The sequence below is a fragment of the Acinetobacter amyesii genome (genome assembly GCF_023499985.1).
Lineage (GTDB): Bacteria > Pseudomonadota > Gammaproteobacteria > Pseudomonadales > Moraxellaceae > Acinetobacter > Acinetobacter amyesii.
Genome location: NZ_JAMCOU010000039.1, coordinates 227,995 through 285,665, shown reverse-complemented (window position 1 = coordinate 285,665; position 57,671 = coordinate 227,995). Strand labels below are relative to the sequence as shown.

General features: G+C 42.3%; 56 protein-coding genes and 1 riboswitch (2 of these 57 only partly in view). Of the genes, 30 read left to right on the top strand and 26 right to left on the bottom strand.

What is annotated here, in order from left to right; all coding sequences use genetic code 11:
- The 3 genes from M5F03_RS16570 to mdtD all read right to left on the bottom strand — a co-directional run.
- Nucleotides 1–117: the beginning of an MBL fold metallo-hydrolase gene (locus tag M5F03_RS16570; RefSeq protein ID WP_249708916.1), read on the bottom strand. The gene continues 786 nt to the left of window position 1, outside the view; only the first 117 of its 903 coding nucleotides appear in the window; its start codon is at nt 115–117; its stop codon lies off the left edge, out of view.
- A 169-nt stretch (nt 118–286) separates the two neighbouring features.
- Nucleotides 287–1,072, bottom strand: coding sequence for a glycoside hydrolase family 25 protein (locus M5F03_RS16565; RefSeq protein WP_372491164.1), 786 nt, complete (start codon nt 1,070–1,072; stop codon nt 287–289).
- Nucleotides 1,073–1,149: 77 nt separating this feature from the next.
- Nucleotides 1,150–2,541: a multidrug transporter subunit MdtD gene (mdtD, locus tag M5F03_RS16560; protein ID WP_180102291.1), complete on the bottom strand. Its 1,392-nt coding sequence runs from the start codon at nt 2,539–2,541 to the stop codon at nt 1,150–1,152.
- Between the two features lie 200 nt (nt 2,542–2,741).
- Here mdtD and M5F03_RS16555 point away from each other — a divergent pair, with 200 nt between their 5' ends.
- Both M5F03_RS16555 and M5F03_RS16550 read left to right on the top strand, forming a co-directional pair.
- The gene (locus M5F03_RS16555; protein WP_180008096.1) at nt 2,742–2,879 is read left to right on the top strand and encodes a hypothetical protein; all 138 of its coding nucleotides are present in this window, start codon (nt 2,742–2,744) and stop codon (nt 2,877–2,879) included.
- Nucleotides 2,880–3,035: 156 nt separating this feature from the next.
- Nucleotides 3,036–4,001 (top strand): hypothetical protein, encoded by a 966-nt coding sequence (locus M5F03_RS16550; protein ID WP_180106750.1) that lies wholly within the window; start codon nt 3,036–3,038, stop codon nt 3,999–4,001.
- A gap of 87 nt (nt 4,002–4,088) precedes the next feature.
- On the opposite strand, the gene M5F03_RS16545 is transcribed toward M5F03_RS16550, so the two are convergent.
- Nucleotides 4,089–4,709: an LOG family protein gene (locus M5F03_RS16545; RefSeq protein WP_078192607.1), complete on the bottom strand. Its 621-nt coding sequence runs from the start codon at nt 4,707–4,709 to the stop codon at nt 4,089–4,091.
- A 320-nt stretch (nt 4,710–5,029) separates the two neighbouring features.
- Here M5F03_RS16545 and M5F03_RS16540 point away from each other — a divergent pair, with 320 nt between their 5' ends.
- The 6 genes from M5F03_RS16540 to M5F03_RS16515 all read left to right on the top strand — a co-directional run bounded on the left by M5F03_RS16540 (nt 5,030) and on the right by M5F03_RS16515 (nt 13,579).
- Nucleotides 5,030–6,601, top strand: a complete 1,572-nt coding sequence (locus tag M5F03_RS16540; RefSeq protein ID WP_078192606.1) for a TerC family protein — start codon at nt 5,030–5,032, stop codon at nt 6,599–6,601.
- Between the two features lie 130 nt (nt 6,602–6,731).
- Nucleotides 6,732–7,199 carry a YchJ family protein gene (locus M5F03_RS16535; RefSeq protein ID WP_180062765.1) on the top strand — a complete coding sequence of 156 codons (468 nt, stop codon included), beginning with the start codon at nt 6,732–6,734 and terminating at the stop codon, nt 7,197–7,199.
- 59 nt (nt 7,200–7,258) lie between these two features.
- Nucleotides 7,259–7,903 (top strand): trimeric intracellular cation channel family protein, encoded by a 645-nt coding sequence (locus tag M5F03_RS16530; protein WP_078189475.1) that lies wholly within the window; start codon nt 7,259–7,261, stop codon nt 7,901–7,903.
- 144 nt (nt 7,904–8,047) lie between these two features.
- A complete protein-coding gene (gene niaP, locus M5F03_RS16525; RefSeq protein ID WP_180084507.1) occupies nt 8,048–9,367 on the top strand; it encodes a niacin transporter NiaP in 1,320 nt (439 codons plus the stop codon).
- 163 nt (nt 9,368–9,530) lie between these two features.
- A complete protein-coding gene (parC, locus tag M5F03_RS16520) occupies nt 9,531–11,750 on the top strand; it encodes a DNA topoisomerase IV subunit A (RefSeq protein WP_180133270.1) in 2,220 nt (739 codons plus the stop codon).
- A gap of 149 nt (nt 11,751–11,899) precedes the next feature.
- Nucleotides 11,900–13,579: a long-chain-fatty-acid--CoA ligase gene (locus tag M5F03_RS16515; protein ID WP_180024224.1), complete on the top strand. Its 1,680-nt coding sequence runs from the start codon at nt 11,900–11,902 to the stop codon at nt 13,577–13,579.
- 58 nt (nt 13,580–13,637) lie between these two features.
- On the opposite strand, the gene M5F03_RS16510 is transcribed toward M5F03_RS16515, so the two are convergent.
- Nucleotides 13,638–14,027 (bottom strand): hypothetical protein, encoded by a 390-nt coding sequence (locus M5F03_RS16510; RefSeq protein ID WP_078189471.1) that lies wholly within the window; start codon nt 14,025–14,027, stop codon nt 13,638–13,640.
- A 108-nt stretch (nt 14,028–14,135) separates the two neighbouring features.
- On the opposite strand from M5F03_RS16510, the gene M5F03_RS16505 reads away from it, so the two are divergent.
- Nucleotides 14,136–14,534, top strand: a complete 399-nt coding sequence (locus tag M5F03_RS16505) for an MAPEG family protein (protein ID WP_078189470.1) — start codon at nt 14,136–14,138, stop codon at nt 14,532–14,534.
- A 115-nt stretch (nt 14,535–14,649) separates the two neighbouring features.
- The gene (gene ppa / locus M5F03_RS16500; RefSeq protein ID WP_078189469.1) at nt 14,650–15,186 is read left to right on the top strand and encodes an inorganic diphosphatase; all 537 of its coding nucleotides are present in this window, start codon (nt 14,650–14,652) and stop codon (nt 15,184–15,186) included.
- 103 nt (nt 15,187–15,289) lie between these two features.
- Here the strand turns inward: ppa and M5F03_RS16495 are convergent, their stop codons facing one another.
- Nucleotides 15,290–16,582: an OprD family outer membrane porin gene (locus M5F03_RS16495; RefSeq protein ID WP_180084509.1), complete on the bottom strand. Its 1,293-nt coding sequence runs from the start codon at nt 16,580–16,582 to the stop codon at nt 15,290–15,292.
- A 716-nt stretch (nt 16,583–17,298) separates the two neighbouring features.
- Between M5F03_RS16495 and M5F03_RS16490 the strand changes: the two genes are divergently transcribed.
- Together M5F03_RS16490 and M5F03_RS16485 are read left to right on the top strand one after the other, a co-directional pair.
- The gene (locus M5F03_RS16490) at nt 17,299–18,075 is read left to right on the top strand and encodes a TorF family putative porin (RefSeq protein ID WP_078192603.1); all 777 of its coding nucleotides are present in this window, start codon (nt 17,299–17,301) and stop codon (nt 18,073–18,075) included.
- Between the two features lie 394 nt (nt 18,076–18,469).
- Nucleotides 18,470–19,201: a TorF family putative porin gene (locus tag M5F03_RS16485; RefSeq protein ID WP_249708915.1), complete on the top strand. Its 732-nt coding sequence runs from the start codon at nt 18,470–18,472 to the stop codon at nt 19,199–19,201.
- A 43-nt stretch (nt 19,202–19,244) separates the two neighbouring features.
- Here M5F03_RS16485 and M5F03_RS16480 read toward each other — a convergent pair whose 3' ends face one another.
- Together M5F03_RS16480 and M5F03_RS16475 are read right to left on the bottom strand one after the other, a co-directional pair.
- Complete coding sequence (locus tag M5F03_RS16480; protein WP_249708914.1) at nt 19,245–20,735, bottom strand: YifB family Mg chelatase-like AAA ATPase; 1,491 nt, start codon at nt 20,733–20,735, stop codon at nt 19,245–19,247.
- 66 nt (nt 20,736–20,801) lie between these two features.
- Nucleotides 20,802–21,029, bottom strand: a complete 228-nt coding sequence (locus M5F03_RS16475) for an accessory factor UbiK family protein (protein ID WP_078189551.1) — start codon at nt 21,027–21,029, stop codon at nt 20,802–20,804.
- Nucleotides 21,030–21,307: 278 nt separating this feature from the next.
- On the opposite strand from M5F03_RS16475, the gene glnK reads away from it, so the two are divergent.
- From glnK to M5F03_RS16440, 7 genes are all read left to right on the top strand, one after another.
- Nucleotides 21,308–21,646 (top strand): P-II family nitrogen regulator, encoded by a 339-nt coding sequence (gene glnK / locus M5F03_RS16470; protein WP_067763174.1) that lies wholly within the window; start codon nt 21,308–21,310, stop codon nt 21,644–21,646.
- Nucleotides 21,647–21,707: 61 nt separating this feature from the next.
- Entirely contained in the window at nt 21,708–23,099 is a 1,392-nt protein-coding gene (locus M5F03_RS16465) for an ammonium transporter (RefSeq protein ID WP_078189464.1), read from the top strand.
- Nucleotides 23,100–23,237: 138 nt separating this feature from the next.
- Nucleotides 23,238–23,696 (top strand): transcriptional regulator NrdR, encoded by a 459-nt coding sequence (nrdR, locus tag M5F03_RS16460; RefSeq protein WP_067763170.1) that lies wholly within the window; start codon nt 23,238–23,240, stop codon nt 23,694–23,696.
- Nucleotides 23,697–23,732: 36 nt separating this feature from the next.
- On the top strand, nt 23,733–24,836 hold the full coding sequence (gene ribD, locus M5F03_RS16455) for a bifunctional diaminohydroxyphosphoribosylaminopyrimidine deaminase/5-amino-6-(5-phosphoribosylamino)uracil reductase RibD (protein ID WP_249708913.1): 1,104 nt from the start codon (nt 23,733–23,735) through the stop codon (nt 24,834–24,836).
- Nucleotides 24,833–26,125: a DNA adenine methylase gene (locus M5F03_RS16450; protein WP_078189462.1), complete on the top strand. Its 1,293-nt coding sequence runs from the start codon at nt 24,833–24,835 to the stop codon at nt 26,123–26,125. The genes ribD and M5F03_RS16450 overlap by 4 nt, the downstream gene beginning before the upstream one ends.
- A 33-nt stretch (nt 26,126–26,158) precedes the next feature.
- Nucleotides 26,159–26,818 carry a riboflavin synthase gene (locus M5F03_RS16445; protein WP_078192598.1) on the top strand — a complete coding sequence of 220 codons (660 nt, stop codon included), beginning with the start codon at nt 26,159–26,161 and terminating at the stop codon, nt 26,816–26,818.
- 112 nt (nt 26,819–26,930) lie between these two features.
- Nucleotides 26,931–27,476: a VTT domain-containing protein gene (locus M5F03_RS16440; RefSeq protein WP_078192597.1), complete on the top strand. Its 546-nt coding sequence runs from the start codon at nt 26,931–26,933 to the stop codon at nt 27,474–27,476.
- A gap of 62 nt (nt 27,477–27,538) precedes the next feature.
- Here M5F03_RS16440 and M5F03_RS16435 read toward each other — a convergent pair whose 3' ends face one another.
- The 4 genes from M5F03_RS16435 to M5F03_RS16420 form a co-directional block, all read right to left on the bottom strand.
- Nucleotides 27,539–27,757: a hypothetical protein gene (locus M5F03_RS16435; protein ID WP_111884847.1), complete on the bottom strand. Its 219-nt coding sequence runs from the start codon at nt 27,755–27,757 to the stop codon at nt 27,539–27,541.
- Between the two features lie 142 nt (nt 27,758–27,899).
- The gene (gene blhA / locus M5F03_RS16430) at nt 27,900–28,538 is read right to left on the bottom strand and encodes a cell division protein BlhA (RefSeq protein WP_180008068.1); all 639 of its coding nucleotides are present in this window, start codon (nt 28,536–28,538) and stop codon (nt 27,900–27,902) included.
- 39 nt (nt 28,539–28,577) lie between these two features.
- Nucleotides 28,578–28,985, bottom strand: coding sequence for a DNA polymerase III subunit chi (locus M5F03_RS16425; RefSeq protein ID WP_078192594.1), 408 nt, complete (start codon nt 28,983–28,985; stop codon nt 28,578–28,580).
- A complete protein-coding gene (locus M5F03_RS16420) occupies nt 28,978–30,426 on the bottom strand; it encodes a leucyl aminopeptidase (protein ID WP_180126987.1) in 1,449 nt (482 codons plus the stop codon). Before M5F03_RS16420 ends, M5F03_RS16425 begins: the two co-directional genes overlap by 8 nt.
- Nucleotides 30,427–30,585: 159 nt before the next feature.
- Here M5F03_RS16420 and lptF point away from each other — a divergent pair, with 159 nt between their 5' ends.
- The 4 genes from lptF (at nt 30,586) to M5F03_RS16400 (ending at nt 35,621) form a co-directional block, all read left to right on the top strand.
- The gene (gene lptF, locus M5F03_RS16415; RefSeq protein WP_180039927.1) at nt 30,586–31,686 is read left to right on the top strand and encodes an LPS export ABC transporter permease LptF; all 1,101 of its coding nucleotides are present in this window, start codon (nt 30,586–30,588) and stop codon (nt 31,684–31,686) included.
- 1 nt (nt 31,687) lies between these two features.
- Nucleotides 31,688–32,758 (top strand): LPS export ABC transporter permease LptG, encoded by a 1,071-nt coding sequence (gene lptG / locus M5F03_RS16410; RefSeq protein WP_180077180.1) that lies wholly within the window; start codon nt 31,688–31,690, stop codon nt 32,756–32,758.
- A 122-nt stretch (nt 32,759–32,880) separates the two neighbouring features.
- Complete coding sequence (gene gpmI, locus M5F03_RS16405; RefSeq protein WP_180064891.1) at nt 32,881–34,428, top strand: 2,3-bisphosphoglycerate-independent phosphoglycerate mutase; 1,548 nt, start codon at nt 32,881–32,883, stop codon at nt 34,426–34,428.
- A 17-nt stretch (nt 34,429–34,445) separates the two neighbouring features.
- Entirely contained in the window at nt 34,446–35,621 is a 1,176-nt protein-coding gene (locus tag M5F03_RS16400; RefSeq protein ID WP_249708912.1) for a S41 family peptidase, read from the top strand.
- Between the two features lie 22 nt (nt 35,622–35,643).
- Here M5F03_RS16400 and M5F03_RS16395 read toward each other — a convergent pair whose 3' ends face one another.
- From M5F03_RS16395 to gacA, 3 genes are read right to left on the bottom strand one after another with little or no spacing between them, the layout of a single operon-like run.
- Nucleotides 35,644–37,071: a sigma-54-dependent transcriptional regulator gene (locus M5F03_RS16395; RefSeq protein ID WP_308199837.1), complete on the bottom strand. Its 1,428-nt coding sequence runs from the start codon at nt 37,069–37,071 to the stop codon at nt 35,644–35,646.
- A gap of 19 nt (nt 37,072–37,090) precedes the next feature.
- Nucleotides 37,091–38,656 (bottom strand): sensor histidine kinase, encoded by a 1,566-nt coding sequence (locus M5F03_RS16390; protein ID WP_180160388.1) that lies wholly within the window; start codon nt 38,654–38,656, stop codon nt 37,091–37,093.
- 22 nt (nt 38,657–38,678) lie between these two features.
- Nucleotides 38,679–39,314: a response regulator transcription factor GacA gene (gene gacA / locus M5F03_RS16385; protein WP_111884856.1), complete on the bottom strand. Its 636-nt coding sequence runs from the start codon at nt 39,312–39,314 to the stop codon at nt 38,679–38,681.
- Between the two features lie 211 nt (nt 39,315–39,525).
- On the opposite strand from gacA, the gene M5F03_RS16380 reads away from it, so the two are divergent.
- Complete coding sequence (locus M5F03_RS16380; protein ID WP_143221671.1) at nt 39,526–40,575, top strand: serine hydrolase family protein; 1,050 nt, start codon at nt 39,526–39,528, stop codon at nt 40,573–40,575.
- Between the two features lie 122 nt (nt 40,576–40,697).
- On the opposite strand, the gene thrC is transcribed toward M5F03_RS16380, so the two are convergent.
- From thrC to xerD, 4 genes are all read right to left on the bottom strand, one after another.
- Entirely contained in the window at nt 40,698–41,837 is a 1,140-nt protein-coding gene (gene thrC / locus M5F03_RS16375; RefSeq protein WP_078192584.1) for a threonine synthase, read from the bottom strand.
- 62 nt (nt 41,838–41,899) lie between these two features.
- The gene (locus M5F03_RS16370; protein WP_078192857.1) at nt 41,900–43,204 is read right to left on the bottom strand and encodes a homoserine dehydrogenase; all 1,305 of its coding nucleotides are present in this window, start codon (nt 43,202–43,204) and stop codon (nt 41,900–41,902) included.
- Nucleotides 43,205–43,334: 130 nt separating this feature from the next.
- Nucleotides 43,335–44,147: a DsbC family protein gene (locus tag M5F03_RS16365; protein ID WP_078189446.1), complete on the bottom strand. Its 813-nt coding sequence runs from the start codon at nt 44,145–44,147 to the stop codon at nt 43,335–43,337.
- A 96-nt stretch (nt 44,148–44,243) separates the two neighbouring features.
- Nucleotides 44,244–45,161 carry a site-specific tyrosine recombinase XerD gene (gene xerD, locus M5F03_RS16360; RefSeq protein WP_249708911.1) on the bottom strand — a complete coding sequence of 306 codons (918 nt, stop codon included), beginning with the start codon at nt 45,159–45,161 and terminating at the stop codon, nt 44,244–44,246.
- 172 nt (nt 45,162–45,333) lie between these two features.
- Between xerD and M5F03_RS16355 the strand changes: the two genes are divergently transcribed.
- The 5 genes from M5F03_RS16355 (at nt 45,334) to ftsW (ending at nt 50,471) form a co-directional block, all read left to right on the top strand.
- On the top strand, nt 45,334–45,597 hold the full coding sequence (locus M5F03_RS16355; RefSeq protein WP_078189444.1) for a FeoA family protein: 264 nt from the start codon (nt 45,334–45,336) through the stop codon (nt 45,595–45,597).
- A complete protein-coding gene (feoB, locus tag M5F03_RS16350) occupies nt 45,594–47,456 on the top strand; it encodes a ferrous iron transport protein B (protein ID WP_180093144.1) in 1,863 nt (620 codons plus the stop codon). The genes M5F03_RS16355 and feoB overlap by 4 nt, the downstream gene beginning before the upstream one ends.
- A gap of 39 nt (nt 47,457–47,495) precedes the next feature.
- Nucleotides 47,496–47,747: a DUF6587 family protein gene (locus M5F03_RS16345; RefSeq protein WP_180035955.1), complete on the top strand. Its 252-nt coding sequence runs from the start codon at nt 47,496–47,498 to the stop codon at nt 47,745–47,747.
- Between the two features lie 159 nt (nt 47,748–47,906).
- Nucleotides 47,907–49,253, top strand: a complete 1,347-nt coding sequence (gene murD, locus M5F03_RS16340; RefSeq protein WP_180049850.1) for a UDP-N-acetylmuramoyl-L-alanine--D-glutamate ligase — start codon at nt 47,907–47,909, stop codon at nt 49,251–49,253.
- A 21-nt stretch (nt 49,254–49,274) separates the two neighbouring features.
- On the top strand, nt 49,275–50,471 hold the full coding sequence (gene ftsW / locus M5F03_RS16335) for a putative lipid II flippase FtsW (RefSeq protein ID WP_078192579.1): 1,197 nt from the start codon (nt 49,275–49,277) through the stop codon (nt 50,469–50,471).
- Here ftsW and M5F03_RS16330 read toward each other — a convergent pair.
- The 7 genes from M5F03_RS16330 to M5F03_RS16300 form a co-directional block, all read right to left on the bottom strand.
- The gene (locus tag M5F03_RS16330) at nt 50,460–50,720 is read right to left on the bottom strand and encodes a zinc-ribbon domain-containing protein (RefSeq protein WP_249708910.1); all 261 of its coding nucleotides are present in this window, start codon (nt 50,718–50,720) and stop codon (nt 50,460–50,462) included. The genes ftsW and M5F03_RS16330 overlap by 12 nt on opposite strands.
- Nucleotides 50,721–50,805: 85 nt before the next feature.
- On the bottom strand, nt 50,806–51,723 hold the full coding sequence (gene gluQRS / locus M5F03_RS16325; RefSeq protein ID WP_372491163.1) for a tRNA glutamyl-Q(34) synthetase GluQRS: 918 nt from the start codon (nt 51,721–51,723) through the stop codon (nt 50,806–50,808).
- 4 nt (nt 51,724–51,727) lie between these two features.
- Nucleotides 51,728–52,255 carry an RNA polymerase-binding protein DksA gene (dksA, locus tag M5F03_RS16320; protein ID WP_078189438.1) on the bottom strand — a complete coding sequence of 176 codons (528 nt, stop codon included), beginning with the start codon at nt 52,253–52,255 and terminating at the stop codon, nt 51,728–51,730.
- 209 nt (nt 52,256–52,464) lie between these two features.
- Entirely contained in the window at nt 52,465–53,268 is an 804-nt protein-coding gene (gene cpdA / locus M5F03_RS16315; RefSeq protein WP_249708909.1) for a 3',5'-cyclic-AMP phosphodiesterase, read from the bottom strand.
- A 10-nt stretch (nt 53,269–53,278) separates the two neighbouring features.
- Nucleotides 53,279–53,899, bottom strand: coding sequence for an NUDIX domain-containing protein (locus M5F03_RS16310; protein ID WP_111884865.1), 621 nt, complete (start codon nt 53,897–53,899; stop codon nt 53,279–53,281).
- Between the two features lie 76 nt (nt 53,900–53,975).
- Nucleotides 53,976–55,871, bottom strand: coding sequence for a phosphomethylpyrimidine synthase ThiC (gene thiC / locus M5F03_RS16305; protein ID WP_078189435.1), 1,896 nt, complete (start codon nt 55,869–55,871; stop codon nt 53,976–53,978).
- Nucleotides 55,872–55,987: 116 nt separating this feature from the next.
- Nucleotides 55,988–56,114, bottom strand: a riboswitch (TPP riboswitch).
- Nucleotides 56,115–56,216: 102 nt separating this feature from the next.
- Nucleotides 56,217–57,185, bottom strand: coding sequence for a hypothetical protein (locus M5F03_RS16300; RefSeq protein ID WP_249708907.1), 969 nt, complete (start codon nt 57,183–57,185; stop codon nt 56,217–56,219).
- Nucleotides 57,186–57,517: 332 nt separating this feature from the next.
- On the opposite strand from M5F03_RS16300, the gene abuO reads away from it, so the two are divergent.
- Nucleotides 57,518–57,671: the 5' portion of a multidrug efflux outer membrane protein AbuO gene (gene abuO, locus M5F03_RS16295; RefSeq protein ID WP_180116046.1), read on the top strand. It continues 1,202 nt past the right edge of the window; 154 of the gene's 1,356 nt are visible here — the first part of the coding sequence; the start codon lies at nt 57,518–57,520; its stop codon lies off the right edge, out of view.

Below are 57,671 nucleotides of genomic sequence, written 5' to 3'. Positions count from 1 at the left end.
GAGGATTTGCTCTTGGCCATCGTCAAACAGTAAGGTCGAAACGCCAAAGAATTTGACGTGATAGGGTGTCGCTGAGTGAGTATCGTAGTGCTTTGTGTGGGATGTTGATAATGCCACGTTTTAAACGCTGCCAAGGTCCCCGAAGGTTGGACCATATAAGCCAACATCCCGATGGCGAGGACTATAAAGACTGAAAATATAATAAGAAAAATTTTTAAAATACGCATCCTGCGACTCAGTTTTCATGGATTATTTGCTTCGATGTTGTCCTGAGTCGGTGAATAAATCAACGGGGTTTGATCGGGGAAACGCCATTTTTGTCTAAAAAATCAGTCCATGCATTGGCATCACCTGAAAATACATTTAAATCGACGGTGGTCGAGATGCCTTGAATTTTTCCTTGATTAGTATGTTGCCAAATCAGCCATTTCGGATTGTTTTTTAGATCGGGTGGGCCTTTATATTCGCGGACCCACAGCGGCGTCTGTTTAAACTCGCCAGCTAAGACAATATTATAAAAAGACTTCGAAGTATAAAAAATCGGTTGTTTGCCATAATGGCGGTGCAAGCGATCATGCATATAGCTGATTTCTTTGAGTAACTGCTCTTTGCTGTAGGTGTTAATGCAGTTGGTGTCATATTCCAAATCAATCACGGGAGGAAGGGCATCGGCTTTTTTCGGCACGGAAGCAATAAAATTTTCCGCCTGAATCTTGCCATCACGGCACAGACGGTAAAAATGATAGGCCCCAACTAAAAAGCCGTTTTCCCGTGCTTGTAACCAGTTATCTTGAAATTTCCGATCTTTAAAATCACCACCTTCTGTGGCTTTGAGATAAACGAATTGGTATTTTTTTGGTGAAATTTTTGACCATTGAATATCTTTTTGATGATGGGAAACATCAAAGCCTTTTACGGGATATTCTTCTGCAGATGCAGGGCGATGTGGCATCACGGCTGAATAACCTAATCCAGCCACCGCCAAGACGCCGCTGATAGCGCTGAGTGCAATAATCGGGCTGTATTTTTTGAGTGAACTTTTAGAGGTACGTGATTTGGCTTTTTTAGGCATGAAAATGTATCCAAGTATCCATTTTATCATAACCCTTTAAGGGCTGATCTGTCATAGATTTGCCCGATGACACAGGTTTAGACATCCACATGTTTAGGAATCTGCCAAAAAATCGCTGCGGTAATCAGGTTAATGCAGCCGAGTAAAATCAAGGTGCTATGGAATGCCGTTTCGATTTGTGCAGGACCATAATAGGCCGTAAATACGTTGACTAAAGTCCCTGCCAAAGCCACACCGATACTCATCGACACCATCATAATCATCGACAAGAAACTGTTGCCACTGCTGGCATCTTGTTGGGGTAAATCTTTGAGGGTTAAGGTATTCATCGAAACGAATTGCAGCGAGTTTAAAATACCAAAAATAAAAAAGTGTAAGGCACGTAACCAAGTGGGGGTTTCAGCCGTAGAGAGTGCAAAACTGCAAATACAGGCGCCGACCAAGAAGGTATTTACCAATAACACTTTACGATAGCCAAAGCGTTGAATAATTTGACGAATAATCGGTTTAGATGCCAATGAGCCGAGTACCGTCGGTATCATCAATAACCCTGTGATAAAGGGCTCAAAGCCAAAAGCCACTTGTAGCATTAAGGGAATCAAAAATGGCATGGCATTGCCGCCAAGGCGGGCAAAGAAGTTGCCGATAATGCCGATAGCATAGATCCGATTTTGAAATAATTTACTGCGAAACAGCGCATTGGCGTGGGTATGTGCATGAAAGGCATAGATCAAACTAGCGATGATCCCCGCAGCGACCAAAAGCAGGCTCCACCATAGCGGCAGATGCGGGCTGGCAAAGTTTTCAATGCCTAATGATAAACCCACCATGGCGACGACCAATAAGAAAAAACCCATAAAGTCGAATCGTTTTACGCTCGGTTCGGTCACATTGGGCATGGCTTTAAAGGTAATAAGTACCCCTAGCAGTCCCATTGGAATGTTTATTAAAAATATCCAATGCCATGTTGCGACTTCCACCATCCAACCGCCAAGGGTAGGACCAATTAAGGGCCCCATTAAACCAGCAAGGCTCATTAGACTCATGGCCGATAAAAACTGTGTCCGAGGAATCACTTTAAGCATCGCCAAACGCCCAACAGGTAGCAGTAATGCGCCACCTATGCCCTGAATTACCCGATAAACCAGCAGCTCATTCAGGCTATTGGCCATGCCGCAGCCCAGCGATGCTAACGTAAAAATAATGATGGCTGTGAAATAGGTATTTCGTACACCAAAACGATCGGCCAACCAACCACTTAAGGGAATACATGCTGCGACAGACAAGACATAGGCCACGACCACACTATGCATTTGAAGTGGGTCTTCACCTAGACTTCTCGCCATCGCTGGGATTGCGGTATTGACGATGGTCGTATCCAGGCCTTGCATAAAAAAGCCAATAGAGACCAATAGCACTAGAAGTCTAAATTCGGGTTGTAAAGCCTGATGCGTTGGCGTGCTATTCATAAGTCAATAAAGCTGAGATTTTTAAACAGTTTAAATGAATATTGCCATTTGGATGTAGTAAAAGCTTTGCATAATTGAGCCAAAAAATTGCAAGAAAAATGCAATGAGAGTTTCATCTCTATGCAACCTAATGGTTATAAATTGGTCATATTTTAATAAAAGACGAATGAAAACATGAAACTACAAGTTTCGGTACTGATATGGTTAAACAAGGCGATGTGGGACCTGAAGGTCTGATTTTTATTGCGGCCAAAGATTCGCCCAATGCCCAACCTTTGTTGGTGGTTGGAAATGAAGTGAACGGTAGCACTGCGGTTTATCAGATTAAATTGAAATAATTTATTTTTAAATTGTTGTTTTATATAAAATTTTTATTTTAATGTCGAGAAAAGCACGGCACAAAATTGTATGAACGCCAGATAAACTGTCATAATGCGCTCAAGTCCTTCATTTATTGGAGGGCTTTTTCTTTATGGCAAAGGTGTTTTGTTTTCATGACAATCGAAATTCTGATGGTCATAGGCTTCTGTCTCGCGGCCTATTCTATTGTCGGTAATGATGTGCCACAGACATTGGGAACCTTTATTTCATCCAATGCGCATCGCCCTTGGTGGCTGTTGTGGATCTATGTCAGCAGTATTCTAGCCATTGTATTGGTTTATGGTTGGTACAGTTCTGGCGTGGGGGATGCATCTTATGGTCGTTTAGAAACGATTCCATTTCCCGCAGAAGGGGTCACGTGGCTCTATATTGTGCCACCGATCTTACTGATCATTTTGACTCGCTACGGTATTCCAGTCAGTACCACATTCTTAGTGTTGACGATTTTCTCTCCGAGTAGTCTCGGGTCGATGTTAACCAAGTCGATGATGGGTTACGCGGTTGCTTTTGTTGTCGCGATTATTATTTACCGTTTTGTGATTAAAGGCATTTCGGTTTATTTCAGTAAAACACGTGATGAAACACCCTCGAATATTTGGATTGGACTACAGTGGGTTTCGACTGCATTTTTATGGAGTCAGTGGCTGATTCAGGATTTGGCCAATATTTTTGTCTACGTCCCTCGTCAGGTGCCGCTGGAGTTCCTGATTTTTGCAATTGTGGTATTTATCGTACTGCTTGGGATCATTTTGTACCAACGTGGTGGGGCGATTCAGGGCATTATCGACACCAAAACGGGTGTGGCTGATATCCGCTCGGCAACCATTATCGACTTTATGTATGCCTTGATTTTATTGGTGTTCAAAGAGTGGAGTAATATTCCAATGAGTACCACTTGGGTATTCTTGGGCTTACTTGCAGGACGTGAATTTGCCATGTCCATGCATTTACATGAAGTGAATAAATATCGAACTTCACGAAATGTCAGCAAAGATGCGATGAAATTGATGCTTGGTTTATTGATGAGTATTTTCTTAGCGACAACATTGCCATGGTTCTATCGTGTGGTGTCAGGTTAAGTCGGCACGATCTTGATATGAAGTAGGACATCGAGCAATAAAAAAAAGGGGAATACTTTATTCCCCTTTTTGACATCTAAAATACAGTTAGACCACGAAATTTTTCGGGCAATCTAAATTTTTCAGTGCGCTAAAGATCTGCTTCGAAGAATTACATACGATCAGTTTGGCACGATGCTGCGGCGGCAAGAAACCTTCAGCGACCGCATGGTCTAATTGTGCAATTAGTGCATCATAGAAGCCATTGACGTTATAAAGCATCATCGGTTTTTGGTGTTGATTCAACTGTCCCCAAGTGGCGATTTCTAAAATTTCTTCGAATGTACCGAGACCACCGGGCAGAGCAACAAAGGCACTTGCACGTTCTGCCATCATGGCTTTACGCTCATGCATACTGCGCACGACGTGTAGTTCAGTCAAATGATTATGTGCAATTTCATAATCCAACATAAACTCAGGAATCACACCCACGGCTTCGCCGCCATGATCGACCACAGCGTCAGCGACTTGACCCATCAGGCCAATACTGGCGCCACCATAGACCAGACCAAAACCATGTTCAGCCAAGCCTTGCGCTAATGCGATGGCTTTTTCTTGATAAATTGGATTGTTACCAGAGCGGGAGCCGCAATACAGTGCGATTAAAGGTTGTGTTGTAGCAGGAGAAGGATTACCACGTTTTTCTGTCATTTTTAATCCGCTATTCATTACGTTTTAATTTTACCTTAGCATGTTATTTTTTATGACACTACATTGGCAGCTAAATATGACAATTTAATGTCATCATTGGGTTTAAATTCTTCCATACTGAGATTGTACTTTGGTAAAAAAGGGTGAATTTTTACCTTAACTTGCTATACTTAAAACTTCATTTTAAGCTAAAGAACCGTCATGGGTAGTGGTTGTTGTCACTCAGCACACATCAAAATATTAGAAAGAACGCCATTAAAAGCGTTTGCGCATGTCCAATGCATTTCATCTTCAAATCAGCATGATCCACGTGTGAATAACATTCAGGAGATACAATTATGATCTTTGAATGGATGTCCGACCCATCTGCATGGGTGGGTTTATTGACACTGGTGGTGCTTGAGATTGTTTTAGGTATCGATAACCTGGTTTTTATTGCGATTCTTGCGGAAAAATTACCGCCAGAACAGCGTAATACTGCACGGATTGTCGGCTTATTGCTTGCACTGTGTATGCGATTGATCTTACTGGCCTCGATTGCATGGGTGGTGACTCTAACCAACCCACTGTTCCATATTTTCGACCATCCATTTTCCGGTCGAGATCTAATTTTACTGTTTGGTGGGGTGTTCTTGCTATTTAAAGGCACCATGGAACTGCGTGAACGTCTTGAAAACAAGCCGATGCTAAAGGAAGAAAATCCTGTGCATGCGACGTTTTGGATGGTGATTGTGCAGATTGTGGTGCTCGATGCCGTGTTCTCGCTCGATAGCGTGATTACCGCTGTCGGGATGGTGAAACACCTTTCTGTCATGATGATTGCGGTCATTATTGCTGTCGGCATTATGCTGTGGGCATCTAAACCACTGATGAACTTCGTGAACCGTCACCCAACGGTGGTGATTCTGTGCCTGTGCTTCTTAATGATGATCGGTTTCTCGCTCTTGGTCGAAGGCTTTGGTTTCCATATTCCAAAAGGTTACTTATACGCGGCCATTGGTTTCTCTGTCATGATTGAGTTCTTGAACCAAACCATGCGTCATAATCAGGAAAAAATGGTGACAACCACAGACTTACGTTATCGCACAGCCTCAGCAGTGATGCGTATGCTCGGTGGGAAAAATGTTGCAGACAATCAAAATGAAAATGAAGATGTGCTTGCAACACGTGCTTTTGCTGATGAAGTCTTTGATGAAGACAACGGGGTTTACCACAGTGTCATGGTACAAGGGGTACTGGGTTTATCTGAGCGTCCAGTAAAGTCCGTGATGACACCTCGTCCTGAACTGGAATGGATTGATTTAGATGAAGAACCTGAGGCGATTCGTGCTCAATTACTCAGTACCACGCATTCACGTTTAATTGTGGCACATGGTGAGCTTGACAATATTGCGGGTGCGGTACTGACTCATAAAGTCATGAATGACTATATTGAAACAGGCGTACTCGATTTCGAAAAACATCTCCGTGAGCCTGTGGTGGTGCATGAAAATGCTCAAGTTTTGATGGTGATGGAACAGCTACGTCAAGCACCGTTGCAAATGGCTTTGGTGTTGAACGAATACGGTTCAATTGAAGGGATTGCAACACCGATTGATGTCTTAGAAGCGATTGCTGGTGAGTTCCCTGATGAAGATGAACCAGAGACGGCAGCAGAAAGTCTCGATGATGGTTCATTGTTACTCGATGGCTCAACCGACATTCGTCATGTGTCTTTATTGTTAGGTCGTGACTTGGTGGATGATGCTGAACAGTATTCGACATTGTCCGGATATATCTTATTTCATTTGGGCCGTTTACCAGCCAATGGTGAAAAATTCAAAGCGGATGAACACATCTTTGAAGTGGTCACAATGGATGGCCATAAGATCGAAAAAGTGCATGTCATTCCCATGCCAACTGAAGATTAAGTGGATGCCAAGAGAACATTCAGCTTAATCTATATAGATCAATATTGATTCACACACTGCTGATGAAAATTGTGTGGAAAGATCCGTTAAAATAGCCTGCATTGTCAGGCTATTTTTTATGGAAACAAATATGTCACAAGTCCAGTGTCCATGTGGCAAAGGTGAGTATGGTAGCTGTTGTCAGCCCTTACATACGGGGCGTGAAAATGCACAGACTGCAGAGCAATTGATGCGTTCACGTTATAGTGCATTTGCACAACATGAGATTGATTATATTGTACAAACAACTGCAATTGGACAGCAGCAAGCCTTGGATGTGAGTGCCATTGCAGCGTGGAGTCAGGCCAATCAATGGTTAAAGCTCGAGGTTGTTCAAGCCCAAGAAAAGCTCGATAAAAACCATGCTCAAGTTGAATTTAAAGCGCATTATCACGATGGGCAGCAAGCGCAGGTACATCATGAAATTTCACACTTTGTGAAGTTCGAGCAGCGCTGGTATTTCCTTGATCCGACCACAGAGATGCAAATCACCATGAAGCAACCCTGTATTTGTGGTTCTGGACGAAAATTTAAACAATGTTGTGCGCAATTTTTATAACATTTGAGCAGATTTAGCTTAGAATAGCGCGCATCTCAACCCTCAGTGGAAGAAGGGCGATGTTACTTACCGTTATTTATATTATCGCAATCACGGCAGAAGCAATGACAGGTGCATTGTCTGCGGGTCGGCGGAGTATGGACTGGTTTGGGGTAACATTGATTGCCTGTGTCACGGCACTGGGGGGCGGTTCGGTTCGTGATGTGCTACTTGGGCACTATCCACTGACGTGGGTTAAGCATCCTGAATATCTCATGCTGACCTGCTTTGCTGCATTTGTTACCATCCTGATTGCAAAGTGGATGCGTCATCTTCGTAATATCTTCTTGGTTCTCGATGCCTTGGGTCTCATTGGTTTTACCATTATTGGCTGTCAAATCGCTTTAGAAATGGGACATGGTTTTGTCGTTTCTGCGGTAGCAGGGGTGCTAACCGGAGTCTCTGGCGGTATTTTACGAGACATTCTATGTAACGATGTCCCGCTGGTGTTCCGTCGTGAACTTTATGCCAGTATTTCTTTTGTGTCCGTGATTTGTTATTGGCTCTGCATTGAGATTGGCTTATCGCTAGAATTAACCGTCATTGCGACGCTCATTTTCGGTTTCACCTTACGTCTGATCGCCATTTACTTTGGCTTAGAAATGCCTAAATTTATTTATAAAGATGATGATGATCAGTCAGTATCTTCAAAAGATTTGTCGTAACCGCGTTGCTATAACATGACATTAAAATGCTAAAAAGACGGATCAATGGTCGGTCTTTTGCATGGATCTATACTAAAAAACGCAAAATCATACATCCTGTTGGGAAAGCAGTGTTCATCCTTCCACCAGTTCAGAGATCTTGTTATGGACTTAGTCTCACGTATACAACGCTTACCCATCGGTAAGTTTCACTACACTTTACTTTGGGTTATTGGCCTTGGCTGGATGTTTGATGCCATGGATACGGGACTCATTTCCTTCATCTTAGCGAAAATGGCTGAAGATTGGGCCATGACGCCAAATGATAAAAGTTGGGTGGTCTCGATTGGTTTTGTTGGGATGGCGATTGGTGCGGTGTTTTCTGGTGGACTAGCAGACCGCTTCGGTCGAAAAACAATCTTTGCGTGGACATTGGTAATTTATAGCTTAGCTACCGCTGCATGTGCATTTGCACCTAATCTAACTTGGTTGTTGGTATTTCGTTTTATTGTTGGCCTAGGTTTAGGTGGACAACTCCCAGTCGCGGTGACTTTGGTCAGTGAATATATTCCGGCTCATGTACGTGGACGTTTTATTGTCTTACTAGAAAGTTTTTGGGGGCTGGGCTGGTTGGTTGCTGCATTGGTATCACGCTTTATTATTCCGGATTTTGGTTGGCATGCAGCGTTCCTGATTGGCGGTATTCCTGCGTTATATGCAATCGTGATTTGGAAAATGGTGCCCGAATCGGTGCCTTATTTAATCAACCGTGGACGTTTTGATGAAGCGCATGCATTGGTGAAAAAGATTGAAGCCAAATGTGGTGTGGAAGTTGTTGAAATCTTTGAAGTCAAACCGGTTGCAGAAAAGCACAACATCAGTTTTTCACAGTTATGGTCAGGGATTTTTGCACGTCGTACTTTAATGCTGTGGCTCATTTGGTTCGGTATCGTCTTTTCTTATTACGGTATTTTTACATGGTTACCAAGCTTATTGGTCAAAGAAGGCTACACCATTGTTCAATCCTTTGAATATGTTTTGGTCATGATTTTGGCACAATTACCGGGTTATATTGCAGCTGCATGGTTGGTCGAAAAATTAGGTCGTAAAGCTACGTTGGCTGGCTTCATTGGGATGTGTGCCATTTCGGCATATTTCTTCGGTCAGTCTGGCAGTGTGACAGAGATTGTGATTTGGGGCTGTTTAATGTCCTTCTTTAATCTCGGTGCTTGGGGCGTACTTTATACCTATACACCAGAACAATATCCGGCCAATATTCGTGCCTTTGGTTCGGGCTGGGCCGGTGCCATTGGTCGGATCGGGGGCATTGCCGCGCCTTTTGCTGTGACACATATGATGGATATGGATCATGGTTTTAGCTATGTATTTATGATGTTTACTGCAGTCTTAATTGCCGTTGCCGTGGTGATTTTGGTTTTAGGTGAAGAAACCAAGGGCAAAACTTTAGAATCCATCGGTCTATAAAGACTGTTGAATTTTTAGTTGATCATGGTGAATAAAATGGATATTTTTACGCCATAAGACACAATTTGTCGCAGAGTGTTAGATCATCCCCTTGTATAGGGGACACCTGCGACATAGCATAAGAACCCAATAAAGAACGAACAATTTAGGATTACAGGTTGTTATGACAAGCCTTGCGCATCATGCGACAGAAAACCGTTCCGTAGCAGAATTTACCGAACAAGCATATCTCAACTACGCCATGTACGTGATTATGGATCGTGCATTGCCACATATCAGTGATGGTCTAAAACCCGTTCAGCGTCGTATCGTCTATGCGATGAGCGAGCTCGGGTTAAAGCCAACGGGTAAGCCAAAAAAATCTGCACGTACGGTTGGTGATGTACTGGGTAAATACCATCCTCACGGTGACTCAGCTTGTTATGAAGCCATGGTCCTCATGGCGCAGCCGTTTAGTTATCGCTATCCATTTATTGAAGGTCAGGGAAACTGGGGCTCACCAGATGATCCGAAATCCTTCGCAGCGATGCGATATACCGAAGCAAAACTGTCTGCTTATAGTGATTTATTATTGTCTGAGTTAGGACAAGGAACCTGTGATTGGCAGGATAACTTTGATGGTTCGATGAAAGAGCCAGTGAATTTACCGGCACGTGTTCCAAATATTTTACTCAACGGCACAACGGGTATTGCTGTGGGTATGGCAACGGATATTCCACCGCATAACTTACGTGAAGTGGTGAAGGGCACGATCGCCTTAATTCGCAATCCAAACTTAACCGATGAGAAAGTCGCAGAATATATTCCTGCACCTGATTTGCCTACACGTGCGGAAATTATTAGTTCTCCAGAAGAATTACTTAAAATTCAAACCACGGGTCGCGGTAGTTATCGAACTCGTGCTGTGTACAGTATTGAGAAAAATGAAATCGTGATTACGGAGTTACCGTATCAGGTTTCAGGTTCGAAAGTGATCACGCAGATTGCAGATCAAATGCAGGCGAAGAAGTTGCCATTGGTCACGGACTTACGTGATGAGTCAGATCATAAAAACCCAACACGTTTAGTGATCGTCCTGCGCTCGAATCGTATTGATGCTGAATCGGTGATGAGTCATCTATTTGCAACCACCGACTTAGAGTCGAGCTATCGTGTCAATATGAACATGATTGGCGCTGACGGTCGTCCGCAAGTGAAATCGATCCGCCGTATTTTGTTGGAATGGATTGAAATCCGTAAAAATACCGTAACACGTCGTTTGACTTATCATCTGAATAAAATTGAAAAACGATTACATATACTTGCAGGCTTGATCATTGCCTATCTGAATATTGATGAAGTGATTCGAATTATTCGTGAAGAAGATCAGCCTAAACCGGTGTTAATGACACATTTTAATATCGATGAAATTCAAGCCGAAGCCATTTTAGAACTCAAGTTACGTCATTTGGCAAAACTTGAAGAAATGGAAATGCGCCGTGAACAAGAAGAATTGGAAGCCAAAGCAGCCATTATTCGTGAACAATTGGCGAACCCTGAGTCATTAAAAGCATTGATCATTAATGAACTTAAAGAAGATGCGAAGAAATTTGGTGATGACCGCCGTTCTCCAATTGTGAAACGTGCAGAAGCCCATGCGATTAATGAACAAGATATGCTTCCTGCAGATCCTGTGACTGTGGTGTTGTCTGAAGCGGGTTGGATTCGCTCGGCGAAAGGGCATGAAGTCGATGCTGAGAACTTAAATTTCCGTGCAGGTGACCAATATCTCAGCCATGCGCAAGGTAAATCGAATCAACGTGTGTATGTATTAGATGATGCCGGACGAAGCTATGCTTTGGGCATCAATACCTTGCCATCCGCGCGTGGTTTAGGTGAGCCTCTGAGTTCTAAACTTGCACCTGCAAGTGGTGTCGGCTTTAAACAAGTGTTTATTGCCGAAGATGAAACAGAAGTCTTGGCGATGAGTAGTAAAGGCTATGGCTTTAAAACCCAAGCCAAAAACCTCGATACCAATGCAAAAGCGGGTAAAGCTTTCCTTAGTTTATCTGAAGGCGCGGCGGTCATGAATTTAACGGCGATTGAGAATGCAACACATCTTGCACTCCTCAGTTCTGCGGGTCGTTTGCTGTTGGTTGAACTTGATGAATTACCAGTATTGAATAAGGGTAAAGGTAATAAATTGATACAACTTGAGGCAAAAGATCAAATTGTATCCATGACAACTTTGAATTTAGATGAAATAATTCAAGTGCTTGCAGGAAATCAACAATTAAAGCTTAAAGGCGACGATCTGCAAAAATATGTGGGCAAACGTGCATCGAAAGGTGTGTTGTTACCACGTGGATATCAAAAAGCAAATAAACTGTTCATTCAAAGATAATACTAGCATCCATGGAACGAAATACGTTATATATGCTGTTATTCGTGAAATGGATGCAATATTAAGCACAAACAAGTTAAATAATGACCGCTTAATATTGAAAAAAAACAGTTGGATTATTAAGGATTACGACAGGAGAATTGGGCGTTATGGAAAAGATTTGGTTCGCTGAATACCAAAAGACAGGGATTCCAGAAACTGTAGAATTACCCGCAGAAAATACCTCATTGGTCGATATTTTTGAGCGTAATTTCCAGAAGTTTGGCTCAAGAGATGCCTTTATCTTTATGGATAAAGTCTTAACTTTTAAAGAACTTGATGAAGCAAGCCGTAAATTTGCAACCTATTTGCAAAGTTTAGGTTTGGCTAAAGGTTCACGCGTTGCAGTTATGATGCCTAACGTTCTTCAATATCCTGTTGTTGCATTAGGTGTATTCCGTGCTGGACTGGTATTGGTCAACGTGAATCCACTGTATACCTCTCGTGAACTTGAGCATCAATTGAATGACTCTGGTTCAGAGGCATTGGTTATCATTGAAAACTTTGCATCTGTTTACCAAGCGATTATTGGTAAAACCCCAGTAAAACATGTGATCGTGGCATCTGTGGGTGACATGCTCGGTACACTGAAAGGTACATTGGTTAACTTTGTATTACGTTCAGTGCGTAAACAAATTCCAGCTTGGAACATCCCAGGTCATATTCGCTTTAATGCAGCAATGTCTAAAGTGAGTGCAAACAATTACAAACGTCCAAACCTAACTTTAAGTGATACTGCAGTACTTCAGTATACTGGTGGTACAACTGGCGTATCTAAAGGCGCAGAATTGACCCATCGTAACCTTGTGTCAAACATGTTGCAGTGTGATGGTATTTTCCAAAGTAAATTTGGTCAGCAAGATGGTCAGCCAGATGATCGTATCTTCTGTGCATTACCGCTGTATCACATCTTTGCATTTATGGTGTGTGCACTTTACGGTATGTACAAAGGTCAGGCAAACGTATTGATTCCTAACCCGCGTGATCTACCTGCGGTAATGAAAGAATTACGTAAATACCAACCTTCATTCTTCCCAGCAGTGAATACATTATTCAACGCTTTGGTGAACAATGAAGAGTTCAAGCAACTTGACCACAGCAAGCTAAAAATGGCGATGGGTGGTGGTATGGCAGTACTTCCTTCGACTGCAGAAGCATGGAAGAAAGTTACCGGTACCAATATCATCGAAGGTTATGGTTTATCAGAAACTTCACCTGTTGCAACCGCAAACCCTCCAGCATCAATGGAATTCAGCGGTACGATTGGTATTCCATTGCCACTGACTGAAGTTGCTATTCTAGATGATGATGGCAATGAAGTTGCTCAAGGTGAGCAAGGTGAAATTTCGATTCGTGGTCCTCAAGTCATGAAAGGCTATTGGAACCGTCCAGATGAAACTGCCAAAGTAATGACGGCGGACGGTTTCTTCCGTACAGGTGACATTGGTGTCATGGATCCACGTGGTTATGTGAAGATTGTAGACCGTAAAAAAGACATGATTTTGGTATCGGGTTTCAACGTTTATCCTTCTGAAATTGAAGAAGTTGTTGCAAAACATCCAAAAGTGCTAGAAGTTGCTGCGATTGGTGTTCCTGATGAAAAATCAGGTGAAGTACCTAAATTATTCGTTGTGAAAAAAGATCCATCTTTAACGACTGAAGAAGTTTTGGCATTCGCAAAAGAAAACTTAACTGGCTATAAACGCCCACGTTATGTTGAATTTATGGATGAATTACCAAAATCGAATGTTGGTAAGATTCTACGTAAAGATTTGCGTAAAACAGCATAATATAATGCATAAAAAAAGCGCCTTCGGGCGCTTTTTTTATCGCTCTTAATTTAGATCATTAAAGCTTGCCTTTATTCATCGACCAGCGATCAAAGTAGCGACGTCCTACTCCAAAAACACCTAAGAAGATAAACATCGCGCCGAACTGACGACTAAAGCCAGATTGGTTATAGCTGCCATAGGTTAAAATATTGTCGACTAAACAATATAGTGCAATGACAATGACCCAATGCCAAAGGGGAAGTTGCTTGATGGAAACTGCATAGAATGCAATCCACATTATGACAAAGCTGAAAACAGTCGACCATACATTTAAGTTGGCACAGATCACAGCAAGTAAAAATGCAGTCACAGGAATGACAATTTTTAAAACACGATCGACGCGAAGCTGATGGCGTTTTTGCTCTTCAAGAACTTCAAATAATTGATCTTGATCAGAAGTACTCATAGAGGATCCTTTCATCTGCCGATTATAAAAACACTATATTTAACAAAAATTATTCACGAAATGCCATGGTATTATAGCAGCCATAAAAATCTTCCTGAGAAAAAACACATGCACAGCATCAGTGGGATCATCTATCTCATTTTGGCCGCTTGTTTACTGCCATATGTATTTACATTTATTGCGAAGCGAGCTGCAGGTTTTAAGTCGAGTGATAATCAAAATCCACGTGAAGTTTTAGCGCGCTCTACAGGGTTGGCGAGCCGCGCACATGCAGTGCAGCAAAATAGTTTTGAAAGTTTACCTTTATTTATTGCGGCTATATTAATGGCTGAATATATGGTGATTCATCAACAATACATCATGACCTTTGGGATTGCCTATCTCGTTTTACGCGTCATTTATGGGCTATGTTATTTAGCCAATTGGGCAACTTTACGTTCAATCATTTGGACCTTGTCGATGTTATGCCCGATTTGCCTGATGTTATTGGTTATTAAATTAAGCTAAATGTTCTGCTTGATGATTAAATTATCAGCATGATCGCTAAAATCACAAAAAAAGCGATAAAACCGTTATAATTGTGCCGGATTAAAAGATTTAACTTTGTTTAAAGAGTGATGCTATGAGCTACAGCAATATCCCAGCGGGTAAAGATGCACCAAACGACATCTATGTCATTATTGAAATTCCTGCAAATGCAGCACCAATCAAATACGAAATCGATAAAGATTCTGATGCGTTATTTGTAGACCGTTTCATGGGTACTGCAATGTTCTACCCAGCGAACTATGGTTATGTTCCAAATACATTATCTTTGGATGGTGACCCACTAGACGTACTTGTGGTAACTCCACATCCAGTAGAACCAGGTTCTGTAATTCGTTGCCGTCCTGTTGGTAAATTGAACATGGAAGATGACGGTGGTGTTGACGCAAAACTCGTTGCTGTTCCACACGACAAATTGACTCCGCTTTATAAAGATGTTCAAGAATATACAGATCTTCCTGCATTATTGATCAATCAAATTGAACATTTCTTCCAACACTACAAAGACTTAGAGCCTGGTAAATGGGTTAAGTTAAGTGGTTGGGAAGGTGCTGATGTTGCTAAACAAGAAGTACTTAGCTCAATTGAAGCTTACAAAGCTGCGAACAAATAATATTGTTTTAAGCTGAGCATCGTTGTTATATGAAAACGATGCTCATAAAAAAACCTGCACACTGTGCAGGTTTTTTTTTCGCTATCTTAGAGTAGCTGCGAAATTAAAATAATTTCACAGGAATGTCTAAGAATAAACGCCATTCGTTTGTATCACCGATATAAGCATTTGTTTGGTAATCATCGCTAGCACGGTAGTATGAGTGACGAACACGTAAGCTTGCATCTTTGGCAAAACCAGATTGAACAGTATATTTCACTTGGTTAAAGAATTCGCGTTCTTGTGCATCGTCAGTTAAGCCAGCAACTTTGATGTCCCAACCATATACAAATGCAGTTGTCCAAGTTAAACCAGGAACATTCATACCCGCAAAGTTATATGTGTATTGAACCTGAGCAGATTTTTCATCATTACCGATGAAGTCAGATAGATAAGAGTTTGGTAGGTAGATACTTTGACCGCCATCAGCATTTTCGCCATAGTCATAACCAGTGTTGCCACTGTTTTGTTGGTAAGCCAACATTACGTTATGGTTACCCGTGTTATACGTACCTGAAACCGCCCAAATCGAGTTTTGACGATCTGAGTCATCTGCAACGATTTGTGAATAAGTACTACCTTCTTTGTCCCATTCTGTATGGTAACCACTAAAGTCAAAAGTTAATGTATCTTTGTTTGCTAATGGGTAGGTATAGTTCACATTTGCATAATGGCGCTCAAGCGCTTCTTTGCTGTCTAAACCGTAGTATGACGCATTAAGCTGATCATTAAATTTGTATTTAGCACCCCAAACAATTGCGCGGTCTAATTTACGACCATCTGTATCAATTTGGTCTGAGTATTGGTTTTTAGTGAATTTACCCGCTGTCAGTTCTAAACCATTAATTTCACGGCTTGTTGCTAACACACCTTCAAAATATTCAGGAACCAAACGAGCTGTGTTACTTGCAAGTACAGGTAGATCTAGAACTTGAGTACCATAAGTCACAGTTGTATTTGAAATACGTGCTTTTACGTTCGCGCCACCACGAGCCCAATGATCATAAGTATCACCAGAGTTTTCTTTGCCATTCAACGTTTCACGAGGAATCATGTTGTTGCCGGCATTGTTGTTGTCACCGATTTTAAATGAACCATCACCAACAACACCTACACCAAAGCCAACAACACCTTGAGTGAAGCCTGAATCTAATTTCACAATCGCAGTTTGTGCCAGTGAGCTAGTGTCATCTACACCATTTTTCTTATCACGTTTGATGTAACCTGTACGGAACAATACAGAGCCTTCGGCATCTTCCACAAAGCCTTTAGATTCACTTTGTTCGCTAGCAAAAGCAGTAGAAATAAGAGCAGCGTTTACTAAGACTGCAAGTGTTAGTTGTTGAGCTTTAAGCATTGGGAGAGAGCCTCATGCAAATTTGGTTAATATGTAGTGCGATTGTATATTTTTTCTTAAAAAAATCACTATTTTTAATGCGCTTATTACACTAAAGTTAGAAAATGGCCAGATCATTGGTCAATCTGTAATAAGCAAATTTTTCGTATGTTATTGTTGTTTAACAAATAGTTTATTTAAATTGAATATATATCAATCTAAAGAGAAGTTTATTCATTACTTATCATAAAAAAATATAAAAAATGGTAAAAAACTTTCATTTAACTTGCTGATTTATTATCATTCTTATCGCCATTTTGTGCTGAATACAAAGTTGGCTTTTGATCGAAAATTATAAAAATAGTTGAGGGGGGTGATTTCTATGTCCAGTCAAAGCAAGCAATCTTGGCTTGTTTTTCAAAAATAGATCGTAAAACATGGCTCTGTAGTAAGTAATATCTTCCATAAAAATACAATTAAAAAAAGGTGATATAAACCGTGATAAATACATATGAATGAAGGAATTAAATTATTTTTAAATACTCGAATTGGATAAAAGATATTTTATGAATCAAAAGCTTGGTTTTTACTGTTTTATATAATCTTACCTTTGTTTTTAAATGATTTAATTTATCAAAATAAGAAAAAAGGGGCTATACAGGGCGGTAAAATCGATTAAAATCGGCGCTAAATTTTACTCAACCCAATCCACGATCGATCCGATGTGGGGACTAAACATGATTCAATTTTATAAAAAAGCAATTTTAAGTATTTTAGTGACCCTAGGTACAGTCCCTGCATTTGCAGAACAAACTGAACAAGCCACAACTGCACAAGGGAATTGGTCTGGAAGTCTGGGCGTGGTAAACAAATATGTGTACCGTGCGAGTGAAGAAAATGATCAAGCGGCATTACAAGCCGGACTTGAATATGCACACAACAGTGGGCTGTTCGCGGGCTATTGGGGTTCTACACTCAACTATGATCCTACGGACGACAGTCAGTCGCATGGTTTTGAACATGATTTCTATGTCGGATATGGACGTGAACTGAATGAAGATTGGAGCTATAAGTCACAAGTGATGGCTTATGTCTATCAAGGTGGAGGTTCTGTTTATAACGACGACCGATCTGAAAAGCGTCGCACGACAGGCGTCGAATTTATTCAGGACATAAGTTATAAAGATTTAACTGCAAGCATGGCTGTATTGTTGTCTGATGTTAATTATGGCAACGCAGGTGATGTATATCTGAATGCTACTTATAGCTATGCATTACCTTATGATGTTTCATTAAATTCATCGCTTGGTGTTTCTGTTTTTAATGACAGTCGTGATGACAGCCTATTAACAACCACAGAAGATGTGGTGTTCACTGAAGCACGTTTGGGCTTGAGTAAACCGATTGCAGATACTGGATTTGAAATTGCTGCTGACTATGTATGGGGCGGTAAAGATCGTGAAGGCGAGCAATTAGACGATAACGTTGTGGTTGGATTGACCTATTCTTTCTAACAATAACGAGTTGATCGTATTCGGTCATATTCTTGAAAGTGCATAATGGTGATTGTGCATTTTTTTTATGCATTTTTGAGATCGGTGTTGAAAAAATATACTCAAAAAAGCGCATTTTTAAAATCCTGTTACAACTATCAACCCGAAGATTTAAATAATCTGAATAGTTGACAATCTGCATTCTAAAAAAAATGTAGAGAAAAAAATTAAATAGGATGCTTAAAAAATAATAAATAAAAACAGTAATATATTGGTTTCTGGTAAGCCAAAATCGAGACATTTATAAAAAAAATATGCGCTTATTTTTAAACATGGCACAGCGCTTGCTAATACCTCATTGAGTTCAACGAAATAACCAAAAAATACGTCGTCGCACGATGTGGGGGAACAAACCATGAAATTTGCACTTAAAGCTTTATCAATCGCTGTACTAGGAGCAGCATCGACGTTTACTTTTGCTGAAGCACCTGCTTCTGAGCATTCTGTATCCGGAAATATCGGCGTACTGTCTAGCTATAATTTACGTGGTATTACCAATGTGCCTGAAAATAGCGGCGCAACTATTCAAGGTGGTTTGGACTATAGCCATGCGTCAGGCTTCTATGCTGGGTACTGGGGTTCAACTTTAGATTATGCACTTGGTGAAGAAGGACGTGATTCTTTTGAACATGACTTTTATGCAGGTTATAAAGGCAAAATTACTGAAGATTTAGGTTATACAGTTGGTGGTACGTATTATTACTACTATGAATCGGATGTTGATTCAGATGGTTTCGAAACACTTTTAGGTTTGAACTACAAAGACTTTAGCGTAACTGCGCAAACCTTAACGCAAAATACGACTTGGGGTAACAAGGGCGATACGTATATCTTAGGTAGCTACAGCTATGCATTGCCAAAAGATTTCACCCTAAATACTTCATTGGGCCTATATGCATATGGTGATGATGACGAATTTGTAGAAACCACTGAAGACTTTGGCTTCCGTCATTTTACAGCAGGTTTAAGCCATCCATTGGGTGACACAGGCGCGAGCGTAAATATGGATTATATCGTGGGTGGTTATGACCGTCTGGATGAAAAACAAAAGAATAAAGTCGTATTTGGCTTGAAATACGAATTCTAATTTTAAAAAGCATTAAAAATGGCGACCTAGGGTCGCCATTTGTTTAAGCATTGAGTTGGCTTCGATAGGACAGTGCTTCAGAAACGTGTTGAGCTTGAATGTGTTCACTTTGAGCCAAGTCGGCAATGGTTCTGGCAACACGTAATACCCGATGATAAGCACGTGCAGATAAATTCATTCGCTGCTGGGCTAACTGTAAAATATTCTGTGCAGTAGCATCCAAAACCGCCTGTTGCTCCAATTGCGTCGGCGTGAGCGCCATATTGGATTTTTGCTGACGCTCTATTTGTAACGCATAAGCTTGAATGACACGATGCCTAACCGTACTTGAACTTTCAACCTCTTGTGAACTTTGTAATTCATGTGCTGCCAGTGGCGGGACATCTATATGTAAGTCAATACGATCTAATAATGGACCTGAAATACGGTTTTGATAGCGTTTAATACTTTCAGCACTACATTGACAGCGGCTGTCTTGGTTAAAGGCATAGCCGCATGGACAAGGATTCATTGCCGCAATCAGTTGAAAATTTGCAGGGAAGGTGATTTGACGAGAAGCCCGTGAAATCACAATTTCTTTGGATTCGAGTGGTTGCCGTAACACCTCCAAAACCTTTCGATCAAATTCAGGCAGCTCATCTAAAAATAAAACTCCTAAATGTGCCAAGGTGATTTCACCCGGTTTAGGATTTGATCCTCCACCGACGAGGGCAATCGCAGATGCGGTATGGTGTGGCGCACGAAATGGACGCTGCCCAAAATGATGATTTGCACCTGCAATGGAATAAATACTCGCGACTTGCAAATTTTCTTGCATATCTAAGGGGGGCAGAATACTGGGCAAACGCGAGGCGAGAAGCGTTTTGCCTGTGCCCGGTGGACCCCGAAATAGTAGAGAATGACCGCCAGCCGCTGCAATTTCTAAAGCACGACGTGGTCTGAGTTGACCTTTCACATCAGATAAATCAAAAGGGTAACTGTGTTGATTGGCTGACGATGTCGAGGGATGGCTACTGATTAAGGCCGAACGACTTAAATGTTCACATACATCCTTAAGATGCTGTGCAGGAAAAACTTGGAACTCCGGCAGTTGCGCCGCTTCATCGGCATTGAGTGCCGGTAGAATCAGATGATGCCCGATATGCTGACAGGCAATGGCTATACTTAAGATGCCACTGACAGGTCGTAAATAACCATCAAGTGCCAATTCTCCAATAAATTCAAAACCATCTGCTGCATTTTCAGGAAGTTGTCCCGACGCGATCAGAATCCCTAAAGCAATAGCGAGATCTAAACGTGAACCATCTTTGGGTAAATCTGCGGGTGCAAGATTAATGGTCAGACGTTTGGTTGGGAACTGAAAGCCGCTATTAATAATCGCAGAGCGGACACGGTCTTTACTTTCACGGACGGCGGCCTCAGGTAGGCCAACAATGGTCAATGAAGGCAGACCTTGGCTGACATGGACTTCAACTTCAATTTGGGGTGCATTTAAGCCGAGCAAACCCCGAGTATAGATTTTGGCAAAAGACATATTATTGTTCCGTTATGGTGCATTATTTTTAATCGTTATGCGTCTTTTGTTGCACTAAAAAGGTGCTTATTTTTTGTTCTGAATTTTTTGTTCGAGTTCTTCGACGTGTTTCAACAATTCATTTAAACGTAAATTGGCATTATTCAGTGCAGTACGTTGGCGTTCGATTTCTTCTTTAGATACGAGATCCATTTTGCTCACAGCTTCATTGAGTAAGCTGCGAAGATTATGTTCGACGTCTTTTTTCGGCTGATCGATTTGTTCTAATATCGCTTGTAATAAGGTTTCAATCATTGTTGTGACCATCCTCAGTGAATTGGTTGCAGCAGTTTAACATCGCCACATTCATGACCATAGTGCTTTCATTTAAATATGCGTTTAATCGATCAGTTAAATCGTAATTCTTCTAGTAAAAACGTCTATTTTTATAAGCATACGCAAGATTATCCGTATAAAATAGGTTATAAAGAAATCTCATGCTGGGCTGACTATTTTCCCCCGACTGTAGTCATATTGGCATGAAAATTGAACATAAAACCTTACAGGTGAAATAAGCCGAAGGAAAACAAAACATGAAGCTCGTAACTGCAATTGTAAAACCTTTTAAATTAGATGACGTGCGTGAAGCACTCTCTGAAAATGGTGTTCAAGGGATCACTGTCACTGAAGTTAAAGGCTTCGGTCGCCAGAAAGGTCACACTGAACTTTATCGTGGTGCTGAATATGTGGTTGATTTCTTACCAAAAGTAAAAATCGAAATCGCAATCAGTGATGAAATGGTCGATACCGTAATTGAATCAATTACTCGTGTTGCAAGCACAGGAAAAATTGGCGACGGTAAAATTTTTGTAAGCAATCTGGAACAAGTCATCCGTATCCGTACTGGTGAAACAGGTGCAGATGCCGTTTAAAAAATTGGCATGAAGTTTGCTGAGTAGCTAATAACTCAGAAAATCAGGTCGGGGGATACGAATGAAAAAGATGCTAATTGCACTCGGCTTGTCCAGTGCACTTTTAGGTGGTTCTGTTGCGTGGGCTGAAGAAAGCGCAACAGCACCTACAGAAGAAGTCACAGTAGTTGATACTGCAAATACAACAACGCTAAATACAACAGAAGCTGCAGTTCCAGTTGAAGCAGCGCCAGCACCTGCAGAAGAAGAGCCTAAGCTCGATACAGGTGATACAGCATGGATTTTAGTGTCCACTGCACTTGTTTTACTCATGACAATTCCCGGTTTAGCATTATTTTACGGCGGTATGGTCCGTAAGAAAAATGTACTCAGCACCATGGCACACAGTTTCGTTGCGGCAGGTGTCGTGAGCTTAACGTGGGTGATTGTGGGTTATACCTTAGCATTTGGTGAAGGTAATGCCTTTATCGGTAGCTTAGACAAATTTATGTTATCGGGCATCACCACAGAAGCCTTGTCCGGTACGATTCCAGAGATTCTTTTTGTTATTTTCCAAATGACATTTGCCATCATTACCGTTGCCATTATTAGCGGTTCAATTGCAGAACGTATGAAATTCGGTGCTTTCGTTGCCTTCATCGCAATTTGGAGCGTCGTGGTTTATGCACCAATTACCCACTGGGTATGGGGCGGTGGTTGGTTAGGTAACGACGGTGCGCTTGATTTTGCGGGTGGTACGGTTGTTCACATCAACTCGGGTGTTGCGGGTCTCGTTGCAGCGTACATGCTTGGTAAACGTATGGGGCTTGGCCGTGAATCTATGGCGCCACATAACCTAACGCTAACTGTCATCGGTGCAAGCCTTGTATGGGTAGGTTGGTTCGGTTTCAACGGTGGTTCTGCACTGGGTGCAAATGGTTCAGCTGGTTATGCATTGGTGGTAACACAAGTTGCAGCAGCGGCAGCAGCAGTGGCATGGTTAATTACTGAAAAAGTGGTTCGTGGTAAAGCGTCTGTCTTGGGCGGTGCTTCTGGTGCGGTAGCTGGTCTTGTGGTGATTACACCTGCGGCAGGTTTCGTAACAGTTGGCGGCGCTTTAGCGATGGGTCTGATCGGTGGTGTGGTTTGCTTCTGGGGTATTACTGCGCTGAAACGTGCGTTGAAAGCGGATGATTCTTTGGATGCGTTTGGTTTACATGGTGTCGGTGGTATCGTGGGTGCGATCCTTACAGCATTCTTTGCCAGTGAATTCATCATGGGTGATAAAGCACCAAGCAACTTAATGCATCAATTATGGGTTCAAGTCGAAGGCGTACTAGCGACCATCGCTTACTCTGCAGTGATGACGTTCATTATCTTGAAAGTGATTGATCTGGTGATTGGCATCCGTGTTGAAGCTGATGACGAACGTATGGGTCTAGACTTAAGTCAACATGGTGAACGTGTAGAATAATAAGATTTCAGTAAATCAATATATTGTGTAAAACAGCCCAAAAGGGCTGTTTTTTTTCCATATCTAGCGTAAAGCTCTACAAATTTCAAAAATTTTGCTACACTCTAAATCCATTCGGATTTGTTCAATTTAACCGCTATGCATTGTCCATTTTGCAACGCTGAAGACAGTAAAGTGATTGACTCACGTCTTGCTGCTGAAGGCTGTCAGATACGCCGCCGCCGTGAATGTATTAGTTGCGGTGAACGTTTTACAACTTTTGAAAGCTATGAAGTGGTGATGCCGCGTGTCATCAAGTCTGATTCAAAGAGCGAACCTTTTGATGAGGCCAAGCTCCGCCGCTCGCTGATGCATGCCTTGCAAAAGCGTCCAGTAACGCAAGAGCAAATTGAAACGGTACTCAGTGATATTCAATTGCAAATTCGCCGTTTGGGTGAACGTGACGTGAAATCACGCACTATTGGTGAAATTGTTATGCAGTCTTTGTTTGCTTTAGATCATGTGGCTTATGTACGTTTTGCTTCTGTGTATCAAGACTTTCAAGATGTAGAAGCTTTTCGTCGTCAAATTGAGCAAATGCAGCAGCGTGAGCACTAATGCACATCTGCTTCCATTTTTATCATGAGTGATTACATGTCTGAGTTAGATCAAGTGACTTTGCAGCAGCATCAACAGTGGATGCGGCGTGCAGTTGCATTGGCACAGCAGGGGCAATACAGCACTCGTCCCAATCCCAATGTGGGCTGTGTGATTGTCAAAGACGGTCAATTGGTTGGTGAAGGCTTTCATCCCAAAGCGGGTCAGCCGCATGCAGAAGTCTTTGCAATGCGTGATGCAGGTGAGGCCGCTCGTGGCGCAACCGCTTATGTGACTTTGGAGCCTTGTGCACACTATGGACGTACGCCACCTTGTGCCAAAGGCTTGGTAGAAGCAGGTGTCGCTCAAGTCGTTGTGGCATGTCCCGATCCCAACCCATTGGTTGCGGGTAAAGGTGTACAAATCCTACGTGATGCTGGCATTGAAGTGATTACAGGTATTTGTGAAGCAGAAGCGCATCAATTGAACTTGGGCTTTTTAAAAGCCATGGCGACAGGTATGCCTTATGTCCGCCTCAAAGTTGCATCGAGCCTGGATGGGCGTACTGCCATGGCCTCGGGTGAGTCTAAGTGGATAACCGGTTCGATGGCGCGACAAGATGTACAGCATTGGCGTGCGATATCAGGTGCTGTGATTACTGGGATTGAAACAGTATTAGCCGATGATTGCTTACTCAACGTACGTCAGCTCGATGATGCTGTTGATATGCGTAGCGTGGTTCAGCCGAAACGTATCGTGCTAGATCGCCAAGGCCGCTTGCCATTAACTGCAAAAATATTGCAGCAACCTGAAACCGTGATGGTCATGGGGCCATATCGTCAGGAACTTGCTGACTTGGGCGTGGTACAATTTGAAATTCAGCCTTTGGCCGATCTGTTAGCAGCATGCGTTCAACAGTTCCAAATTTATGATGTACTTGTGGAAGCCGGTGCGACACTTTCGACCGCTTTCTTACAAGAACATTTGATCGATGAAATGATCAGTTATGTTGCACCGACCTTGTTGGGTCAGTCAGCACGTGCGATGTTTAATGCGGAATTTGACCGCATGGCAGAGCAGCTTCGATTTAAGCTGAAAGATGTCACTCAATTGGGTGATGACATTCGCTTAAGGTTAATCCCTTCTCAAGAGACGCTATGAATTCAGAGTCTACGGTTTATCACAAACGTCGTCATGCGGCTCGTACCACAGACGAATATCTTTTCCATCAGTTGGTTCCTTATTTGGGAAACAAACGCCGTCTATTACATCTGATTTTAGAAGCACTTGAGCAAACGGGAACCTTAAAACGCGAAGATGGTCGTGCGCCGATATTTGCTGACTTTTTTGCAGGTTCAGGTGTGGTATCACGGTTGGCACGTCAAAACGGCTATCGTGTTATTGCCAATGACTGGGAACCATACAGCCATGCCTTGAACAGCGCGATTCTCTCTTGCGTTGAAGCACCTGCGTTTAAAGAGTTGGGTGGCTATCAGAAAGCGATTGATTATCTGAACCGTTTGCCAGAAGTGAAAGGTTGGGTGACCCATAACTTGTGTCCACGTAATGATGAAATCTACGATCCGGCACGTGACCGTTTATTCTTTAAACGCCGTAACGGTATGCGTATCGATGCGATTCGTCAGCAAATTGCAACTTGGCAAGCTCAAGGCGCGATTGATGATGTGGAAATGAGTGCTTTGTTAGCGCCGTTATTGTATTCAGCAAGTTTTGTCAGCAATACCAGCGGTGTATTTAAAAGTTTCCATCATGGTTGGGGCGGTAAAACCCAAGCAGCCTTAGATCGTATCGGTTCATTGTTATGGCTGACCCCAAGTCGTTTTTGTGAAATTGGTGATCCGAAAAAACCCGCCGCTGAAATGTGGTGTGTCGACGCACAGCATTTGGCCAATCAAATGAGCGGCTTTGAAGTAGATGTGGCTTATCTCGATCCACCATATAACCAACATGCTTATAGCAGTAACTACCATGTGTTGAATGCCTTAACGTTATGGGATCAGGTGGATTTACCAACACCAGACACCAAGGGTTTTAAGAGCGGAATCGATCGTGCATGGCGTAAAGAACGTCCAAGTCCATATAATTCTTCGAAGCATGCGAAAGAAGCTTATGAAAAATTATTAGAAACCATCAATGCACGTTACATCCTGACGAGCTATTCAACCGATGGTAATATCAGCGCCACAGATTTGTTACAAGCCAATTTAAAACGTGGCCGAGTAAGCTTATTGACGCAAGATGTACCACGTTACCGCGTGAGTAAGCAGCGTCAGTCTGAACGTGCACGCGTACTAGAGTTTATTGTCATCACGGATACGCATGCCAAATCAGGTCCACCAATCCGTCAGTTGTTGAGTCAATTGCACCATTTTGCAGAATTAGGTGGTGTCGATACCTCTGGCGTGAGCACGCAACTTGATTTGTGGTAAAAATCATCGCCCCATATTTTTCAGGGATTGAACATGTTTACAGGCATTATTGAAAGTCTAGGTAAAGTTGAAAGCATTCAAAACGTGGGTGGCGATGTCCGCTTGCGTATCCAGACAGATTTAGACATGTCGGATGTGCATTTGGGGGACTCGATTGCCACCAATGGCATTTGCTTAACCGTGATTGACTTTGGTAGCAATTGGTATGCAGCTGATGTATCACGTGAAAGTTTAAATCGGACCACTTTGGAACACTGGAAAGCAGGGCAGGCAGTAAATGTGGAAAAAGCCATGTTGCCGACCACGCGTTTTGGTGGACATATTGTCAGTGGTCATGTCGATGCAGTGGGTGAAATCACTCAAGTTCGTTCAGATGCACGTTCAATTTATTTTGAAGTTACCGCACCGAAAGAAATTGCACGCTATTTAGCGGAAAAAGGCTCTGTGACCGTGGATGGTATTAGCCTGACAATTAACCATTTACGTGGCAATGTGCTGAGCTTAAATTTAATTCCGCACACGGCTGAACGAACCAATATCGGTACGTGGAAAGCTGGGGCGAAAGTGAACTTGGAAGTGGATGTTTTAGCACGTTATATTGAGCGTTTATTGCTCGGCGATAAAGCCGCTGAGACCACAGCGCAATCTAAAATTAGCTTAGATTTTCTCGCTGAAAATGGCTTCTTGAAATAAGTTGATACCGAAGAAAACCAAACAGTCTGATTGAAAAATTAGACTGTTTTTTTATTTTTGGTGATAATGCGTCGCGGTATGACATATATGATGAATAATCAGACAGGTGATAATGATTGATTTCTTACTGAATCTGGAACAGTGGTTACCCATGTTATTGGAAAATTATGGTGTGTGGATTTATGCCATTTTATTTCTGGTGATATTTTCAGAAACGGGTTCAGTATTTATGTTCTTCCTGCCAGGAGACAGCCTGTTGCTTGCCATCGGCGCATTATGCTCAACGACGGAAGTGGTGCATTTACACACTATGGGGCTGCTGTTATTTGTCGCATCGGTCTTGGGCTACTGCGTCAATTACTACACGGGCAGCGTGCTAGGCATTAAGTACTTTAATAAGCACACACGTTACTTTAAGCCCGAATATATGGTCAAAACCAATAAATACTTTATGAAGCATGGTGGTAAAACGATTTTAGTCGCACGCTTTGTACCCTTTGTACGTTCTTTTGCGCCTTTTGCTGCTGGATCTGCACGCATGAACCTTGGCACATTTATGTTCTATAACGTGCTAGGTGGTTTCATCTGGATTGGATTATTACTCGGTATCGGTTATTTCCTAGGACATACCGTTTCTGCAGTTGCAGATTTGGTCTAAGCCAAACTTAGACATAAAAAAAGCCCACAGTTGTGGGCTTTTTTTATGGAGTAGATGACCACTTAGTGTTTTGTAACGGTCACTACATCAAGGGTTTGAAAAATCGAGCTCTGGGGCAGTTGCTGAATGCTAAAACCACCTTTTTCTGATTCACGGCTGAGATACACCGAAATACTGTGAAAGTCTGAATGACTCAGCCAAAGATCTTTGGCACGAATGTCCCATTGTTCTCCAGCAGATAGAGAGGATATTTTCTGGGTAATCTGGTGAATGATGTCCATATTGAATTCCCATCTGGATGCATGATTATATTTTTAGGATGCCTGAAGCATTGTGTTCTGAGGGACAATGCTTGAGCCATATGAACATCATGTTGCAAATACATGTCAGTTTAATGACAGTGACCAGATTTCGATGGACGGCTTAAGATGCTTGGGACGATGTAGATTCTGTCGAAAAATTGGAGTTTTCTAAGATATAGTCAATTTCCTCTTGTGCGGCAGCTTTCAATTTTGCACGGAAATCACTGACTGCCATTTCGATTTGCGTTTCTGCCTCAAGTTCCAAGCGCACGCGTACACTTTCAAGTTCTGACAACATTTGTCCTTCGCTGACCGATAAGCTTTGGCTTAATCCCGCTAAACCCGTTTCAGGATTTTTATGATAGCGAGCGGCATAGTGTTGTACTTCACGATTAAGATTATGCTGCATCATGGTGAGCGCTTGAGTTTGTGCAGCAAAGCGTAACTCTTCGTCACGTTTCAGTTGTTCTGCATAGGCCTGTTCAGCTTCACGTTTTTCTTCTAAGGCTTTTTCTAAAGCCAATTGTTTACGAATACGAGCATCTTCTATCAACTGTGCTTTTAAATCTGCATAGGCAGACTCAATTTTGTCAAAAGACACTTGCTGTTGCTGTTGGTCATTGACCAGCCATTGTTGAATGTCTGTACTGGGATTGAGTACATCGCAAACGCGACCAAGGTCATCAATAAAGGTCTGACGAATAGCTTCAGGTACTTTTAACCAGCGCTGTTTAAAGTCTGGACCGACATTCAATGCCATGGTGCATCTCCTTGTAAATAGGGTAAAACCAATATCACGTTAAAGTTTATGGGTCTGTGGTTGAACGCCCAAACGTCGATATTGTTTATATTTTTCACGCCCGATAATTTTAGCGGGTTCGTTATTTTCAATAATTTCGATAATGTGACTAAAACTTGCGAACTGTTCAAGTGCTTGATCGTTAAAATTAAACACAATCCAGTCGGCTTGCTCAGGCAATTGGGCAGAAATACAGACCGTTGCCTCGGGTTGATCGATACCATGGGGAATGAAACCTGTGTGATCGAAACTCCACAGGCGTTCATCAAGTTGTTGCTGTAAGTCTGGGTCAGCACAATGTAGCCAAATACGTACAGGCTGACGCAGGATCTTACGGCATAAACGACAAGTGCTTTCGACTTGTCGTTCAGGACTTTTTTCAAATAAATAAAAGCTAACTTTAGCCATTCGCTTGAGCACGATTCGCTAAGAATTGCATTAATAATGGCACAGGACGACCTGTTGCGCCTTTATTTGCACCTGAGTTCCATGCAGTACCCGCAATGTCTAAATGCGCCCAACGGTATTCACGCGTAAAGCGTTGAAGGAAACATGCGGCTGTTACAGAACCTGCTTTTGGACCGCCAATGTTGGCAATATCTGCAAATGGAGAATCAAGTTGTTCTTGATAATCTTCAATCACTGGCATACGCCATACGCGGTCAAAGCTGTGTTGACCCGCAGCAGTCAATTCAGCCGCAAGTTCATCATCCGGAGTGAACATACCAGTAAGGACTGAACCTAATGCCACAACACATGCACCAGTGAGGGTTGCAATATCAATCACCAGTGCAGGATTAAAGCGTTTTACATAGGTCAAGGTATCGCACAGAACCAAACGACCTTCGGCATCGGTATTTAAAATTTCAACGGTTTGACCGCTCATGGTTGTCACGATGTCACCCGGGCGAGTGGCATGACCAGACGGCATATTTTCTGCAGCAGCAATTGCGCCGACAACATGAATTGGTAATTTCGCTTCACACAGCGCACGGATGGTACCCAAAACTGATGCAGAACCGCACATGTCGAATTTCATTTCGTCCATGCCCGCACCTGGTTTAAGTGAGATACCACCAGTATCAAAAGTCACGCCTTTACCAACAAGCACTACAGGGGCTTCTTCACGATTTGAAAGGTATTCGATGGTAATAATACGGCCTGGACGGTCAGAACCTTTACTCACAGCAAGGAAAGCACCCATACCGAGATCAGCCATTTGCTGTTCATCGAGTACAGTCACTTTGAGTTGATCTGGGAATTCAGCTGCAAGTGCTTGAGCTTGTTCGGCTAAATATTCAGGAAAACAGATATTGCCCGGACGGTTACCTAAGTCACGAGTAAAACTTTGACCTGATTGCACTGCAGAAATTAATTCAAGCTGTGCAGTGGTTAATGGACTTTCAGCAGCGATTAAATGGATCTGCTCCAAAACAAATTCATTTTTCTTAGACTTGTATTCATCAAATGCATAAGCCGCTTGCGTCAGGCTAAGTGCAAATAAATAATGTTGTTCTTGTGGTAGGGCAGAGATATCGACACTGATCTGTTTGAATTTTTTTTGTGACGCTTTAATAATAGTTTGTGCAATTTTTGCAAATTTATTGACTTGTAATTCAGCAACTTTGCCGAGGCCTAAAAGAGCGCTATTGCGACAAGCGGCAATGTTCGCCACCAAAGGCAGGCTTTCATTGAGTGCTGCTTTAAATTGAGTTGCTTCAATTAAATTATCTAAATCATTGATTTGATATGAAGTAGCTGCATTTGTAACGTGCTCAGAATCTACTAATATCAACAAATATTGGCTGGACGCATTCGCTTGGAATGACGTATTAATAGAAAGTTTCATGTGCGGTATTTATGCCTTTTTAAATTTATAAACCATTAAACCATTGAAACATTTATATGAATAGAGTTTCAATGAGCAACAAGGGTATAGGTTTTATATTTTCTACATTCGGGTAAACTAACGCTAGTTTTTATTGGCCCTATTTTTGGAAGAATTAATTTGATTATTCGGCGTTATCTGGTCAAGCAAGTGGTGTCGACATCACTGGTTGTGATTGCCTTATTGACCTTGATCATGATGGGTGGTCGTTTGATCAAGTACTTTGGTGTGGCGGCGCAGGGTCGTTTAGATGCAAGTATTTTATTTAGCATCATTGGCTACCGTTTGCCTGAGTTTTTAACCTTAATTCTTCCGCTCGGTTTCTTTATTGGTCTGATGTTGGTCTTTGGTCGTCTGTATGTCGATCATGAAATGGCTGTGCTCAATGGTAGTGGTGTCAGTCGAAATCAATTGTCACGTTTATTGGTGCCGATGACCGTGGTCTTTATGGCTGTTCAAGCATTTTTGATGCTGTGGGCGTCGCCTTGGGGCATCCGTCAGTTTGAAGCATTAACGACTTCACAAGCAGTACGAACAGGCTTTGACTTGGTTCGACCGAAAGAGTTTATTTCCTCTGGGCCCTATACTATTTATGCAGGCGACTTGTCAGAAGACCGTAAAAACTTAAAAGATATTTTCTTCTATCAGCGTGCAGAAAAGGAGGGTAAGCCTGATGTCATTATTTTGGCAAAAGAAGCGACCCGCGTCGAAGTGCCCAATGATAATGCCAATGTCGTTGATTTAGTTGAAGGTCGCCGTTACGAAATCTATCCGGGACAACCGCGCTATTCTCAAGCTGAATTCCAAAACTATCGTTTACGTTTAGAAAATGATAAAGAAGCAAAATTTGAAAGTACCGAAGTAGAAGCTTTGCCAACCTCGAAGTTATGGGATAACCGTCATGATCCTGTGGTTGCCAGTGAACTCGGTTGGCGAATTTTTGTGCCGTTCGCTATTTTGGTGGCGTTATTGCTTGCCACCGCTTTGTCTGAGGTCAGTCCTCGTCAAGGGCGTTACCTAAAACTGTTCCCAGCCTTACTTATTTTTGCCAGTTTAATCGTGGCTTTAATGGCGATCAAAACGCGGATCAGTAAAGATGAAATGGGGATTTGGGCTTATCCACTGGTCTTAGTGATTTACGGTATTGCAGCAGCATTATTCTCGCGTAAACAAAAATTAGCGCCCAAAATTAAGAAACAAATTCAGCGAGTGAGGTCTTAAAATGTTGGCACGTCGTATAGTTGCAAAACATGTGACCAAAACTACTGCTTTAGCCATGCTTGGTGCGACAGCGGTATTGGCTGGCTTACAAGTGCTTTTTACTTATTTAGGTGAATTGGGCTCGCTGAAAGAAGGCTATAACGCATGGAATGCTTTGCAGTATGTGTTATGGAGTTCACCGAATTATTTATATGAAATTTTACCGATTTCAGCCTTGATTGGCGCGGTACTGGGTTTAGGGACTCTAGCTTCAAACAGTGAATTGATTGTCATGCGTTCGGTCGGCATCAGCCTTTGGCGGATTGTAGGCTGGGTGATTCGTTCGGCACTCATTTTGGTGGTTTTATCCTTTGCATTAAGCGAATGGGTCATTCCCTATACTAATGAACAAGCCAAAAGCGTCAAAAGTCACCGCACTGCGGCTGAGTTGGGTGAAGTCAAAGGCTATTGGTCGCGTGAAGGTCAGCGCTTTATTTATATTGACTATGCCAATTCGCAAGGTCAAATTAAAGATGTTCAGGTTGTTGATTTTGATGAAAAATATCGTTTGCGAGGCACTTTGGATGCTGAGCAAGGGAATTTTGTCCAAAATGGCTCTTGGTCGCTACAAAATTCAACCCAAGTGGATCTATTAGCGACGGGTGATGCTGTAGCGAAGCAAAATGCTGAACAGCCGCTTTCATTGGCCTTGCAACCCAAATATGTGCATATGGTTACCATTGATCCTGAAGACCTATCACCGAGTCAATTGGTGAGCTTTATGAGCTATATGCATGAATATAGCCAAGTCCCGAAGACTTACCAATTGGCGTTTTGGCAAAAGTTTGGTTCACCCTTTGCTTTAATTGCCTTGGTGGTGATCGCGTGTTCTTTTATTTTTGGACCTTTACGTCAACAGTCGATGGGTTTCCGCTTGGTGATTGCCTTATTTGCTGGACTGGGCTTTTACTACTTACAAGATTTCTTAGGTTATGCAAGTTTGGTGTACGCACCATCGCCTGCATGGTTCGTCTTTATACCAATTATTTTGATGTTTGTAGCGGGTGGCTATCTGCTGCACCGCGCACGTTAAGTGCATGCAAGATTGAGTAAAACAATGTTGATGACCTAGATAAACCATGGTTGTCACATAGAGTCTTCACCGAAAATTCGGTAAGATAGTATGATTAATTTATAAACGAAAGAGTGTTCATTATGACGGATGCAACTGCTGGCAAAATCCCACACGTATTGGTAATTATGGATGGTGTGGGTCATCGCGAAGCGGTCGAGGACAATGCCTTTTTAGCAGCAAAACGACCTAACTTGACTGCAATGCAGGAAAAGCATCCGCATGGATTGATTTCAGGCTCTGGCGAAGACGTTGGTTTACCTGATGGTCAAATGGGTAACTCTGAAGTGGGCCACATGAACCTTGGTGCAGGACGTGTGCTGTATCAAGACTTTACTCGTATTACCAAAGATATTCGTACCGGTGCCTTCTTTGAACATGACGTATTAGTCGATGCGGTTGAAAAAGCCAAAGCTGCAAACCGTGCTGTACATATTATGGGCTTGTTGTCTGAAGGTGGTGTGCATTCACATGAAGATCACATTGTCGCGATGGCTGAATTGGCATTAAAACGCGGTGCAAAAGTTTATCTTCATGCATTCCTTGATGGTCGTGATACGCCGCCAAAAAGCGCACAACCTTCGCTTGAAAAGTTAGATGCGCTGTTTGCTCAGTATCCGGGTCAAGGTCGTATTGCCACCATGATTGGTCGCTACTTTGCAATGGATCGTGACAACCGTTGGGATCGTGTTGAGCAAGCCTATCGTCTTTTAACTGAAGGTGAAGCAGTGCGTACAGCAGCGACTGCTGTTGAAGGTCTAGAGCAGGCTTATGCTGCTGAAGAATCAGATGAATTTGTGAAAGCGACGCGTATTGGTGATTTAGCACCGATCCAAGATGGTGATAGCGTTGTCTTCATGAACTTCCGTGCTGACCGTGCGCGTGAAATTACCAAAGCTTTTGTGGAAAAAGATTTTGCAGGTTTTGAACGTAAAGTGGTTCCCGCTTTATCAAAATTTGTCATGTTGACACGTTACCAAGCAACAATTGATGCACCTGTGGCTTATATGCCAGAAGCGCTGCATAACTCGATTGGTGAATACCTGTCTAATTTGGGTAAAACACAACTGCGTATTGCTGAAACTGAAAAATATGCACACGTGACTTTCTTCTTCAGTGGTGGTCGTGAAGATGAATATCCGGGTGAAAAACGTATTTTAATTCCATCACCAAACGTTGCGACTTATGACTTAAAACCAGAAATGAGTGCTTATGAAGTCACTGATGAGTTGGTTGCCGCAATTAACTCAGGTGAGTACGACTTACTGGTTGTGAACTATGCCAATGGTGATATGGTTGGCCATACTGGTGTGTTTGATGCAGCAGTGAAAGCAGTTGAAGCCGTAGACACGTGCCTAGGTCGTGTATATGAAGCTGTGATGGCAAATAAAGGTCACATGCTCGTGACCGCCGATCATGGTAACGTAGAGCAAATGCAGGATTACCAAAGTGGTCAGGTGCATACTCAACATACCACTGAACTTGTGCCATTTATCTATGTTGGTCCGACCAATGCAACAATTGCAGAAGGTGGTGTTTTGGCTGACGTAGCGCCGACAATGTTAACGCTTATGCACATTCCTGTACCAACAGAAATGCAAGGTCGTAACTTGATTACTCTTGAAGCTTAAAATGTAAGGAAGCATGAATGACTAAAGCACACTGGACGTCAGTTGTAAGCCTTACAGCCTTGCTGCTGTGTTTTAGTCATTCGACATGGGGAGTCGACAAAGCAAAGTCGGCTTTCGATGAATTTGATGGCAGCTATGAACAAAGTTATGCCGAAGTACCTGTCGAATCGATCCAACAATTTGTTCAAATCTATGGCATTGTCAAAGAAAATTATGTAGTTGAAAAAAATGACGATGCATTATTCCAACAAGCCATCAAAGGCATGGTCAGTGGTTTAGACCGCTATTCACGATATCTTTCACCTGAAGACTATAAGCAGCTTTTGCAATACACTGAAGGGGATATTGCGAGTGTCGATTTCAATTTGCGCTTTGATGCAGGTCTACAGCAATGGGTCATCACCAATTTAAAGCCTGATGCCGACTCAGCAAAGCTAGGTCTGAAAAATGGCGCGGCGGTGTTTAAAATTGATGATCAAGAACTCAAAAAACTCAATCAAGATCAAGTGCGACACCTGCTTACCGGCAGTATAGGCTCGACGCTGAATCTACAGCTGATAACTGCAAGTCAACCGGTCAATTTGGTCAGAAACACTAAAGTTGAAACAGATATAGAATCTAAATTATTAAATAATCAGGTTTTAGTTTTACACGTTAAAGTTTTTCAACAAGATACAGCCAATGAAATTAAGCGTTTAATTGAAAGTCATGGTTCACGTGTCAAAGCCGTATTGTTTGATTTAAGAAATAACCCCGGCGGGTTATTGTCCGCAGCAGTAGAGTCTGCCGATTTATTTTTGAATCAGGGCATTATTGTGTCGACTCGAAGTCGATCTGAAGGTGACCAACAATTTCAGGCTTTACCAAGTTTTGAATTTCAAAATATGAAAGTCGGCATCTTAATCAACAATCGTTCTGCTTCTGCCGCAGAGGTCTTTACCGCAGCATTAAAAGAGCATAAACGTGCATGGGTAGCGGGTGAGAAAAGTTATGGTAAAGGTGTGGTTCAAAAACTATTTCCATTGAGTAATGGTGCGGCTTTACAAATGACTGTGTCGCAATATCTGACACCGAATGGCAAAATGATTGAAGGAATTGGAGTGCAGCCAGACTATAACTATCCGCTGCAACATGATGCACGTGAAGATCACTATGTCGATCATGTTGCAGAGTTATTGCTGAATCAAAAATAAACAGCAATACGCTGGAAAGCTTTTACTCTTCGTCTTCGGTATCTAAACCGAATTTTTTCAAACGATAGCGTAATGAACGGAATGACATACCTAATTTTTTGGCGGCAAGTGTTCTGTTCCAGTGAGTCAAATTCAACGCATTCATGAGCACTTCTTTTTCGATATTTTCTAAAAAGAGTTCTAAACCTTCTTCAGGTATTTTACGAGGAACCACACTCTGTTCGTTGCTGTTTGCAGCAAGCTGTGCAGAATCATTCGTTGTTGGAGCGGAATTGAACTGAGCACTCGGTTGTCTTAATGGCGCACTTTGCAGATGTTGAAGATCAATTTGCTCATCATCGCAGAGGGTCATGGCACGTTCGATAATATTGCGGAGTTCACGGACATTACCCGGATAGTATTGGCTGAGTAGGAAGTTTTTCGCTCGTTCAGTCAGAGGCTTAGTGGCAATTTCCCATTCATGGCTAATTTTTTGAATAAAATGTTGTGCCAATAAGAGGATGTCGTCGCCACGTTCACGTAAGGCAGGCAACACTAAATCCATCACATGGATACGGAAAAATAAATCTTGGCGGAATCGACCTTGTTGGACGAGAGCTTCTAAGTCCTGATGACTGGCACTGATCACACGGAAATCAACATCAATTTCACAGTCTGAACCTACGGGGCGAATACGTTTTTCCTGTACCGCACGTAGCAGTTTAACTTGCATGGCTAAAGGTAATTCGGCAATTTCATCCAGAAATAAGCTACCACCATGTGCAGATTGAATCAGACCTTGCTTGTCTTGGGTGGCACCACTAAAGCTGCCTTTTTTATGGCCAAAAAGTTCACTTTCCATTAACTCTGTGGGAATTGCCCCGCAGTTAATAGCAATAAAAGGCCCTTCATTACGGTTGCTTAAACGGTGAACCAGATTGGCCACGACCTCTTTACCCGTACCAGATTCACCCGTAATAAAAACTGGTGCTTGTGAACGTGCAATTTTCTTTAATGTTCGACGCAATTGCTGGATTGGAAGCGATTCACCAATCAACATTTTATGTTCTAAAGCATCTTGCGAAGTAATGTCTTCGGCCAATGGCTTATTCAGGGCTTTTTGTAGCAGTTGTTCAAGATGTTTGGGATTGATCGGTTTGCTGACAAAGTCGAAAGCTCCCGCCTTTAATGCGGCAATGGCAATGTCCATGTTGCCATAGGCTGTTAGCACAGCAACAGGCAGGGTAGGACAGTGCTCATTCATCCAATCTAAGAGCTGTAGACCATTACCATCGGGTAAGTTGAGATCGGTTAGGCAGGCATCGTAGCTATAGGTAGACAAGGCTTTTTTAGCTTCGTCGAGGCGATGTGCAACATGTGTTTTAACCCCCATCCTTGATAAAGACATTTGCATCAGCATACATAAGTCTTCTTCGTCATCAACTAACAATACCAGTGGTTGTGAATCCACAGTTTTCCCCTAAAAACAATTAAATAACAGCTTGTAAGCACTCAATCCTAAAGCAAGCTCCCTGTTTTTGTTCTACATAGGAAAGCTGTGCTTGATTCGCTTCACAGAAGCTATGAGCAAGATATAATCCTAAACCAGTTCCAGTAATTTCGGTACTAAAAAATGGTTGAAATAACTGTGTGCGGTTTTGTAAAGCAACCCCATGACCGAAATCTCGGACATCGATCTGGACTTTTTTCTGATCCGTCCGCGCTACCACTTCGATATACGACATGTCCGGATTGTTATGGCGAATCGCATTACGAATTAGGTTGATTAAAATTTGTCTGAACTGTGCCTCATCAAAATCAATCAAGGTTTTGGCTTGCACATTGAGCCGAATGTTCTGTTGAATGTCTGCCAGATCTTCTTGCAGGAACAGCGGTAAAAATTGTTCTAGATTTAGACGAGTCGGATGGGTTTCCTTATTACGCACCATATTTAGGGTGTCTTGAATAATTCGGTCAATCCGCACCGCTTGACGTGAAATCATATGATTCAACATGTGCTGTTGTTCGGTATCACTTTGCGGATATAAATCATTGGCATGCACAATCGCCGCTAAGGGATTGCGAATTTCGTGAGCAATACTGGCGGAGAGTTGACCTAAAGCGGCTAATTTTAATTGTTGCACTTGCTGATTGAGTTTTTGTGCATCTTGTAAAATCAGCAAGGTCAACATTTGATGCGGCACAACGAGTTTTTGTACGAGTACCTGAATGTGGTATTGGCTTTGTTGCGATTCAAATTGAAATTTTTCACCGCTTTTTAAATCTTCAAATTTGAGTAATTCAAATAAGTCGGGCTGCGTAGTATACAGTGGATATTGATCATGATGATAAGAATTTGGCATGCCGAGTAAATGGCAAGCAGCAGGATTACTCAGCACCACATGACAGTTTTCATCCAAAACCAAATAGCCCGTATCAATCTGTTCTAAAATATAGCGGTTAATGTTTTGTAGTCGATGTAGCTCTAAAGATTGCGAAAAATTCAGATTTTCCAATAACTGAAAACGTTTCACGGCAATTTGTGCACTGCCATACACCACACAAAATAAAAAAGCCAAAATCGCACTGTTGGTTAAATTTTTGAGTGAGGTAAATTCAAGAATTGAACCTAAAAACAGTTGATATACTACACAGATCACAGCGATGAGGGTGATGACCAAAGCTTTTTGGGCATCTAATAACAGGGATGCTGCAAAAATCGTAATCACAAACAGCAAACTCAAATGTAAATTAGGTCCATCGATGGCTAAGGTCAGTAAGCTCAGCGAAATGACATCTACAATGAATAACAGTAGTAACTGGTTTGGGATCCGGACTTTGAAACGTCCAAGTGACATGAATTGAATGCTGGTAAACAGCAAATAAATCGTCAATACATATAGGTATAAACGTGGGTATTCATAATCTGAAGTGAATTGAGTGTAGGTCAGTAAAAAGACCAGTAACAGACAGGCACTGATGATAAAGCGATAAGCACTGTACCAAAGGCCCAAATGATACTGGTTCAATTCACTATGAATTGAACGCTGTGTCATAAGTAACAGGATGTACGTTGTGTTAAGGTTTGATTAACCCGTAGCGAATCGCCAAGTGAGTTAGTTTGACATCACTATCAATATTCAGTTTTTCAAAAATGCGGTAACGGTAGGTATTCACTGTTTTAACACTAACGAATAATTTATCAGAAATTTCTTGTGCACTAATACAATTGACCACCATCATGGCAACTTGCATTTCACGCTCAGACAGGGCGTCAAAAGGTGATTGTTGTGTATCAGACAAATATGAGCTGGCCAGTTGTTCTGCAATGTCTGCACTGAAATATTTGCCGCCTTGCATCACTTTATTAATCGCACGGACCATTTCATTAACTGGTGCACCTTTGGTGATATAGCCTTTGGCACCTGCTTTTAACAATAAAGACGGGTAGGGTTCTTCAGCAAGTCCACTGACGGCGAGGACTTTTGTATCTGGCGCTGTTTGAAGTAGGCGACGTGTGGTTTCTACCCCCCCGATCCCCGGCATATTGACATCTAATAAAACAACATTTGGATGGTGTTGGCGAACAAGTGTAATCGCATCTTCACCAGATTCGGCTTGTCCAATGACTTGGATATCTGCATGGTCTTCGAGCATACGGCAAATACCAGTACGGACTAATTCATGGTCATCTACCACCAAAACTGTGATCACCTACACTCTCCCTCAAATCAAAACCTGTTTTTTTGTTACATAAAGCAAAATAAGCTTGCAATGAAACGACAAAATTAGCAATCCTATTCTTATATGAAATGAAAAACTTCATACACAATGTGTGAGCAAAAAATGTTCGTAGTTGTGACCAATGTACGGCATATTGCTGGTCTTGCGCAAATGTTTAGTATCCTGAGTTGAGTGAGCAATGGTGAAAAAATTAAATAAATCCTTCATGCACGTTTTGGGCATGTCAATTTTATTCAGTATGAGCAGTTTCAGTTCTGCTGAAATTGTGATGAATAGTGCTGCAAATCAGCAGTCAAATATTAGCTGGTCATCTGAAGATGCAAACCAGTTACTCAACGGTGACGTGTCTTATAGCGCTGAAGAGCCATCTCCTCAAGGGTCAACGAAAGTGACTACTTCTGTACGTAGTACAGGCGGCGTGGTACAGACAGCACCATCGAAAACGGTCCGTATTATTGATACCAATCAATACGCAGGACAGCCCTCTGTAAATGCGCGTGCAGCACTGGTTATGGATGGTCAAACTGGTGAAGTGCTATATAGCAAAAATAGCAATACCGCTTTACCGATTGCATCAATTACCAAACTCATGACAGCAGTAGTGATTTCAGATGCCCGATTAAACATGTCTGAAAAGATTACCTTACAACAGTCTGATTTCTCATGTTCAGGTTGTAAAAGCTCAAGTTCAACGCTGCGTGCTGGCGACAGTATGAATCGTGCAGAAGCATTGCTGTTTGCTTTGATGAAATCTGAAAACCCAGCTGCTTCGGCATTAGCACGTACTTATCCAGGTGGTCGTTCTGCATTTATTGCAGCGATGAATGCGAAAGCACGCTCATTAGGGATGAACTCGACTCATTATGTGGAATCGACTGGCTTGCACCCAGGCAATGTCGCTTCGGCACGTGACTTAGGTATTTTGGTGAATACCGCTTCGCAGTATGGTTTGATTCGTCAATTTTCAACCACACCAAGTTATGACTTTAATTTGGGCTACCGCGTATTGAAATCAAACAATACTAATGCTTTAGTGCGTAATGGTGGTTGGAATATTAATATTTCAAAAACTGGATTTATTAATGAAGCAGGGCGCTGTGTAGTGATGCATACCACATTGAATAACCGTCCAGCGGTAGTGGTGTTATTGGGTGCGGATTCTTCAGTTGCACGAACCAATGATGCGACACGTTTAATGAATTGGGCGAGCCAGTTACCAAAACGTATTTAATAAGATTTCAGATTTTTCATTCTTTCAGTATTTGGATTTACTCAACGTTTAAATGCTGAAGTGAATGCAAGATATAAAAAGCCCTGCAAGAGCAGGGCTTTTTTATTTAGTCAGCATATGAATTACATATTTGACAGAATTGAATCGCGAACTTGATCCATAGTTGCATCAATCGACAACATTACTGCATCTTGGCATTGCTTGATGGCAGTGTCAGGATCTTTTAAACCGTTACCTGTCACAGTACATACGATCACAGAACCTTCAGCAATTTTACCTGCTTTGATGTCACGAATCGCGCCACCGATAGACGCTGCAGAAGCAGGTTCTACGAATACACCTTCGTACATAGACAGTAGACGCTGTGCTTCTAAGATTTCAGCATCTTGAAGTTCATCGAACCAGCCTTCTGAATCGCGGACTACTGCTTTAGCATGGTTCCAGCTTTGTGGATTACCGATACGGATTGCAGTTGCTACTGTTTCAGGGTTTTCTACAGGTGCGCCGCGTAGGAATGGTGCCGCACCAGCAGCTTGGTAACCCACCATTGTTGGTAGACCCGCAGGTTTTGGACCTGTGAATTGATCAGTTTCAGGATCATAAACGACTTGTACAAATTCTTCTTTAGGCTGATTCGCTACAGCTTCGGTATAACCCATCCAGTGTGCTGTAATGTTACCCGCATTACCTACAGGTAAGCAGTGGTAATCTGGCGCACGACCTAATTCGTCAACGATTTCGTAAGCAATGGTTTTTTGACCTTGCAGACGATATGGGTTGATTGAGTTTACAATCGTAACTGGTGCTTGATCTGCAACTTCTTTTACAAGACGCATACCGTCATCGAAGTTACCGTGAATTTGCATCGTTACCGCGCCATACATCATCGCTTGTGCCATTTTACCCATGGCAATTTTGCCTTCTGGGATGAGCACAAATGCTTTAATGCCTGCACGTGCAGCATAAGCAGCCGCTGCAGCAGATGTATTACCTGTAGATGCACAGATAATTGCTTTAGAGCCTTCTTCAACTGCTTTTGTTACAGCCATGGTCATACCACGGTCTTTAAATGAACCAGTCGGGTTTAAGCCCTCGTACTTCACATAAATTTCAACATTTTTGCCAATAATGCGTGGAATATTCTCAAGCTTAATCAGTGGCGTATTACCTTCGCCCAAAGAAATTGCGCGAGTAGTTGCAGATACGGGTAAACGGTCGCGATAGCGGTCAACTAAACCAGTATAACGATTGGCATTAGACATGATGATGTTCCAATTGTGTGTAGAGCTTGGCGAGAGGAACTGAAATATTCCCCTCGACCCGATTAATTATCAAGCGATTCTAAACGAATTCGTACAATTTCGCCATGAATGACAGGCAATGCTTGAATTTGTTGAAGTGCTTCATCCATTTTAGATTCTTTGACTGGATCAGTCAGAATCACGATAGGAATAAGATCTTTTAAGCGCGGTTGTTGCATGATCGCATCGATGCTGATTCCTGCACGGCTTAAAATCGTAGTGACATCTGCAAGAACGCCAGTTTGATCTTCGGCATTAATACGGATGTAGTATCCAGTGGTCATTTCTTCACGTGGAAGAATTGGTAAATCAGTTAGGGCTTCAAACGCAAGCTGTGGAATTGTACCTGCGCCATCTTCGGTATATGAGATGTCACGGACAATATCGACAACATCAGCAACCACCGCTGATGCGGTCGGGCCTGCACCTGCGCCTGCGCCATAGTAAAGCGTTGGACCAACGGCATTGGCTTGAACCAATACGGCATTTTTAACGCCATTTACATTGGCAATCAGTTGGTCTTCAGGGATCAGCGTTGGATGTACACGAAGTTCAATACCCGTTGCAGCACGACGTGCAATACCTAAATGCTTAATACGGAAACCAAGGTCTTCAGCATATTTCACATCTTGCGCAGTAACTTTGCTAATGCCTTCAGTGAAGACTTTGTCAAATTGGAGTGGGATACCAAAAGCAATAGAAGCCAGCAATGTTAACTTGTGCGCCGCATCGATCCCTTCGACGTCGAATGTTGGATCTGCTTCGGCATAACCGAGTTCTTGCGCTTCTTTGAGAACGTCTGCAAAGGCACGACCTTTTTCACGCATTTCAGTCAGGATAAAGTTACCAGTACCGTTAATGATACCTGCAAGCCAGTCAATTTTATTGGCTGCCAAACCCTCACGGAGGACTTTAATAATTGGGATACCGCCTGCGACAGCTGCTTCATAAGCAATCTGAACGTGATGATCATCGGCCAATTTAAATAATTCATTACCGTGTTCAGCTAATAAAGCTTTGTTGGCTGTGACTACTTGTTTGCCATGAACGATTGCTTCACGAATCACTTCATACGCAGGGTGAATGCCGCCCATAACTTCAACCACAACGTCTACATCGGGTTGACGGACGATATCCAATAAATCAGCACTTTGCTTCACTGAAGCAGGCAGTTCTAAATCAGGACGAGGGCGACGCGTACCCACATGGGTAATTTCAATTTCACGACCGGTGCGACGTTTAATCTCAGCAGCATTTTCTTTTAGTAGTTTAAGGGCACCACCACCCACAGTACCAAGACCGAGGATTGCCAGACGAACTGGTTTCACGTCACACTCCATTTATTTCATCATTGCTTTAAGTGAGTTTAGATCATAGCTAAAAAAACGTTCGGACTCTAGGGTAGAAATCACTTTATTCCTACCCATAAAAAACATTCATTTAGCCTATAAAAATTAGTTATTTAAGCGCACTTTCAAGTTCGGAAGCCGACATGTAAGCACCGATGTGTTTGCCTTCTGCGTTATAGATCGCTGGCGTACCATTCACACCAATATTTAGACCCATTTCATACATGCTGCGCACTGGGTTTTTACATGATGCTGGCTCGATTTGCTCACCGGCAATGGCTTTGTCAAATGCGGCACGACGGTCTTTGCTACACCAGATAGTTTCCATCATTGGCATGTGTTGTTCACCACGTGGCCAAGCGATATAACGGACTTCAATGCCACGGGCATTAATATCATCCATTTGTTCATGTAATTTATGGCAATAAGGACAGCTAACATCGGTAAACACATAAACCACGTGTTTGGTTTTACCTTTGGCTTTATAAATCAGTAGGTCTTCAGTTTTTAATTGATCAAATAATTTTTTGTTGGCCTCTGCTTGTAGGGTATCGCCTACATTAAAGAGTTGTTTTTCACCTAAACGAACCACGTCGCCTTGGAAAATGTATTTACCATCAGCTGTAGCATAGACCGCAGGCATGCCTTCAAAGCTTACCCAAAACAAATTAGGAACTTCAGTCGCTTTCACCCCAGTGACTTTGGCATTGATATTGGCTTTTTGCAGATTAGATTGCAAAGTATCAATTAAACGCTGCTGAGCATTACGTTCAGATAAATTCGAAGCTTCACCAGTTGCAGGCGTACTTGCCGTTAATGTCGCATCTTTCTTTTCGTCATTATTTGAATTAGAACAAGCCACTAACGCCATACTGGCAACAAGTGTCGATGCGAGAAAAATTTTTGAACGGGTAAATAACATAAACAACCCTTTTCTTTTAGCTTTATCAAACAGGTGAGTAAGCATAGCAAAAAATATCGGGCACAATAGAACTTCTTGGTCTGATATTTCCTGCCGTTAAGCTCTCGGATGATAATCTGAATGTAATTTTTGCATACGAACCTGCGCAACATGGGTATAAATTTGTGTGGTAGACAAGTCACTGTGGCCGAGCAGCATCTGCACGACACGTAAGTCGGCACCGTGGTTGAGCAAATGCGTGGCAAAGGCGTGGCGTAAGGTATGTGGTGATAATTCGGCTTGAATGCCTGCAATGAGCGCATAGCGTTTAATCGCGTACCAAAAGTTTTGGCGACTCATCATTCCACCAAGTTGAGTGAGAAATAAAGCATCGGTTGCACTTTTGTATAAAATGGGACGTGCTTCAGCTAAATACTTCTCGATCCATTCCACCGCCATTTGTCCTAAAGGGACTAAGCGTTCTTTATTGCCTTTACCGGTAATTCGTAAATAGCCTTGTTTCAGATTGATCAGTTCTAATCTTAAATTTAATAACTCAGAGACACGTAAACCACAGGCATACAACACTTCGAGCATGGCACGATCACGTAGACCCAATGCGGTGCTGAGGTCTGGGGCATTAATCAGGGCTTCGACATCTGCTTCAGATAAATCCTTTGGTAGTGCACGACCCAATTTGGGTGTTTTATGGATTGCAACAGGATTGTCATTGCGTATTTTTTGTTCGCGCAAGAACTTGAAAAATGAACGCAGTGCAGAAAGTGAGCGGGCGATCGAGCGAGGGCTTTTTCCTTGTTTAGTCAGGCTAAGCAAGACATCTGAAATGTCGTCACTGCTCCAATCAGTCATGACATGCGTATGACACTCACTGCATTGAATTAAATCAGATAAATATGCATTTCGAGTGTGTGGACTGACGGTTTGAGCTATTAAATGATCACGATATCCGTGTAAAAAACTGAGTGTTTCTGGAATTTGGACTGGGGTTGGAATACGTGGTTTTTTATTTAACATGTGCCGCTCATTTTCGAAATTAAACCAAGAAATCACAATGGTTTAATGCAATCTAATTTAAAAAAATAGTCGTGTCGATGCTAGATTGTTAAATGAGAATTGAAATCGAATCCGATTTGTTAATTATTCTCATTTGTTTGTATAATGTTCAAAATTTTTTAGGGTTAGTTGCGTGCGATTATCTGATTTGAAAGTGAAACAAAGCGCAGTCATTCATAAGGTACATCGTAACCAGAATGGCAACAATGCTCCGGCTGATTTAGTCGCTAGCCGTTTAGAGACTTTGGGTTTTGTTCCCGGAACAAAAGTACAGGTGATTACCAAAGGTATTTTTGGTGGTGACCCGATTTTAATTCAAGTTGGGTTTACTCGCTTCGCACTGCGAAAAGTAGAAGCTGAAAAAGTGGAAATAGCAATGGAAGGGGCATCAGCATGAGTGATGCGTTACGTATTGCCCTCGTTGGTAATCCAAACTGTGGTAAAACTTCATTATTCAATCATTTAACGGGCACACGTCAGAAAGTTGCAAACTATGCTGGGGTAACGGTTGAGCGAAAGGTGGGTCAATTTACTTTGCCATCGGGTAAATCTGTTCGAGTTTTGGATTTGCCGGGGACGTATAGCCTAGAAGCGACGAGTCCTGATGAAGCCATTACGCGTGATGTCGTGCAAGGTAAAATTGCAGAAGAAGGGCATCAAGATGTCTTTTTATGTGTAGTTGATGCGACAAACTTAAAATTGCACCTCGGTTTGGTCATGGAAATGATCGATTTGGGTCGTCCAATTTTACTTGTCCTCAACATGATGGATGAAGCACGTCGTCGTGGCATGCAAATCAATACCCAAAAGCTGTCTCAGCGTTTGGGCGTTCCTGTTGTAGAAACCGTTGCTGTACGTAATGCAGGTATTGAAAACTTAATGGGCGCTTTGGATGCCGAAGGCTTCAGAAAACCAGATGCGTCATTAAGTGATACCAATCTTTCTGGGACTAACCACGAAAAAATTGAACAAATTTTAAAAGACGTGGTGGTGTTTGTTGATCATGAAGATAAACGCTCAGACTTTCTCGATAAAATTTTTCTACATCCAGTCTTTGGTTTAATTACCTTAGCGGTGATGATGTTTATTATCTTCCAAGCGGTGTTTGCGTGGGCTGCGCCGTTTATGGATGGTATTGAAACCTTCTTCGGTTGGTTCGGTGAATTAGTCGGTGAACACATTTCACATCCACTCCTGAACAGCTTGGTGGTTGATGGGATCATTGCGGGTGCAGGCGGTGTAGTGGTGTTCTTGCCGCAGATTTTAATTTTATTCTTCTTTATTTTGGTTTTAGAAGAATCGGGTTATTTACCACGTGCAGCATTCTTACTAGATAAGCTGATGTTTAAAGCAGGTTTGAGTGGACGTGCTTTTATTCCTTTACTGTCGAGCTTTGCCTGTGCTGTACCGGGCATTATGGCAACTCGGAGTATTCAAGACCCCCGAGATCGTCTGGTAACGATTTTAGTTGCGCCGTTGATGACGTGTTCGGCACGTTTACCAGTTTATGCTTTGCTGATCTCGGCATTTATTCCACAGCAAATGGTCTGGGGCGTCTTTAACTTACAAGGCTTGGTGTTATTTGCATTATATGCAGCAGGGATTGTGAGTGCCTTAATTGTGGCAACAGTGCTGAAATTCTTCCAAAAAGATAAATCACAGCATGCCTTATTGATGGAACTTCCAAGCTACCGTTTCCCAGATATTAAGAGTGTTTGGATTGGTTTACTGGACCGTGCCAAGATTTTCTTGAAACGTGTCGGTGGCATCATTTTCGCTTTATCGATTTTGTTATGGTTCTTGTGTACTTTCCCGCAACCGCCAGAAGGCGCAACTTTGCCGGATATTGATTATTCATTGGCAGGTATGCTTGGGCATGTGCTACAACCGATCTTTGCACCATTAGGTTTTAATTGGCAGATTTGTATTGCCTTAATTCCAGCGATGGCGGCACGTGAAGTTGTTGTAGCGGCATTGGGTACGGTGTATGCCTTGTCTGCAACAGATGAAGATGCCATGTCTCAAGGTCTGGCAAATTTAATTAGTAGCGATGGGTCATTGGGTTGGTCATTGGCAACCGGTCTATCATTATTGGTATGGTTTATTTATGCGCCACATTGCTTGGCGACACTGGCGACAGTTAAACGTGAAACTGGCTCCTTGAAAACGGTGAGTTTCATGACTATCTATTTATTTGGTTTGGCTTATCTAATGGCATTCATCACGTATCAAATTGCAACACGCTATTTTGGATAGTGAATCTTGAATGGCAAAAGCTGAACAAAGGAGAGAGACATGCTTGAATCAATAATTATTGCGGTATTGGTGATTTGGAGTGCTGTCGTGGTGTTTAAGAAGGTATTTCCAAAAACATCGAACTCAGTCTTCACAACTTTTTCTGAGCACTGTGCAAACCGTGGTTGGAACAGTTTAGCCAAATGGTTAAAGCCCAAAATGGCCGCAGGCTGTGCAGGCGGTTGTGGATGTTCAGCTTCGGATAATCCATCTGCAAAAAAAGCTGAAGTACAAGCGGTGAAATGGAAATAAACTCACCGTCAATTGCTTGAAGAAACCGCCCAAGATGGGCGGTTTTTTTACGAGCGGACACAAAAAAACTGCGAGAAAGTGAAAACATAAAAAGCATTCAAAACAGCAAAGTGCTAACATTTTGTCAGATTTAAAAACCGACCAAAAAATGGGGCGAAAATGTTAATACAGCGTGGTGGATTGAAGGTTGTTGCCGGATTAGGGATTTCTGGTGTTTCCGCAGTGAATTTCTTACATAGCCATGGCTACCGCGTTGCAGTCACCGATTCACGAGCAGTTCCACCGGGTCATGATCAAATTCCAAGTGATGTACAAACCAGTTTCGGTCAGTTGGATCAAGATTTATTACTCCAAGCAGAAGAAATTATAATCAGCCCGGGGCTAGATCCAAAATTACCGCAAATTCAGGCGGCCATTGCAGCCAACATTCCTGTGGTTTCAGAAATTCAAATTTTACGTCGTGCGACGGATAAGCCAATTGTCGCGATTACAGGTTCGAATGCGAAAAGTACCGTAACGACTTTATTTGGTCTTATGGCAGCAGATGCAGGCAAAAAAGTGGCAGTGGGTGGCAACTTGGGTCGTCCAGCTTTGGATCTCACCAAAGATGATCCAGAGCTATATGTTTTAGAGCTTTCAAGTTTTCAATTAGAAACCACGTCGAACTTGGCCGCAGAAGTGGCTGTTGTGTTGAACATGAGTGAAGACCATTTGGACCGTCATGGCGATATGATGGGCTATCACACTGCGAAGCATCGTATTTTCCAAGCGGTGAAAAAAGTCGTGTATAACCGTGATGACTCATTAACACGTCCATTGGTTCCAGATGTCACCCCAATGCAAAGCTTTGGCCTAAATGCACCAGATATGAATCAGTTCGGTATTTTACGCGATACTGATGGCACAATTTGGTTGGCACGTGGTCGTGAGCGTTTACTGAAAAGTGCAGACATGTATATTCAAGGGACACATAATGTGGCAAACGCCTTGGCATGTTTAGCTTTGGGTGAAGCGATTGGTTTGCCACTAGCAGGCATGTTGGAAACTTTGAAAACCTTTAAAGGTTTAGAGCACCGCTGTGAATTTGTCAAAGAAGTGCATGGTGTTCGTTATTATAACGACTCTAAAGGTACCAATATTGGTGCGACTTTAGCTGCGATTGATGGCCTAGGTGCTGCGATTGAAGCCAAAGGCGGTAAAGTGGCGATTATTTTAGGTGGTCAAGGCAAAGGGCAGGACTTTACTGCGCTGCGTGATTCACTTTCAAAATATGCCAAAGTTGCGGTATTGATTGGTGAAGATCGTCCAATTATTGAAAAAGCGATTGAAGGGACAACCACGCTGATTCATGCTGAAAGTTTGAAACAAGCGGTTGAGCTGTGCCAACAAAATGCGGTAGCCAATGATGTGGTCTTATTGTCTCCAGCGTGCGCAAGTTTTGATATGTTTAAAGGCTACAGTGAGCGTGGACACCAATTTGTTGATTGTGTGAATGCACTCGTTTAAAAGAACGATAAGGAAAGTTGTATGGCTGGGTTGGCTCAGACGACCATAAATAGAATAAATGAAGTTGTAGAGCGTTGGCTTCCTCGGTTACCTGCCGAGGTCAACGTGCGCAATGTTCTGGTGTTCTGTGTTTTGGCATTGTTGTGTATTGGTTCGATCATGGTGGCATCTGCATCGATGCCTTATGCAGAACGCATGCATGAAAATGCCTTTCATTACATTTCACGACACGGTATTTCGATTGCCGCTGCCGCCGCCGCCGCCTATATCGCCTATAAAGTGCCGTTGAATGTTTGGTTTAATAACACCTTCTTTTTATGGATTATCACGATTATCTTACTGGCTGCTGTATTGGCTGTCGGGACAGAGGTCAATGGTTCTAAACGTTGGATTCGTATTGCTGGTTTCACCTTACAGGCTTCGGAAGTCGCCAAAGTCATGATGGCGATATTTACCGCGGACTATGTGGTACGGCGTGCCGAAGAAGTCCGTAATAATATTAAGGGCTTGGTGCGTTTGGCAGTGATTATGGCTGCAACTGTCGGTTTGGTCATGGCAGAGCCCGATTTAGGGGCGACGGTGGTGATTGCCTTAACCATGCTAGGGGTATTCTTCCTCGCAGGAGCACCGTTGATTCAGTTCGCAATTGCCTTTGGTGCGATCATCATGGCCTTTGTGTTCTTGATTTTATTTGAACCTTACCGTTTAGAACGTTTGATGTCCTTCTCAAATCCATGGAATGATCCATTAGGCGCAGGCTACCAGTTGTCGAATGCATTAATGGCTTTTGGTCGCGGTGAATGGTTTGGTGTCGGCTTGGGTCATAGTATTCAAAAAATGTCGTATTTACCTGAGGCCCATACCGACTTCATGTTGGCGGTTTTGGGCGAAGAATTTGGCTTCTTTGGGATTTTGACCGTATTGACGCTGTCATTTGTGATGTTGATCTGCTGTATTCGCATTGGTCATCGTGCTTTACGTCATCAATACTTACGTGCAGGCTACTTGGCTTATGGCATTAGTATTATCTTCTTGCTGCAAATTTTGGTGAATGCCGGCATGAACATGGGCATGCTTCCAACCAAGGGTTTGACCTTACCGTTTATTAGTTATGGGGGGTCTTCTTTGATTATCTGTGCGGTTATGGTGAGTCTGATCTTAAAGATCGATGCGACGACCAAAGAAGTGAACCCAAGTAAAGAAGAATCAAGCTTTTAAATTGGTATCTCGTTGCGGATCGGGAGATGCATGGTGCAGTACACTCGCCGGCATCTCCGTTCCACAATGGAGACATTTGACCAAGCTCGCCTTGGCTTTAGATAGTGGAATCAATGGAATAAAAAATAAAGAAAAATAATTACGTTGCTGTTTTAACTCATACTGAGTTCTGCTGCGGCAGACAGGGCAAGTAAATTGGCTCTTTTCAATGACTTTGGTTTTCGGACCAAATCCAAAAATAAAAAACATTAGGCTCTCCAATGGTCAATTGATCACTTTATTAAAGCATAATTCAATTGAAAATCGAGTGATTGGCTTAGATCCATATTTGGGTTTATTGATAGATTTGAGGCAATGCTGTGCCATGGGGAATATGTTGAATATCCCACTGCGCAATCGCCTGTTGCAGCATAATGCGCGGCGTGTCTAAGTCGACTGGCGGTTGATGTAGGGCCTGCAATGCTTGTTGCAATAAAGGTGCTGCTTGGTTTAAATCAAGAGCTTGAGCCATATTCTGTTTTGACAGCTTTTGTCCCTGATTATTCATTGCTAATGGCAAGTGCATGTATTCAAGGCGCGGATAACCCAAAACCTGTCCGAGCCAAATTTGACGTTCGGTATTGTCCAAAAGATCAGCTCCACGTACGACATGGGTCATCCCTTGTAGGTAGTCATCCACCACGACAGCAAGTTGATAATTGATAATGCCATCACGGCGTTTTAAGACGAAGTCGCCCAAATCTTGTTGCAGATTCGAGCAATGCATCCCTTGTAAGCGGTCGGTAAAACAAATGTTCTGTGCATCGACTTTGATTCGAATAGCCTGATCCTGAAGGGGAAGGCCCAGATTGCGACATGTGCCTTGATAGATATGATTCGAACCAAGCATTTTTCGGGTGCATTGACAAGCATAGATCAAGTCTTGGGCATGCAAATGCGCAATGACTTCCTCATAGATTTCTAGGCGGTCTTTTTGGAAAATGATCTCGGCATCTGGTTCGAATTGAAATGCATCAATACAACGTAAGATATGTTCTTCGCTACCGGGAAATATGCGTGGAATGTCGGTATCTTCGATACGAACCAACCATTGCCCCTGATGGGCACGGGCATCGCAGTAGCTTGCGACTGCTGTAATTAAAGAGCCAAAATGCAAAGGGCCGGTTGGCGATGGCGCAAACCGACCCACGTAATGCTCTGCAGCTTTCCCTTCCTTATCTAAAGGGAGGGCTAGAGAGGAATTACTCAACACAGAATTAACCGTTATTTTGCTTCTCTTTGATCTCTGCAAGTGTTTTGCAGTCGATACATAAAGTTGCTGTTGGACGTGCTTCTAGGCGACGTAAGCCAATTTCGATACCACACGTTTCACAGAAACCGTAGTCATCATTTTTGATCGCTTCAATTGATTGTTCAATTTTACGGATCAGTTTACGTTCACGGTCACGTGTACGAAGTTCAATCGCAAATTCCTCTTCTTGCGTTGCACGGTCGTTCACATCTGGAAGCGCAGTATTTTCATCTTGCATGGTATTCAAAGTACGGTCTACTTCAGACATTAACTCAGCTTTCCAAGCCAATAAGATGTGACGGAAATGCTCAAGTTGCCCTTCAGACATGTATTCTTCATTCTTTTTAGGCTGATAAGGTTCAATACCAAATAAGCTTGCAGTAGAACCACCTTCAGTCGCCTTTGGCTTTGATTTGCGCACGCGTTTGGTAGACTTTTCGTCTACTACATCAGTTTGTTCGTCTAAGACTTGATTTTGGTTGTCATTCGCCATGTAGGGCATTCCTCATCATATGCATATATCTATACGCAAAAAATATGGTGATATGCAAGTTTTTTATCCACCCAACACAGAGTTTCCTTCTGTGGGGGTCGTCATCATATAGACTTTTTCTGCTTATTGATAGTCTTTGATGTTTGGATTCTAACTATCACTTTTCCTTTAGAAGCCATAAAGTAAAGCAAAAAAATCAAATTGAAAAGTTAATAACCTGAAATTTCAACATTAATTTGAGGTTGTTTCAATTTGACCCGAACAACTTCAGTTTTAAATTCACCATTATCATTCAGATAGAGTGCACGATACCCTGGTAAAGCCTCATCTAAGGCAAAATTTTCACTATGCGGTTTGAACTGAACACTGGTCGAAGGCGTCGATAAAAACTGAATATTGCGCCATTGATTAGACGAGTCTTGATGTACGTGTCCGCATAGTACAATTTTGACATTGTCATGGTGTGAAAGCACATCTATGAGATGTTCAGCGTTCTTTAGTTTATGCTGATCTATCCAATGCGATTGCATGGCAAAAGGGTGGTGGTGGCATGCCACAATGATATGTTGCTGTGGGTGTGCTGTGAGCAACTGATCTAATTGTTCCAACTGCTGTTGTGATACCCAACCATCGACTTTTCCTTTAACCGCACTGTTCAGTAAAATCAGACACCAATTGCCTAATGCGATGCAGTGAGCACGATCTTCCTGTTGATGAAATGGGAAGCAAGACGCTTCGTCATGGTTCCCCGGAATCTGATAAAACGGAAACGGCTGCTGTTGCATATATTCGAGATAACGCGCATAGGTACGCTCTACCGGCACTTGTGCAAGATCGCCAGTATGGACAAGCGTATCGATGTGATGATGGTTCAACTGAATTTGTTGAATCACATCGTGAAAACTCTGCTCTGGATTCATGCGGACAAATTCAAGATCTTCCTGATCCATTAAATGTGTGTCCGAGATCTGGATCAGTGTCCAGTCGTATTGTGGTGTATCCCTTAAAGTCATGTCCTTCCCCTTAGACATTCCTTGTAGTATGTATTTGTTGTTGTAACCATTGCAAGGCCATAATGACAGGTGCGTTTTTTAGCCGACCATTGGTTAATAATTCAGGAATATCAGCATAGTTTAAGATATGCAATTGAATATTTTCTCCTTCATCAGGCATGCCAAAGACTCCGCCATGTTCAGGAAGTTCAGCTTCAGCACTATAAAGGTGGAATAATTCAGCACAGGCACCTGCAGAGGGATAAAAACTAAATAAATGCTGTAGTGCATCTAATTCACAGCCTGATTCTTCCAAACTTTCACGGCGGATACAGCTTTCAGCAGATTCATCACCATCGAGCACGCCGGCAATGATCTCTAGTTGCCATGGCGAAGTTTCATCATCAATCGCCCCAATGCGGAATTGTTCAATTAATGCAAATTTTTGTTGTTGATGACTATAGATCAGCACACCTGCTGCTTCAGGACGATGAATCAATTCACGCTGAATGGTTGGAATCATGCTGTCTTGATGGAATAAGCGGTGTCGAAGCTGAACTTTTTCAACTTGAATAAAGCCTTTATAAAGATGTTCACGCCCTTCAATGCTGTAATCTTTTTTGTTATATGTGGCCTGTTTAATAATATTCATAAGCGCTAATTAGGATGAAATCTTCCATTTCATCCTAACCGAGATTTTGTTGAATACAAAAGATTTTTTTTAAGATTTACACTTTGTGGTACAACTTTTGACCATGTTCATGATAGGCCGCTTTCATGCTTTGTAAACCTGTTTCAATTTCAGGATTAGATTCTGAAGAAAGCTGCATATCTTGCTGATTTTTTGCATAATCTCTCACATTTTGTGTGATTTTCATCGAGCAAAATTTAGGTCCACACATCGAACAAAAATGGGCTGATTTATGTGCTTCTTTCGGCATAGTTTCATCATGCATGCTACGCGCTGTATCAGGGTCTAAGCTCAGATTAAATTGGTCTTCCCAGCGGAATTCAAAGCGTGCTTTGGATAATGCATTATCACGAGCCTGCGCACCGGGATGACCTTTGGCAAGGTCTGCGGCATGGGCTGCAATTTTGTAGGTGATAATGCCATCTTTGACGTCTTTTTTATCTGGTAGACCAAGATGCTCTTTCGGGGTCACATAACACAGCATCGCGGTGCCATACCAACCAATCATTGCCGCACCAATCGCAGAGGTAATGTGGTCATAGCCCGGGGCAATATCGGTGGTGAGTGGTCCAAGCGTATAGAAAGGCGCTTCTTTGCAAACCTCGAGTTGTAGATCCATATTTTCTTTGATCATGTGCATTGGTACATGGCCTGGGCCTTCAATCATGACTTGTACATCATGTTCCCATGCACGGTGAGTCAATTCACCTAAGGTGCGTAATTCACTAAATTGGGCTTCATCGTTGGCATCTTGAATACACCCCGGACGTAAACCATCACCTAAACTGAATGACACATCATAGGCTTTCATGATTTCGCAGATTTCATCAAAATGCGTATACAGGAAGTTTTCTTCATGATGCGCTAAGCACCACTGCGCCATGATGGATCCGCCACGTGACACAATCCCTGTTAAACGGTTGGCGGTGAGTGGAACATAACGAAGCAGTACGCCTGCGTGAATCGTAAAATAATCGACACCTTGCTCGGCTTGTTCAATCAGTGTGTCTTTGAAAATTTCCCAGGTTAAGTCCTCTGCGACACCATCAACTTTTTCTAAAGCTTGGTAAATCGGCACGGTGCCAATCGGTACAGGGGAGTTGCGAATAATCCATTCGCGGGTTTCATGGATATTTTTACCTGTCGATAAATCCATGATGGTGTCAGCGCCCCAACGAGTTGCCCAAGTCATTTTTGCCACTTCTTCATCGATGCTTGAACCAAGTGCTGAGTTACCAATGTTGGCATTGATTTTCACCAAGAAGTTACGACCAATAATCATCGGTTCACATTCAGGGTGGTTAATGTTGGCAGGGATAATGGCACGACCTTCAGCCACTTCTTGACGTACAAATTCTGGGGTGATTTCAGTTAAATTGCGTGCGCCAAAATTTTGACCGGCATGTTGGCGCATATCAACACCTTCACGCTGGCGCTGATTTTCACGAATCGCAATGTATTCCATTTCAGGGGTGATGATGCCTTGTTTGGCATAGTGCATTTGAGACACATTGTGTCCACGACGAGCGCGACGGGGTTTTGAAATATGCGCAAAACGAATCTCTGCAGTGCGGATGTCTCGAAGACGCTCTTGTCCAAATTTTGAAGTCAAGGTATCGAGTATTTCCGTATCATTACGTGACTCAATCCAAGATTCACGGACATTGGGCAGGCCTTGATTCAGGTCAATTTGAATATTGGGGTCGGTATAAGCACCAGAGGTGTCATAGACCATAATCGGTAGATTTTTTTCTCCACCCAGACCTGTAGGCGTATCTGTAAGACTGATCTCACGCATTGGTACGCGAATATCTGGACGTGAGCCTTGGATATAGACTTTCTTTGACGCTGGGAGAATTCGAGTGAGATCTTTAGCATCTTGTTCATGTTGAGCAGCGCGATCTGAAGCGGTGAGATTCGTTAATTGGTTCATTGCAATGATCCTTATGAATGACATCAACGAATCAAGCACGACCAAAAACGTGGCAGTTTATCTGATGGATTCACCTGAAAATAAAGGCGTAAAACCAAGAGATAAGAAGGGCTTAAGTTTTTAGATGGCTTGATTCCTACGCAGGTATTAACCTGATCAGGTTCAACGGTACTCATCCTTAAATTTAGCGAACTAAATTTAGATGATCTCAGCAGGAAATTACCTGCGCTCCGTCAAGCTTTGTGCGGATATTAGCATGAAGGCTGTTTTAAAACAGTGTTATTTTTCATCGATTTTGCAGTGCAGAATTTTGGCTAGGCACATATGCAATTGAACTTGCATTGGCTAAGTAGAGGACTGATTTACACAGATGGCGTCACTAAAACAGTCTTTCTTATAATGCGGATCAGGATTGCGGACACCAATTAAATTCAACAGCTGCGCTTCTGATCGCTGATTAGATGCAGCAGCATTTTGATCTAATAATTTTAAAAATAAACGCGCCTGATCTGCCAATTTGGAGTTTTTTAATTGAGCCAAGCGTTCAATTTCTTCTAAAGAACTGGCTTGAATACTGAGGCGGTCTGAAAAATCATTAGAAACGGGACTATGTGCCGAACCAATAAATAACAACTGGCTATATTGATATAGCAATTGTTGTGCATCTTTTTTGTAGGGGCTATCTGGATATTGTTTCAGATAGTCTTCCCAAAAAATAGCACGTGTTGCAATCTCTTGCGGCTCAATGGCTAAACTTTGTTGCAGCAAGGCAGGTTGTGCATTTTGTTCAGCCAGTTTTTCAATAAAGACCTGCTCAGGTTCTTCCATATAAGGCGCAAAAATTTTGGCTAAATATTCAGGACTTCGGCGATAGCGTAATTGTCCTTCACCTGCATCGAACAATTCTACATAGGCTTGGCCTTTATGTTTCAGTAAATACTGATCTCGGGCGGTGAGCTGCTCATAATGATTTTGTTGAATTGTGGGATGCTGAGCCATATCAAAGGCAAATTGTTCGAACGCCATTTGCTGTTGAGCCGTACGTTCAACATGTAAAAAGTTACGATACATTTGATTGGACAAGCGTAGTAATTTTTTTTGTTCGTCCGCTTTTAACAGCGGTAAGCAGACTTTGAGATCTTGGTTGATTTGTTCTAAAGCGAAAGTTGTGCGTTGATCGTCTATTTCCAGCATGTTTTTTTCAAGTTTTTGGCACAGCAAAGACAAATCGACTGCTTCTTTTTGAACAGTCTTATTGTTGGGAAACTCTGGTGCAGGTTGTGGTTCAGGCTGTTGTTGGCATCCATTCAACATACTGAAACATAAAAACATTACACTAAACTTTGCAGGCAGCTGAAAAAATTTTGACACAGGAACTCGATGCGCTATAGAAGTGGTATTGTCCGATGGAATGTCGACTATTTTATAGATGAAACACGTGCAATATGTGTACTATTGTACAGTTCTTTGTTATAGCGTTGTGAGTAGTGTCCGAAAACGACTGAAATTATCCGGTTTTGTCGCATTTGATATAAAAAATTAATAAAAATCATACGGAAATTTGCAAGGATATGATTAGTATCTGCTTAGTTTTAGGCTTGAATATTCAATCTCGGGTATTTGAATATTAGGGATTTACAAAAAAAATGAACAAAAAAGTTGTGGTGGGTCTTTGTTTGCTTTTCACGAGTCAATGGGCGTGTGCGCTAGACCTTGTGCAAGCTTATGAACGTGCAAAACAAGAAGACCCCAATTGGCAAGCCAATAAACTACAATATGAAGCGGATAAATTGAATTTGG

What these genes read in the sequence shown, in the direction of transcription:
- M5F03_RS16565 (WP_372491164.1), bottom strand. Translation starts at nt 1,072, where the DNA reads ATGCCTAAAAAAGCCAAATCACGTACCTCTAAAAGTTCACTCAAAAAA.
- mdtD (WP_180102291.1), bottom strand. Translation starts at nt 2,541, where the DNA reads ATGAATAGCACGCCAACGCATCAGGCTTTACAACCCGAATTTAGACTT.
- M5F03_RS16555 (WP_180008096.1), top strand. Translation starts at nt 2,742, where the DNA reads ATGGTTAAACAAGGCGATGTGGGACCTGAAGGTCTGATTTTTATTGCG.
- M5F03_RS16550 (WP_180106750.1), top strand. Translation starts at nt 3,036, where the DNA reads ATGACAATCGAAATTCTGATGGTCATAGGCTTCTGTCTCGCGGCCTAT.
- M5F03_RS16545 (WP_078192607.1), bottom strand. Translation starts at nt 4,709, where the DNA reads ATGAATAGCGGATTAAAAATGACAGAAAAACGTGGTAATCCTTCTCCT.
- M5F03_RS16540 (WP_078192606.1), top strand. Translation starts at nt 5,030, where the DNA reads ATGATCTTTGAATGGATGTCCGACCCATCTGCATGGGTGGGTTTATTG.
- M5F03_RS16535 (WP_180062765.1), top strand. Translation starts at nt 6,732, where the DNA reads ATGTCACAAGTCCAGTGTCCATGTGGCAAAGGTGAGTATGGTAGCTGT.
- M5F03_RS16530 (WP_078189475.1), top strand. Translation starts at nt 7,259, where the DNA reads ATGTTACTTACCGTTATTTATATTATCGCAATCACGGCAGAAGCAATG.
- niaP (WP_180084507.1), top strand. Translation starts at nt 8,048, where the DNA reads ATGGACTTAGTCTCACGTATACAACGCTTACCCATCGGTAAGTTTCAC.
- parC (WP_180133270.1), top strand. Translation starts at nt 9,531, where the DNA reads ATGACAAGCCTTGCGCATCATGCGACAGAAAACCGTTCCGTAGCAGAA.
- M5F03_RS16515 (WP_180024224.1), top strand. Translation starts at nt 11,900, where the DNA reads ATGGAAAAGATTTGGTTCGCTGAATACCAAAAGACAGGGATTCCAGAA.
- M5F03_RS16510 (WP_078189471.1), bottom strand. Translation starts at nt 14,027, where the DNA reads ATGAGTACTTCTGATCAAGATCAATTATTTGAAGTTCTTGAAGAGCAA.
- M5F03_RS16505 (WP_078189470.1), top strand. Translation starts at nt 14,136, where the DNA reads ATGCACAGCATCAGTGGGATCATCTATCTCATTTTGGCCGCTTGTTTA.
- ppa (WP_078189469.1), top strand. Translation starts at nt 14,650, where the DNA reads ATGAGCTACAGCAATATCCCAGCGGGTAAAGATGCACCAAACGACATC.
- M5F03_RS16495 (WP_180084509.1), bottom strand. Translation starts at nt 16,582, where the DNA reads ATGCTTAAAGCTCAACAACTAACACTTGCAGTCTTAGTAAACGCTGCT.
- M5F03_RS16490 (WP_078192603.1), top strand. Translation starts at nt 17,299, where the DNA reads ATGATTCAATTTTATAAAAAAGCAATTTTAAGTATTTTAGTGACCCTA.
- M5F03_RS16485 (WP_249708915.1), top strand. Translation starts at nt 18,470, where the DNA reads ATGAAATTTGCACTTAAAGCTTTATCAATCGCTGTACTAGGAGCAGCA.
- M5F03_RS16480 (WP_249708914.1), bottom strand. Translation starts at nt 20,735, where the DNA reads ATGTCTTTTGCCAAAATCTATACTCGGGGTTTGCTCGGCTTAAATGCA.
- M5F03_RS16475 (WP_078189551.1), bottom strand. Translation starts at nt 21,029, where the DNA reads ATGATTGAAACCTTATTACAAGCGATATTAGAACAAATCGATCAGCCG.
- glnK (WP_067763174.1), top strand. Translation starts at nt 21,308, where the DNA reads ATGAAGCTCGTAACTGCAATTGTAAAACCTTTTAAATTAGATGACGTG.
- M5F03_RS16465 (WP_078189464.1), top strand. Translation starts at nt 21,708, where the DNA reads ATGAAAAAGATGCTAATTGCACTCGGCTTGTCCAGTGCACTTTTAGGT.
- nrdR (WP_067763170.1), top strand. Translation starts at nt 23,238, where the DNA reads ATGCATTGTCCATTTTGCAACGCTGAAGACAGTAAAGTGATTGACTCA.
- ribD (WP_249708913.1), top strand. Translation starts at nt 23,733, where the DNA reads ATGTCTGAGTTAGATCAAGTGACTTTGCAGCAGCATCAACAGTGGATG.
- M5F03_RS16450 (WP_078189462.1), top strand. Translation starts at nt 24,833, where the DNA reads ATGAATTCAGAGTCTACGGTTTATCACAAACGTCGTCATGCGGCTCGT.
- M5F03_RS16445 (WP_078192598.1), top strand. Translation starts at nt 26,159, where the DNA reads ATGTTTACAGGCATTATTGAAAGTCTAGGTAAAGTTGAAAGCATTCAA.
- M5F03_RS16440 (WP_078192597.1), top strand. Translation starts at nt 26,931, where the DNA reads ATGATTGATTTCTTACTGAATCTGGAACAGTGGTTACCCATGTTATTG.
- M5F03_RS16435 (WP_111884847.1), bottom strand. Translation starts at nt 27,757, where the DNA reads ATGGACATCATTCACCAGATTACCCAGAAAATATCCTCTCTATCTGCT.
- blhA (WP_180008068.1), bottom strand. Translation starts at nt 28,538, where the DNA reads ATGGCATTGAATGTCGGTCCAGACTTTAAACAGCGCTGGTTAAAAGTA.
- M5F03_RS16425 (WP_078192594.1), bottom strand. Translation starts at nt 28,985, where the DNA reads ATGGCTAAAGTTAGCTTTTATTTATTTGAAAAAAGTCCTGAACGACAA.
- M5F03_RS16420 (WP_180126987.1), bottom strand. Translation starts at nt 30,426, where the DNA reads ATGAAACTTTCTATTAATACGTCATTCCAAGCGAATGCGTCCAGCCAA.
- lptG (WP_180077180.1), top strand. Translation starts at nt 31,688, where the DNA reads ATGTTGGCACGTCGTATAGTTGCAAAACATGTGACCAAAACTACTGCT.
- gpmI (WP_180064891.1), top strand. Translation starts at nt 32,881, where the DNA reads ATGACGGATGCAACTGCTGGCAAAATCCCACACGTATTGGTAATTATG.
- M5F03_RS16400 (WP_249708912.1), top strand. Translation starts at nt 34,446, where the DNA reads ATGACTAAAGCACACTGGACGTCAGTTGTAAGCCTTACAGCCTTGCTG.
- M5F03_RS16390 (WP_180160388.1), bottom strand. Translation starts at nt 38,656, where the DNA reads ATGACACAGCGTTCAATTCATAGTGAATTGAACCAGTATCATTTGGGC.
- thrC (WP_078192584.1), bottom strand. Translation starts at nt 41,837, where the DNA reads ATGTCTAATGCCAATCGTTATACTGGTTTAGTTGACCGCTATCGCGAC.
- M5F03_RS16365 (WP_078189446.1), bottom strand. Translation starts at nt 44,147, where the DNA reads ATGTTATTTACCCGTTCAAAAATTTTTCTCGCATCGACACTTGTTGCC.
- xerD (WP_249708911.1), bottom strand. Translation starts at nt 45,161, where the DNA reads ATGTTAAATAAAAAACCACGTATTCCAACCCCAGTCCAAATTCCAGAA.
- feoB (WP_180093144.1), top strand. Translation starts at nt 45,594, where the DNA reads ATGAGTGATGCGTTACGTATTGCCCTCGTTGGTAATCCAAACTGTGGT.
- M5F03_RS16345 (WP_180035955.1), top strand. Translation starts at nt 47,496, where the DNA reads ATGCTTGAATCAATAATTATTGCGGTATTGGTGATTTGGAGTGCTGTC.
- murD (WP_180049850.1), top strand. Translation starts at nt 47,907, where the DNA reads ATGTTAATACAGCGTGGTGGATTGAAGGTTGTTGCCGGATTAGGGATT.
- ftsW (WP_078192579.1), top strand. Translation starts at nt 49,275, where the DNA reads ATGGCTGGGTTGGCTCAGACGACCATAAATAGAATAAATGAAGTTGTA.
- M5F03_RS16330 (WP_249708910.1), bottom strand. Translation starts at nt 50,720, where the DNA reads ATGTTTTTTATTTTTGGATTTGGTCCGAAAACCAAAGTCATTGAAAAG.
- dksA (WP_078189438.1), bottom strand. Translation starts at nt 52,255, where the DNA reads ATGGCGAATGACAACCAAAATCAAGTCTTAGACGAACAAACTGATGTA.
- cpdA (WP_249708909.1), bottom strand. Translation starts at nt 53,268, where the DNA reads ATGACTTTAAGGGATACACCACAATACGACTGGACACTGATCCAGATC.
- M5F03_RS16310 (WP_111884865.1), bottom strand. Translation starts at nt 53,899, where the DNA reads ATGAATATTATTAAACAGGCCACATATAACAAAAAAGATTACAGCATT.
- thiC (WP_078189435.1), bottom strand. Translation starts at nt 55,871, where the DNA reads ATGAACCAATTAACGAATCTCACCGCTTCAGATCGCGCTGCTCAACAT.
- M5F03_RS16300 (WP_249708907.1), bottom strand. Translation starts at nt 57,185, where the DNA reads ATGTTGAATGGATGCCAACAACAGCCTGAACCACAACCTGCACCAGAG.